Origin of the sequence: Carboxylicivirga sediminis, from assembly GCF_018156225.1 — a bacterium.
Taxonomy (GTDB): Bacteria; Bacteroidota; Bacteroidia; order Bacteroidales; family Marinilabiliaceae; genus Carboxylicivirga; species Carboxylicivirga sediminis.
Genome location: NZ_JAGTAR010000025.1, coordinates 57,672 through 98,315, shown reverse-complemented (window position 1 = coordinate 98,315; position 40,644 = coordinate 57,672). Strand labels below are relative to the sequence as shown.

At 42.5% G+C, this 40,644-nt stretch carries 26 protein-coding genes (1 of these 26 cut by a window edge); 10 read left to right on the top strand and 16 right to left on the bottom strand.

Features of this window, described 5'->3' with window-relative positions; genetic code table 11:
- Window positions 1–286 precede the first annotated feature (286 nt).
- Complete coding sequence (locus tag KDU71_RS15655; RefSeq protein WP_212192036.1) at window positions 287–844, top strand: hypothetical protein; 558 nt, start codon at window positions 287–289, stop codon at window positions 842–844.
- A 735-nt stretch (window positions 845–1,579) separates the two neighbouring features.
- Here the strand turns inward: KDU71_RS15655 and KDU71_RS15650 are convergent.
- From KDU71_RS15650 to KDU71_RS15635, 4 genes are all read right to left on the bottom strand, one after another.
- On the bottom strand, window positions 1,580–1,900 hold the full coding sequence (locus tag KDU71_RS15650) for a hypothetical protein (protein WP_212192035.1): 321 nt from the start codon (window positions 1,898–1,900) through the stop codon (window positions 1,580–1,582).
- 238 nt (window positions 1,901–2,138) lie between these two features.
- The gene (locus tag KDU71_RS15645; RefSeq protein WP_212192034.1) at window positions 2,139–2,600 is read right to left on the bottom strand and encodes a hypothetical protein; all 462 of its coding nucleotides are present in this window, start codon (window positions 2,598–2,600) and stop codon (window positions 2,139–2,141) included.
- 105 nt (window positions 2,601–2,705) lie between these two features.
- On the bottom strand, window positions 2,706–4,886 hold the full coding sequence (locus KDU71_RS15640) for a hypothetical protein (protein WP_212192033.1): 2,181 nt from the start codon (window positions 4,884–4,886) through the stop codon (window positions 2,706–2,708).
- Between the two features lie 95 nt (window positions 4,887–4,981).
- A complete protein-coding gene (locus tag KDU71_RS15635) occupies window positions 4,982–6,163 on the bottom strand; it encodes an OmpA family protein (RefSeq protein ID WP_212192032.1) in 1,182 nt (393 codons plus the stop codon).
- 310 nt (window positions 6,164–6,473) lie between these two features.
- Between KDU71_RS15635 and KDU71_RS15630 the strand changes: the two genes are divergently transcribed.
- From KDU71_RS15630 to KDU71_RS15610, 5 genes are all read left to right on the top strand, one after another.
- A complete protein-coding gene (locus tag KDU71_RS15630) occupies window positions 6,474–7,736 on the top strand; it encodes an ATP-dependent 6-phosphofructokinase (protein WP_212192031.1) in 1,263 nt (420 codons plus the stop codon).
- A gap of 25 nt (window positions 7,737–7,761) precedes the next feature.
- On the top strand, window positions 7,762–7,902 hold the full coding sequence (locus tag KDU71_RS15625) for a hypothetical protein (RefSeq protein ID WP_212192030.1): 141 nt from the start codon (window positions 7,762–7,764) through the stop codon (window positions 7,900–7,902).
- A 435-nt stretch (window positions 7,903–8,337) separates the two neighbouring features.
- Entirely contained in the window at window positions 8,338–8,748 is a 411-nt protein-coding gene (locus KDU71_RS15620; RefSeq protein WP_212192029.1) for an RNHCP domain-containing protein, read from the top strand.
- A complete protein-coding gene (gene rsgA, locus KDU71_RS15615; RefSeq protein WP_212192028.1) occupies window positions 8,735–9,760 on the top strand; it encodes a ribosome small subunit-dependent GTPase A in 1,026 nt (341 codons plus the stop codon). Before KDU71_RS15620 ends, rsgA begins: the two co-directional genes overlap by 14 nt.
- Before the next feature lie 11 nt (window positions 9,761–9,771).
- Entirely contained in the window at window positions 9,772–10,305 is a 534-nt protein-coding gene (locus tag KDU71_RS15610; RefSeq protein WP_212192027.1) for a GNAT family N-acetyltransferase, read from the top strand.
- 166 nt (window positions 10,306–10,471) lie between these two features.
- On the opposite strand, the gene KDU71_RS15605 is transcribed toward KDU71_RS15610, so the two are convergent.
- The 8 genes from KDU71_RS15605 to KDU71_RS15570 all read right to left on the bottom strand — a co-directional run bounded on the left by KDU71_RS15605 (window position 10,472) and on the right by KDU71_RS15570 (window position 25,073).
- Window positions 10,472–11,767 (bottom strand): amidohydrolase, encoded by a 1,296-nt coding sequence (locus tag KDU71_RS15605; protein ID WP_212192026.1) that lies wholly within the window; start codon window positions 11,765–11,767, stop codon window positions 10,472–10,474.
- A gap of 613 nt (window positions 11,768–12,380) precedes the next feature.
- Window positions 12,381–13,442 carry an AbiH family protein gene (locus KDU71_RS15600; protein WP_212192025.1) on the bottom strand — a complete coding sequence of 354 codons (1,062 nt, stop codon included), beginning with the start codon at window positions 13,440–13,442 and terminating at the stop codon, window positions 12,381–12,383.
- A 515-nt stretch (window positions 13,443–13,957) separates the two neighbouring features.
- On the bottom strand, window positions 13,958–14,833 hold the full coding sequence (locus KDU71_RS15595; protein WP_262898268.1) for an extracellular catalytic domain type 1 short-chain-length polyhydroxyalkanoate depolymerase: 876 nt from the start codon (window positions 14,831–14,833) through the stop codon (window positions 13,958–13,960).
- A gap of 319 nt (window positions 14,834–15,152) precedes the next feature.
- The gene (locus KDU71_RS15590) at window positions 15,153–16,943 is read right to left on the bottom strand and encodes a GDSL-type esterase/lipase family protein (protein WP_212192023.1); all 1,791 of its coding nucleotides are present in this window, start codon (window positions 16,941–16,943) and stop codon (window positions 15,153–15,155) included.
- 10 nt (window positions 16,944–16,953) lie between these two features.
- A complete protein-coding gene (locus KDU71_RS15585) occupies window positions 16,954–17,928 on the bottom strand; it encodes a T9SS type A sorting domain-containing protein (protein ID WP_212192022.1) in 975 nt (324 codons plus the stop codon).
- Between the two features lie 27 nt (window positions 17,929–17,955).
- Window positions 17,956–19,185: a serine hydrolase domain-containing protein gene (locus tag KDU71_RS15580; RefSeq protein WP_212192021.1), complete on the bottom strand. Its 1,230-nt coding sequence runs from the start codon at window positions 19,183–19,185 to the stop codon at window positions 17,956–17,958.
- 150 nt (window positions 19,186–19,335) lie between these two features.
- Window positions 19,336–20,715, bottom strand: coding sequence for a hypothetical protein (locus KDU71_RS15575; protein ID WP_212192020.1), 1,380 nt, complete (start codon window positions 20,713–20,715; stop codon window positions 19,336–19,338).
- 320 nt (window positions 20,716–21,035) lie between these two features.
- Window positions 21,036–25,073, bottom strand: coding sequence for a hybrid sensor histidine kinase/response regulator transcription factor (locus KDU71_RS15570; RefSeq protein WP_212192019.1), 4,038 nt, complete (start codon window positions 25,071–25,073; stop codon window positions 21,036–21,038).
- A 265-nt stretch (window positions 25,074–25,338) separates the two neighbouring features.
- Here KDU71_RS15570 and KDU71_RS15565 point away from each other — a divergent pair, with 265 nt between their 5' ends.
- From KDU71_RS15565 to KDU71_RS15550, 4 genes are all read left to right on the top strand, one after another.
- Window positions 25,339–28,383 carry a SusC/RagA family TonB-linked outer membrane protein gene (locus KDU71_RS15565; protein ID WP_212192018.1) on the top strand — a complete coding sequence of 1,015 codons (3,045 nt, stop codon included), beginning with the start codon at window positions 25,339–25,341 and terminating at the stop codon, window positions 28,381–28,383.
- A 65-nt stretch (window positions 28,384–28,448) separates the two neighbouring features.
- A complete protein-coding gene (locus KDU71_RS15560) occupies window positions 28,449–29,939 on the top strand; it encodes a RagB/SusD family nutrient uptake outer membrane protein (protein ID WP_212192017.1) in 1,491 nt (496 codons plus the stop codon).
- A gap of 45 nt (window positions 29,940–29,984) precedes the next feature.
- Window positions 29,985–33,062, top strand: coding sequence for a glycoside hydrolase family 2 TIM barrel-domain containing protein (locus tag KDU71_RS15555; protein WP_212192016.1), 3,078 nt, complete (start codon window positions 29,985–29,987; stop codon window positions 33,060–33,062).
- A gap of 11 nt (window positions 33,063–33,073) precedes the next feature.
- Window positions 33,074–34,666, top strand: a complete 1,593-nt coding sequence (locus tag KDU71_RS15550) for a glycoside hydrolase (RefSeq protein WP_212192015.1) — start codon at window positions 33,074–33,076, stop codon at window positions 34,664–34,666.
- Window positions 34,667–34,761: 95 nt separating this feature from the next.
- On the opposite strand, the gene KDU71_RS15545 is transcribed toward KDU71_RS15550, so the two are convergent.
- The 4 genes from KDU71_RS15545 to KDU71_RS15530 all read right to left on the bottom strand — a co-directional run.
- Window positions 34,762–36,228 (bottom strand): glycoside hydrolase family 30 protein, encoded by a 1,467-nt coding sequence (locus KDU71_RS15545; protein WP_212192014.1) that lies wholly within the window; start codon window positions 36,226–36,228, stop codon window positions 34,762–34,764.
- A gap of 115 nt (window positions 36,229–36,343) precedes the next feature.
- Window positions 36,344–37,795, bottom strand: a complete 1,452-nt coding sequence (locus tag KDU71_RS15540; RefSeq protein ID WP_212192013.1) for a glycoside hydrolase family 30 protein — start codon at window positions 37,793–37,795, stop codon at window positions 36,344–36,346.
- 62 nt (window positions 37,796–37,857) lie between these two features.
- Window positions 37,858–39,567, bottom strand: a complete 1,710-nt coding sequence (locus KDU71_RS15535) for a SusE domain-containing protein (RefSeq protein WP_212192012.1) — start codon at window positions 39,565–39,567, stop codon at window positions 37,858–37,860.
- An 11-nt stretch (window positions 39,568–39,578) separates the two neighbouring features.
- Window positions 39,579–40,644 carry the 3' portion of a RagB/SusD family nutrient uptake outer membrane protein gene (locus KDU71_RS15530; RefSeq protein ID WP_212192011.1) on the bottom strand. It continues 431 nt past the right edge of the window, so the window shows 1,066 of its 1,497 coding nt (coding positions 432–1,497); its start codon lies off the right edge, out of view; the stop codon is at window positions 39,579–39,581.

Genomic DNA, 40,644 nt, shown 5'->3' with positions numbered 1-40,644 from the left:
GTCAGGGGGGCAGTTTTTCCGATTAGTGCCTGCTAAATTAGAATTTATTTTGGGATGCACATACTTATGTTGATAAAAGATGGGGTGGAGTTGATAAGTAGTCAGTAGTCAGTAGTCAGTAGTTAGAAGAGAGGCAGAAGGCAGAAGGCAGAAGGCAGAAGATGGGAGACTGGTGACAAAGTTACAGGTTTCGGGTTGGGGGTTGCTGGTTTTGGGTGTTTTATTGGTAGAAGAGAAGAGAAAAGAGTGAAGAGTGAAGTGAAAAGTGAAAAGTTAAAAGTTGGTAGTGAGTAGTGGGGGGTGGGAGGTGAGGCGGATTGACATCAGGCTATTACAATTCATAACTTTGCTGGAAAACAGGCAGATGTTTTTTGAGCAGCGCCCATATCATCGCATCGTTGCATTCTTGTGTATTGCTATCCATCTGATTGGTTGCTCTGGCAATAGGTGGGTAACCAGCTACAATAAAAGTGTAGAATTAGAAGGTGACTATACGGTTTTTATCAACCAAAACTACCGGAACTATTACCACCAGCTATATGGTGCCGTTACTTCGGATAGTGCACTGTTGGGTTACATTATTCCCGATGAAGAAATAAATACGGTGCCTCGTCAGTTGGATTACTATGTGGTGTATTGCGATATGCAATTAGCGGATGCGGCAGCTGACTCATTAAGTGTTGCTATCTCGTTTGATGCCATCATTAAGGTGAGGCAATTTGAGTATAATAAAAATGTTAAGTATGCGCGTACGGCTGTATTGGTTGCCTTACCATTTGTATTAGCCATTATCATTTACCACGAGTACCAGTCAATGAACTTAGATGTTGGGTGGTCGGGTTAAACCCGCAATATGCATTAGAAAATCTATTACGCATTTAAACTGCTTCAAAACAAAACACTTCGTAGCTTTACCTCAACTCACCAGAACGATGCTATGCCTCGTTTCAGTAAAGCCTTGTTTTATTGCATTTTTAACGCTCATGACGAAGTTCTAATACATAATCCGGGTTAAAGGAGGTTGATTTCTCAGGCAGCGTGGGCACGCTACCCAATTACCCTGGGCAAGGCGCCCAAACAGCCTTATAGACCCGGTCATCACATCACTCATCTCTATTGGTCTTGTGTCTCGTATTTTACGTCGTATTTCGGGTTGCTGGTTGAGGGTATTGATCAGAGACATCGGTTTCCTGACCAGGGTTATAATGCTTCCGACTTAGGTCAGGGGCTTTCCGACCAGGGTTGTAAGGCTTCCGACTTAGGTCAGCGACTTTCTGACCTGGGTCAGATTGAAAAATACCTGGGTCAGCAGCTTCCTGACCAGGGTCATAAGGCTTCCGACCTAGGTCAGCGGCTTTCTGACCAAGGTCAGATTTAAAAATACCTGGGTCAGAATCATTCTGACCGAAGACATTTGCTTGCTGACCATGGGGATAATAACTCTGACCTGTTTTTTTGTGGGGTGGTAGCCGTTTGTGCAGAAGGGGTAACCGTGGAAACACCCGGTTAATATGGCGGATCTGCAATTGCAGAGGGGGTAAGCACCACCAGGCAGGTGCTTTAAATTTTGAATACTTACTTAGTTGCGAAACTTGCGCATGCGTTTTACAATTTCGCTATCCTTGCCCAATATGCCCGATATAGCATCACCCAGGTTGGAGGCTGCTTTATAGGCTTTTTCCAGTTCGTTTTGTGACAGGAGCGTGGCTTCCTTGGCTTGGGCAAGCGCCTGTTGTTGCGCTATTTCTGCAGTACTGCAGCTGCTTTTTAAAGCTACCAGCTCCGTTAGTTTATTTTCAGGGTTAAATCCCAGTTCGTTTAAATTGCTTTGTTCATCGTTTATTAGTTCAATCATTTGGTTGATAAAGTCGCGTTTTTTTGCTTCTGTTAATGATCCCATAAAATTTAGTTTTAAAGTTTATAATTAGTGCCTGGTTATCTATTAATTGCAGAAATGCGAAAACGTAACATCTTTTTGACCCCTTATTTTAATTTTCCTTGACCAACGGCCTTATTATGTTGATTAACACTGTTAAAAGAGTGATGAAAAATCGAACTTAAATTATCATAAGATATTGATGTAGTGCATTGGCTTGCTGATGGCTTTTTGATAGTTGCCAATACATGATTGGGGCCACTTAATAAACTTCTTCCTCTTCCTCGTCGTCTCCCATGTTAAGCAGTGCGTCCAGCTCGTTGTATTCAGCCAGTAACCTGGGGCTGCTTGATACCTTTTTGATGAAAGCCGGATCGGCCATCAGCTTCATGAGGTCCTGGTACAGGGGTTTGCTCATTGTTTTTTCGATAAACAGGGCGTCTTCTTCCTCTGTTGGTTCGGGCAGCGCGTCGAGTTTAGGAAATAGTGTTGCTGATTGTTTTATCAGCCTGGCTTTTATCACCGCTACTTCTTTAAGGGCGGCTGCTTCAGGTTTGGTATTCATAATCTGAAAAGCCTTCAAAATTTCGGCGTTAAAGGCGTCACATTCTTTTTCCAGTGCAGGCGGAAGTTGCGCAAAGGCATTCAGGCAAATCAGGGAAAACAGGATGGTGAACAGGCTCACGAGCTGTTTGAAAGTGGAGGTGTTAGTGTTCTTTCTCATGTCGGTAGTATTAAAGTGTATGATAGAAGTTAATTCAGCATGAAATGGCATGCCGCTATGTTCATTTTTAAATCATTCGTTTTTCTTTGGTGTTTTAAAGCATAACTATTCTCCTTTTATATTAATGTACCAGTAGCAATTATGCGCCGGGTGTGTTTCGTACGGTATGTCTTGTGGTGCGGTACTATCTTGGTTTTGTTCCTCACGGATTCTTATCCATGTTTCACCCCTGCGGCAATAGCGCGTTTTCAGCAGGCTTATTTTATCATTGTGTTGTATCTCGGTGTCTGATTCATAGCGTATGGCACAATCTTTAACGCCCAACACCCAGTAATCAGCATCGGGTTCATGGCTTCCGGTATTGTTGTAATGGTGTTTTATGCCCAATCCGTGTCCCACTTCATGAATTACGGTAGAGGTCAGCAGTTCAGAAAAAAGCCGTTGTTTCCTTGACTGGTCAGTGATGCCGCTCAAGGCATTCAGAATACCCTGCTGGGTTATTTTCACCATGTAGATGCATTTTAATGGGGCAGCACCCGGATAATCAGGGCCACAGCTGCTTTTCATCGGACTTTCGCCGGCACTTACGGGGGTGTTGCCTCCAACCGGCCAGTAACGCACCCACATGGCATATTGTTTCTGATTCGAGTAGGAGTCACTGGTTCGGTAATTCACCCATCTGTTCAGGTCATCTTCCACATTGCCGGTGTACTTCATCAAGGTATTATCGATGTAATGCCAGTTTAAATTGGCCGGGTTATAGGGCGCATAATGCTCTCTGAACAGGCCGTCCTGGTCATACACGAAAACATCTTTGTACATCGGGTCTGTTCGTACATGCTTTCCCTTCACCTGCTCGTGCCTGCCATCTTTAAATAAATGGCCCTGCTCAAAAAAGCCGCGATACTCTTCATAATTGCTATAGCCGTCACCATTGTTTTTTTGATGCTCGGGGTAGGGATCAAAATCCCAGCTGGCAGATAAGTTTCTGTCAAATATCCCCACGTCCTTCTCCCATTTATCGGCTATGTGGTTTTCATTCTCATCATAGGGCAGGTGCAATGTCCGGCCATTCTGTTCCTTCACCCTGGCATCATACCATTCGTCGCCTGCTTTTATTCGGGCTTTAATAGTGGCATAAGCGCCAAAATCAAGCGAACTGATAACGATTATTGCTTCTTTTTGATCAGAGGATTCTGTTTGACTGACAGCGATAATCTGCCTGTCACGTTTCTCAATAGTATAGTTGACTGCTTGCCTATCGTCCACTATGTCCATGTCAGGGTCGGTGTTGTCATCTGCACTATTGAGGCAGGTGCCTGGTTCGGCCGATATATCGGAGAGGGTAAATTCTATTTCAGATGGCTGGATATTGTCCCATGATAATTTTACTTCCACCGTATTATCATCTTCCGGCAGCCAGTCTTTATCCATTATCTCCACATATATTTCCGGCATTTTCATGCCCGATGGATAAAGCTTCCATCTTTTTGTCAGGTTTGGCCCGCTGTATGACCCACTCAGGGTTGTGCCGTTTTGGGGGAGCGGGTAGTCTTTGGGTTCATCAAAGTCGGGCATCAGGTTTGACGCAAACACCGTGACGGGCATTACACTTTCGGCCTCTTCCAGTGGTCCGCTGTAGGTAGCCCATTCTTCTGCTTTTTCGCCAAGTGGCACAAATATCTCGCGCAGTCCGGCAGGCAGCTGCGACAAGGCAGAGTAATCTGTTGGTAAGCCTTCTACGGTGCGTGTAAGGGTTGATTGGCTGTTGGCAGGATGGCCATTAAAACCTACACCATAGGAGTTGGTGCTGATATCAATGGATAAATAGCCTCCCCAGAATTCGCCATACTCATTAAGTGCCGGATTGCCAATTTGCCCGCTGCCCCGGGTTTCCGTTTTCTCCGTAATAACGATTCGTCCATCGGAGCTTTCACTAATCATTTTTACGACCTTAACTTCGTGCATGGAACCGCTGCCATAGCCATACCATTCGCCAAAAGAATAGCCATCTGTATCCACCGATTCATTTAATACATAATGCCCGCTTATGGTGGTGTTTACCTCCAGGGTATAGGTCACTTCGGGAGTTGATGCCCATTGCTTACTGGAGCGGTAGCTTTCTTCATATTCAGCACTCCAGCTTTTAACGCTTAACCAGTTTGTTGGGCTGTTTGGTGTATGCTGGGCATCACCATCGTTTGTGTAACCGATTTTATAGGCGGTGGCAGTGCATAATACCAGGGCGCTTAAACTAATCTGTTTAATACAATGAAGGACGTTCATATTAAAGGGGTTTGTCAACAGGCCATAATGCGCATAAAACGGATGCCTATCGCCAGGGCCACCACCCTGGCGATGGACTCATTGGTGTTCTGGCTTCATATTTTTATAAATTCCACTCTGCGGTTGTTGGCTTTTCCTTCAGGGGTGTTGTTGGTATCAATGGGTTGGCTTTCGCCTAATCCGCTTGTGCTAAGCCGGTCGGCAGCAATGCCTTTCTCAACAAGTACATCTTTAACCGCAGCCGCTCGTTCTTCCGACAGTTTCTGGTTGCTCGCCTCATTGCCATCACTGTCCGTATGGCCTTCAACGCTAAAACTCAGGTTGGCGTGCTCGCTCATCAGCTTATAGATCTGATTAATGACACCCATTGATTCGGGGCGGAGCGTGGCTTTGCCCACATCGAAACGGATGCCGTTGGTGATGAATTTGCCATCGGTCATCACCCGGTCGTACAGGTTCATGCTGCCTTTGGCAATGCGTATGTTCTTAATAAGGGCAGCGTTTCCTTCATGGCATTGAGACGCCAAAATTGAAAAACCTGATGGATTGCCTCCCAGGTTGGGAATGTTGGCGATGCGTTCTTCACCAAAATAAATTTTTAGTGAGCGTATATTAAATGAGATGGCTATGTGCTGCCAGTAGGGGTAGTTTTTGTTTTCATCAAAGGTGGTTTTCCCTTTATTGTAAATGAAAATATCTTTGGGGCTGATGATGATGCGTGGCAGGTCCGGATTCTTTTGTTGGTTAACCACATCGTATAGCTTAATTTCAAATTTTGTACAGAACTCGGTGAAGTAGGCATCAAACTCAATGGTGAATTTCTCAGGCAGGTAATCGCCTTTTTCCTTCATCAGCGGCACTATTTCGGAGTTTTTAGTAGACGGAAAATTGATGACGCTCTCACCGTTCAGTTCGGCTATTTCCACATTGCCGGTTTTTAAATCCCATTTAGAAGGGAACTCCCCGTTTTGTTCGTTTGCTAACAGGTCTTCGAATATCACCGTGTCACCGGGTACAAAATCGTATTTGGTCCATAGCTCCTGGCTGACTCCTGTGTTGGATGTTGCCTTGGCTGCTGTTTCATTTCCCGTGTTGTCATTCGTTTGCGACTGCTCATCTGATTTGTTAAAAGCATCATCTATTGTTTTATTGACTTGTTTTTCGGCCTCTTTGCTTGATGTCTCTTTTAGTTTGTTGCCCATTTTTTTCAGAGATTGTGATTCAGCTGGGATGACCATCAGAAGTATGATGCCCAAAATAAAAATAATACGTTTCATATTAGTTTATTTTAAAAGTTGATGATTAGCGATTGAAGTGGGAATAGCCCAATATACAACAGAAGAGCTGCTTTGTAAAGGGGAAGCAGTACTGAGCTGAAAGGTGATATGGCAGCTGGCTGGAAGCGTCAACGGATTATACCCTACTAACACCTAAAGTCCTGTGCACTGTCTGGTTATTACATCACCGTTTAAGCTGATTGGTACAATAATTTCAGCAGTGTTGTTGGCTGAGAACTAAATCGGTCACCAGTCTGTTATTTTTTTCATGGTATTATAGTTAAATTTCGACATTATTAAATCGATACATATGCAAGTGACCACCTTGGGGGAAGCCCTTTATCCATCACCGCTCAGGTATTTTGTTAGCGATAGTCTGCGTTTGGCCGAGCGCATTATTCAGCGGCCCGATGAAAAGATGACGGATAATATAGCGTTTGAACTGGCCGGACCGCGCGAGAAATTGTTCTTTGATGCCAAAACCACCCGGGCTGGTATTGTTACCTGTGGTGGACTAAGCCCCGGCTTGAATGACGTTATACGATCGCTATTTCTCGAATTGCATCATGCCTATGGTGTGTCGCAGGTGTATGGCTTTCAGGGTGGTTACCGGGGCCTGGATCCGCATTTGGGTAAGGAGCCCCTGCTGCTGACCCCCGAATTGGTGGACGATGTGCATAAAAAAGGCGGTACCTTTCTGGGTACTTCACGTGGCCCGGTTGATACAGCGGTGGCCGTTCAAAACCTGATTGATAAACAAATAAATATCCTGTTTGTGGTGGGAGGCGATGGTACCCAGCGTGGCGGCTATGAACTGTACAAAGAAGCCAAACGACAAAACTACCCGCTGGCGGTGGTGGGTGTGCCCAAAACCATTGATAACGATATCCCTTTTGTGTCGCAAACATTCGGTTACCTAACGGCCATTGAGGAAGCTGCCAAAGCCCTGGATCGGGCGCATGTGGAAGCACGCTGTGTCAATAACGGCATATCGCTGGTGAAGTTAATGGGCCGGAATGCCGGTTTTATAGCAGCCGGTGCCACACTGGCCAGTCAGGAAGTGAACTTTATATTGGTGCCTGAGGTGCCCTTTAAGCTGGAAGGACCCAATGGGTTTTTAGCCGCCCTGAAAAAACGTATCCTGGACAGGGGACATGCACTGGTAGTTGTGGCGGAGGGAGCCGGCCAGGAGCTGCTGCAGAATAACACGCAACTCAAAGATGCCTCTGGTAACATCCTGCTCAATGATATTGGGCAATACCTGAGCACACGTATAAAGACATTTTTTGAAGATGAAGATATACCGGTTCATTTGAGGTATATGGACCCCAGTTACCTGATACGCAGTACACGGGCCAATGCAGTGGATTCGGTGCTGTGCGACCTGTTTGCGCGCAATGCTGTGCATGCTGCCATGGCCGGTAAAACAGGCCTGATAATTGGTAAGTTGCACGATAAATATATTCATGTGCCAAGCGAACTGCTGGCCAGCCGCAAGCGAGTGATGGAAACAGACGGTATGCTTTGGCAGGGGGTATTGGCGTCCACCGGGCAGCCAGCCAGCTTTTATTAGGCTGCGTGCAATAGCCAATAAGCTAATGGATATCGTATGCTGGCGCGAGTTTGTAACTCGTGCCATTTACTATTCTGCCGTGGAACGTAAATTAAACAGCACCAATTACAAATTGGCGCTGGCGGTGAATTTTTTTTTAAAAGAAGGTGCATCATTTGATGGATAGCTTCTTTGTTAAGATGGTAATACACGGTATGGATGCATAATAGATTTTTTGATTTCGGCAATTGAGAAGGATATAAATATAATAAGGTGGTACTAAATATTTAGACCACCAAAGAAGGGTATGGTGTTTAGCTGAAGAAGGTACTGAGAAAAAGACAAATGTAACTACCTCCAACTTAAATGAGAAGAAATCAAATATAATGAAGAAAGATTTTGATTTTTAATTATGAAAGTTTAGTTTTGCATCCCTAAAACTATTTGATGTTTAAGAATATTCTGGTGCGTGTTAAGTAAATAATCATTGTCCTGTGTGACTTTGATTATGCCATTTGTACTCAAGCAATTTCTTGCTTGTGTTATTTCTATATAAGTATTTCAAGTATTTATGTTGGTAAATTGCTGTACTCAAATAGCAATTAGACTTAACGCTATTGCAATGTCACGTAATAAAATAATTCATGATAATCCTATGGAGTCATTTATCTGTGCCTCTTGTGGAAAAGCTGTTCCTCCTGTAGAGTTTGGAGGAAAACAACGAAACCATTGTCCGCACTGCCTTTGCAGTATTCATGTGGACATAACACCCGGCGACCGGCGAGCGAGTTGCAGAGGGATAATGAAACCAATTAGCATATACGTTCAACAAAATAAAGAATGGTCGATCATTCATCGATGCACTAAGTGTCATACCATCAAGTTAAACCGGATTGCAGCTGATGATAATGAGTTGCTATTGTTGACTATGGCTGCAGAACCATTGATGTCATTACCATTCCCATCAAAAACAATGATTTCAACCTTACATAAATTGAGTTTGGAGAAAGGAGGAGAAGATGTATTTAAGTAATTTGATTGGACGCATTGTTGAAAAACAATACAATACCTACAAGGTGCAAACAGAAACAGGTGTCGAAAAAGCGCATCTGAAGGGGAAGATTTTTCAAACGATAAAAAATAAGAGTGAATTTCCGTGTGTAGGTGATTGGGTGGAGCTGAACGAATGTGATGGAACTTTGCAAATTACCAGGGTATTGGAACGAAGGACGCAGATAAGCAGACAAACGGCTGGTAATGTAACCGAAGAACAGGTTATTGCGGCTAATATTGATTACGTTGCGATTGTTTTGGGATTAGACGGAGGACGTAACTACTCCGACAGGTTATTGGAACGATTAACAACTGTTGCCTGGAATAGTGGTGCTACGCCTTTAGTTATTTTAAACAAAGCCGACCTTAATGATGAAGCTGAGTATGTAAAGTTCCAGGCCGAAACCATTGCACCAGGCGTTGATATTATAGTGACCAGTGTGGAAGATGGAACCGGCATTAACGCACTTACAAACTATTTGTCTAAAGGGAAAGTTGCTGTTTTTATTGGTCCCTCGGGTGTAGGAAAATCTACGTTAACCAACGCCTTGCTGAAAAAGGATGTGCAAAAAACCAATGAGATAAGGCGAAAAGATAAACGAGGACGACACACAACTTCTACTTCGTTTATGTTCGAATTGGAAAGCGGCGCTTATATTATTGATTCGCCGGGTTTACGCGAAGTCCAGGCCTGGGCTGAGGAGCAAAACCTTGATGATACCTTTAGTGAAATTGCTGAGTTGTCACAATATTGCCGATTTAGTGATTGCAAGCATGAAGGAGAGCCAGGTTGCGCCATTCAGGCGGAACTGGAAAGAGGCTATATTAGTCCGGAACGCTATGACAGCTACCTGCATTTAAAGAAAGAGCTGGCTTTCTTAAACCGTCGCAAAGCGGAGAAAAACAATAATGTTGAAAGACAATATGATAAACAATTTAGTAAAATGGTTAAACGTGAAATGAGTAAAAAACTAGAATTGAAGAAATATTAAAATAACGAGCGATGACTTTTACAATTGATAAAAAACAAGATATTAAGCAATTACATTTAAATGCTTTTGGAGACAAAGAAGGACCTTTGATTCGCGACTTGGTTGGTGATATGTTGGAAGAACAGGAAACCATTTCGATTAATATAGAGAAAGGCGATAAGTTAGTTGGGAATGTTCTTTTCACACCTTTTAATTTGACTGAACATCCTGATAAGAAGTGTTACCTACTGGCACCAATAGGCATTCTACCGGAATACCATGGACAGGGCTTGGGCAAAGCGCTAATAGAAAAAGGAGTCAGACATTTAATAGCACTTAATGTTGATGCTATTTTTGTATTGGGCTACCCAAAATATTATGGAAGGAGAGGTTTTTATCCAACGTATGTGGCTTTACCTTATCAAACGGAAGTAATGCGTATTGATGCCTGGAAAATGAGAGAGCTAAAACCAGGTTCGATGGCTGAAGTTGGCGGCACATCAGTAGCTTGTGATGCTATTATGAAACCATTGTATTGGGATATTAATTATGAACCTGGAAACTAAAGATTATGAAATAGTTTTACTGATATTTTTAATGGATACATAAAAGGTATCTATTGGAATACAAAAATTGAAACCCAGTTGGTTCAAAGAACCGACTGGGTTTTTTAATGGGTGCCTAAGTTTTACGTTTTCCGTGTGACATAAATGCTACTTTGTGGGTTCTCTTCTACTTTTGGCTACTCAATTCAGCCAAAATACGAGCCGTCTTCCACATCACCTCTTCCCTAATATCGAAGTGAGGCTGGTGGTGAGTGCCTGCATTGTTTGAGGCGCCAATGCCCATAAACACTGCTTGTCCGCCCGATTGTTGAACATGGTTCATCAGGGTGCAGAAATCTTCACTATAGGTGTTGTGCAATTCTGCTTCTATGCAATTGGCAAATAAGCTTGCGGACGTAACGGTTTGTTTCACCTTTTTAGCCAACTCTTTTGAACTGGCTGCACTTTCTGCTTCCCCAACCAGGCTCACCTTGCAGCTGCAAGCATACTTCCTGGTAATTTCTTCGATGGTTCTGATGGCCGCATTGTATAGTTTATCACGGGTGAGTGTATCACCAGCCCTGGTTTCTATCTTTAAAATGGCTTCAGGGCAGATAATATTACGTGCCGTACCTGCCTGCATCTGGCCAATATTCAAACGTATGTGCGAGGGGAATTCGGCTTTTAGCTGTTCCAGGCTTAAAATGATTTCTGCCGCGGGGAGCATGGCGTTAATACCTTTTTCAGGAGCCAATGCTGCGTGAGAGGCCTTGCCGGTTATTTTCACATCGAACTTTTTACTGGCCAGCTGGCCATACGTTCCGCAAATAAATTCCTGTGGGTCTCTGTTGGCCCACACATGACATCCGTAGGCTTCATCCACTTGGCTGAAAAGCGGATGTTTTACCACAGCTGCCATGCCACCCAATCCTTCTTCGGCAGGTTGAAACAGGATAATGATTTTTCCCTGAAGCAGTTCTTTGTGTTCCGAAATGTATTTTGCTAATCCCAGGCCTATGGCAGTATGCGCATCGTGTCCGCAGGCATGCATAAAACCAGCATGAGTAGATGCAAATTGCTTTATAGAAGGTCGATGTTCTGTTGACTGACTTTCAGTGATGGGGAGGGCATCCATATCCACCCGAAATACCTTTACCGGTCCATCACCATGCTCCATCACTCCCGCAACAGCAGTGTACCCACCCTCTGTTTTTGCCAGTAACTCCTTATCCAGGTCGTGTCTTTCCATGGCTTGCTTATAGAAGCTATCCAGACTCTCCTGAGCTGGCAGGTTCATGCGTTCTTCACCAATCAGATCTTTGCCCATGTGTATTTCGAAGCCCCATTTCTTCAGCAATTGAGCAACAAATGTAGCTGTTCCAAACTCGCACCAGGCGGGCTCAGGGTGTTTATGAACCAGGCGGCGCCACTGAATCATCTCTTCTTGTAAATCCTGAAAATACGAGGAAAGGCTACTCATCATCTGCAATTATTTTGTGCAAAGATAAAGAGAAAACACAGGAAGCTCTTTTGCGTGGGGGATTATTTGTGGATTGCTATGTTTGTGGGAATGGGGTCCAGCTCTTGCACTGTAGTTTGTTGCTCGCAATTGTGCAGAAAAATAGCTTCATCATACTTTTAAACCAAAGCACTGACTGTTAAGTGGCGGCGATGGGATGTTGATATAGATGGTTAGGTGAAGAAGGTCAGTATTAATTGGGATTGTGCTCGGGGTGATGTCATACTTACTCAAGCGGCAGCAGCATAAAGTGGAGATGGAGTATTCAGACCGATTAAAAATGTAAAAAACATTGAAACGCCTATATGATATGCAATCCCGCCGGGATTGTTATTGATAGGGTAGGCTTATTATTTCTATAAATATTCAACTTCTCCGAAGTTGTTTTTATTATCTCCAGCGGAGATAAATATTTGTAGATAAGTGTAATGTAAATAACCAATCAACCTCAGCGAGGTTGAATATATATTTAATCGGTTATTAATGATTATTTTAGTAGTTGGTTGTGGTCCAGTTAATTCCTGATTATGACCCATAGGAAATAAAAGGCTAGCAGGATTCTGTTAGCCTTTTTTATTTAATTGGGGTTTGTTGCTTTTTCTAGTTCGGAAATAGGTTGTGGCATAGGAACACAGTTTTTGAAATTAACTACCTTTTTCCGAAATACTTTGGGATTAGTGAAGTGTCTAGCGATATTAAAAATTTTGGTAGTGAAGTCATTTTCAATTACTCCTTTGACTTCCCATTCATGATAGAATATCTTTATCCTTCTGCAATGGTCATGCTTGAAAATTGTATTTAAAAGAGTTCTGTCAGAAAGCCCACATGAATGCCCATAAATGTGAACTTCAAAGCTTCTACTCTCAATAAAGCCCATTAAGTGGTCGTAGTTTTGGTTTTGAAGATAGGCAAAAGACTTAATGAATCTGAGTGGTTCATTTTCCTCTTTTTTTTCGAGTTCTTGATAATCTGTGTTTAGTTCATCTCCATAACCAAAAATTGGTTGTCCATGCTTACCACAGAGAGAGCCATGTATGTAATTTAGAGAAATGGGATTGTTTCCCTCGCATTGATTTAAATACCAATCTAAGGTTGGAGTATAGTTAAAATTAAGAAAGTATAAAGCATCACTCATGTGAGGCTGGTTATTATTAATATTTAGACTTTTTGTAAAGGATTCGACTAATGTTAGTGAATGCGTATTTGTTTTGGAGTTCTCAGACAGGTATTTAATCAGGTGTTTTCTGAGGCACTCAAATTGGAGGTTAAGTTCTTTTGTATGAGAGATGTGCTTGAATCTAAAAAGTTGCTTAAAGTATAAAACTTCTAAATCAACCCATTTCTGGTTTTCGATATCTTGTAGGATGTTAATTAAAAAATTTGATTGTACTATATCTACATATTCATTACGGCTAATAAATTTCAATAGTTCAAGAACGTTTTCATTATCCGCGTCTTGGAGTCTTGGATATACACTCATGCTGTTAAGTCTTATAGAAATTAAATCATCTTCATAAGAATGCGAGCCATTAAAAGTGTTTATTGCATAAGATAAATAAGAAAGAATAAAATCTTTGAAGCTTGATTTAATGCCATGGGCTAAATCAAATCCATTGCCAATAATGATAAGTCTATTCATGTGTGCAGGTTTTTGTTTATTGTTTAAAGATACAATTTTGCCATGTTCATTTGATGGTTTGGAGTTAAACCAAGTGATTTAAGGTATATCATGGTAATGCTTAAGTCGGAGTGTCGGAGCTGGCGCATAATAACATAGGGGGCTTTGATAACCTGAAAGTAATCACAAACGCCGGTGTGTTCCCGTGAGTAAAGTGTTTTCTCTGGAGGAAATTAGAGCTCTACTAAATGTTTTTTTGTGAGCATCTGTGAAGTAATCCGATTTGGCTAATTTGTTCTCACTTGGCTTAAAGTTATGGCTGAATATATAATGAGATCCAGGCTGCCAATAAAAAAAGCTCCCGGCCGAATAATCAACCGGGAGCTTTTGTGCCCAGAACAGGACACGGAATATCTTTTTAATACGCTTAAAAACAGTATCTTGTAATTGTCAAAAAACAATGGGTCTCGTTAGGGTCTCACTAATATTATTTGACTATAATCAAAGGTAAAGAAAAGAATTCATTTAGCATTTCTTTAAAGCATTTTACTGAAGAAATAATTCCATATCTCAACACTTATATTCACATCCTTATTACCCCAAGCTCCAGGCCAGTCATGTCCACCATTGATGACCTTGTAATAAAGCACATCGTTTGAATGAGCCGGCTGATAATAATGCCTGCGAACAATACAACTGCCGTCATCAGCAGAGAGGTTGGGAAGCGTGTCTGTCTCAACCACTGAGCACTTATTGGTTGTTTGCCAATAGTTAATAGTGGCGTCAATACTTCTGTACGTACCCCATCCGTCAACATTACTTGTATCGCCCACAAAGCGGGTAACGTCATCTGCTGTGCCAAAGGTAGCAAATAGCGGTACTGGATGGTTTTGTGCCTGTTCAAAGAAAGTATCCAGCATCATGCCGGCAACAGGTGCCACAGCTTTAAACATGGTGGGTTTTTCACAAGCCATTTTGTAGCACATTTCGCCCCCGTTAGACATGCCAGTCAGAAAGGTGTTCTCTGGAGAGAGTTTATAACGCTTTTGGATAAGCTTAGTGAGTTGAACAATGAAATCGACATCATCGGTGTTAATATCTGCGTGAAACGTATATCCAACATTCCAGAAAGTATTGGAATCATTATCTGTTGTGCCTTGTGGATACAGCACAGCAAAACCGCTCTGGTCAGCAAGTTGATTGAAATGTGTGTAATGCATAATCTTTTCAGCGCTACTTGTAAATCCATGCAGCACCACCAGTAAAGGGCTGTCTTCTTGCAAATCAGTGGGTTGGTAGTAGATGAAACTTCTTAGTTGGCCCTGATGCGAAAAGGTGCCATAAACTGGTTTTGTGGATTGTTTACACCCAGAAAAAAATAATGGAAGAAGCAGTAATTGCAGGAGTTTCATAGGCATTAATAGCTAATATGAATCAATCGTTAAAATTTACTTAATATAAACCTTCAACCCATAACAGGGTTGTTTACTCACCCTATTTATAACCCCGCGCTTCGAACGGGGCTATTATTGTTAATGTCCTATGGATATTTTTTTATCCTGAAGGGATTTAATTTTAATAACCATGGGTGCAAGCCATGGTATATTAATGTATTACAAACAGAACCCCGGAGTGGGTTCAACTATTGATTCGCATAGCTAATTGATGAAAGAGCCATGCAGGTTAAAACCGACACCCAATAGGGTGCCGGTTAACCAAAATTCAAGCGAACTATTGTTTGACGAATTTTATTGGATGGCTTGCACCTTTAATTGTTATGAAGTATAAGCCTTTCGCCAGCTTTTCGATATTCACCTTATTGCCAAATCCACTTTGACATATTAACCCATTGGTATTATAAATGCTGTACTGTGGTGCCATAGTTCCTGGTGTTTTAATGGTTAGCACCGATGTGGCAGGATTGGGGTATATGCTGTATGTTTCTTCTTTTGATAGGCTATTACTAACAGAAGTACTCACCTTCAGCATGGTTGTATTTGCCACTTTTTGCATCTCGGCCTTATCAAAATAAATGGTGCCATCTACCCCTTCCAGAATCACATTTATTTGCCAGGTGTCTGCGGGTGCCGGATGGGTGGTTATACTTATTTGTTCCCAGCTACCAGCTGCTGTTACATCAACCTGGTCGAGGGAGATGATGTTTTGCCCCTGGCCTCTGAATTCATATTTTAAACGGCCAACACTACCTGCTGTTGCTTTCATCCACACTTTTATCTCAAAAACATCACCTGGCTGGGCATCGTTGGCATGCATCACACCGGATGGATTGGTGCAACTCAGGTACCTCTCCCCATCATATGCCCCGGCAGCATCTGTAATCAGTTCGGGGTATGACCAGGAGGCGAATGGACGCCAGCCATCGGCATAGCCCGTAACCACACTGCTCTCGAAGCTGCCATTGCCAACATCACTATTCTGGCCAAATGAGGATAGGGTACTTAATGTTGGAGGGGGTAAATCTAAGACATCGGCAATGTGTGTAGCCAGAATATTGGCAAAGCCGGCATGCTCATTAATAACGGCATGGTAATCGCTCCATAGCCATGGGAATTTGACAAATGAGATGTTGGTGTCGCCTCCCGCCATACGCGACTGAACAAACTCATCAACGTAGTCGGCCGGTTCATTGAAAGCCCAGCCATAGGAGTTAGCCATCACAATATGCGCATCAGGGTAATGGGTTCTGAGTGCAGACACAAACTGATTCCAGGAACTCATCATGAGCTCTTTGGACGCACCGGCATAATAATCGTTGGCTCCCAGGTTAATGACCACCACATCGGGCGTGAATTGCCAGTAATTATTCTGGAAATCCCATATATTGGAGGCTTTAGCACCTCCGGCAATGTGGATGCGGTTATATAAATCTTTCATATCAAGCTTTCGGGTTAAATCGGTAACTCCGTGCCCACCGGCCGAGAAGTTGGAGTACTCAGCATTAAGCATACGTGCCGTAAGGCCCGGATAGGTGAAGTAACTGCCTGAAAGGTTAGCATGTCCTTCATCACGCACATCCCAGGCCGACCAGCCTGAAGGATTGGAATCACCATAGAATTCAATTTTTAAGGGTGCCCTGGCGGGAGGTTCAAGCAAATTACCATCTGCTATTTCCAAGCCCAAAAAGGTAATCTGGGTGTCGTACTCATTGAGTTTAACCAGCTGCACCGTATGCTCCCCTGCTGAAAGGTTCTCAGCAATTGAATAGTTGACATTACGCCCACTTAATTCAATAATTTGGCGATTAAACGGATCCGCCTGCCCATCAACTATCACATACAAATAGCTGGTGCCTGATGAGGTAAAACGGGCTGAAAGGGCAGTGCCATTAAATTTAACAAGAATGGAACTGCTGGGAATACTAAAGGTGGGAGCACCTGGTTTGGAGAAGTCCATTCGCCCTGCATACTGAATAAGCGGGTTATCAGGTGAAATATTTGTTGTTTGCGCCAATAAGGGCATGAAGCCTAAGAGCAAACAAATCAGTATCTGGATTTTTTTCATAATAGTGTCTTTATCGGATGAGGATTTTAAGGTGCTTTTGGATACCGTCGCCACACACTGTCAAAAGGTAAACGCCCCCTTTGATGGCACCTAAATTAACCGTGGAGCTTTTATTGCCCTGGCCATTGAAAGAGGCAATGCTTTCACCGGTTAGCGACGTCACTTTAATGGCTTTTATCGGAAATGATGACTGAATGTCCAGCATTTCGTCAACAGGATTTGGATAAATGGTAACTTCTTCATCCCTGACCGATGAGATAGAGGTGGCAGCATCGCATGCACCAAACATGACAGCACTGAGTGTCACATCCTCTTCAGCCACTGCTACCTGGCGTTCGGGGGCCTCAGCAGTACCCATATTACAGTCGCCTGTAATGGATTCTTCACCATCCCAATAGTCCTGTGCACCGTTAACAAAGGTGTAGGGGTAGGTGGTGTTGCCATCCAGCTCGACAGAAGCCGACCAGATACCATTGCCATCATCACTCATAGCTGTCCAAATCCATGGGTTTTTGATCACCACTTGAACACCATCGCCTGAGACGGTTTCGTTACTCATATCCACCTTAAAAATGACTGTTACCTTTGGAATGGCCGTTGCACTGCAGCTACCATAGGCTACTGCATCCAGTACTGTGTTGCTTGCAGGTACCGTTAAGGTGCGCCAACCATTGGCATCGGCACATTCAGCAGGTACTGATTCAACCACATAATCATTCCATTCGTCGGGACCGGTTTGGTATGAATAGCTAAAGGTAATTGCGGTACCTTCGGCATAGGAAACGGTGTAGGAGTAGATACCATCCTGATTATCATCCGTCATGGTATAGTACTCATTCCAGTCAGCATCCATATACAACCAAACAGCACCTCCATTATAGAAATCTGTTCGGGAGCTAATGTCAACCTGAAACGTTACATCAACTTGAGCCTGCATGGCTGCAGCCCAAAAAATAGCTGAAATTAAAAGTAGAAAATGTTTCATGATAAAGGGTTTTAAGTGAAAAATTGTTTATTGATTAATTAGCTCATAGGTGAGCTTTTGAAATTTCTCATGTATCTGGTGGTTATTGTTAGGGTACATTTGCAGAAGCAATACCGCTGAAATATTGGCTTTTGGATCGGTCCAGCAATAAGTATCGAAAAAGCCACCAAACCCATAGGTACCTTCATTACTTAGACCATTTTGGGCTCCCAGGGCATTGGTTACCCAGGCGGCATATCCCTGGTATGAATCACCTTCACCCAGTGAGGTTTGCTTGCTGAGCATAGCTGCCACTGACTCAGGAGCAAGCACCTGGTGGCCTTGGAAGGTACCATTTGCTGACAGCATCTGTAAAAACGAGTGGTAATCTTTGGCGGTGGAGCATAAATCAGCGCCTCCTGAGAAAAACTGTCTGTTACTCAGGCAAGGGTAGTTTGTATCGGCATATGATGTTATTTGTAACTCATCATTATCCGCGGGCTCATATACATCTGGTAGCCGGTGGCGATGTTGTTCAGGAATAATAAAGTAACTGTCATGCATCCCGCATGGCTGCAATATGTGCTCTGTAATATATTCATCGTAACGCTGGCCTGAGATTTCTTCGATGAGCACCCCTAGCACATCAAAACTAAGTCCGTATGTATAGGCAGAACCCGGTTCATGTAAAAGGGGGAGAGCGGCGATCTTTTGTATGTTCTCCCGTGATGTTCTGGTATCATGGCCAAAGCCTTCACTAATGTTGTTTTTTAATATCAGGGCATTGTATTGGTCATCTTGGAAACCATAAGCTATGCCCGACGTGTGTGTCAATAGCTGGTGAATGGTAATGTCTGATTGAGCGGGAATAGCTGTAAAGCTTGAATCGGGTAGTACTTTTGTTAATAAGCGGGGGCTTTTAAATTCGGGCAGGTATTGGTAAACGTAATCACTGGTGTTGAGCAGGCCTTTTTCCTGCAATTGCAGGATGGCGACCGCCGTTAAGGCTTTGGTCATGGAAGCCATGCGAAATATATCATTGTTCAGAAGTCTGGTCTGTGCATCAATATTCCGGCAGCCAAAAGCTTTGTGATAGATGATGGTATCCTGGTATGATACTAACGCCACTGCGCCGGGTATTTTGTGGTGTTCGATTGCATGGATAAATAGCGAATCGAGCTGGGCATCATTGTATATTTGATGGTTTTTGCTGGTGTTACAAGCCCAAAGTGTAAGCATAGCAATCCCCATGCAAATTAATGGTAGATTAATTTTCATAAATCAAATTGTCTGTCAGGTGAGCGGAACAGTTTGTGAAATAAAATCAGGCTGCTACATGAGTAGAAGATATTATTTACGAATGTTCCGAAGTAAAAAAATATAGCAAGTCCACCTGAGTGTATGGTGGACTTGCTGTGATATACTGGACTATTCTTGCCAGATAAGTGCTCGTTTCAGGTAATAATCATAGAGAACAGTATACGTACCGGCCTGATTTTTAAATTTAAGGTCTTTGGTTCCGCTTCCCTCTTTTATTTTCACCCAGTTAACAGGAGCACTCACTTCCTGCTCAGCAACATCAAAGCCTGCATCATAATCCCATCCGGTTGTCTGGCCAATAAATTTAAGACTCACATCATCACTAAATTCCAGCCCTTCAATCAGGAAGATGTGCTCGCCATAGCCATATGGGTTTTGAGTCATTGGAATGGCAGCTTCTGGATTCCAATCCAAATCAGGATAAGCCGGATAACCATTACCAACAATATACATCTCTGTTCTAGGCGTCACCACATCGGTTATATCCTCCACACTGTATTGCATGGTATAAGGATTAAAACGGACCTTTTTATAGGCCGGGTTGGCACCGTTAGCACCCAGTAAAATAGTGGCGCTGCTTTCGTCATTCAACATGCCTTTTGATGGATCTGCCTGATCAACCAGCCCCCAGTTGTCAGGAGCCCAGTCCAGCTGACCTAAGAATTTAAGTTCTTCAAATTCTCCATCCCAGCAATGAACTGGCACTTCAAACCACTTATCATCATTCGGGTCAACATCCATTGGGTAGGCCAGGTGAGGACTCCAGGTCCACCATTGGAAGCCACCGGCTATATAAATATTTTCATACACAATATCGTCACCAGATAAGTTGACTTTCATTGGTAGAGTAGTGGTGCGATTAGCTTTATTGGCAACATCGATAGTTCCATTGTGCACCTTCATCTCCGACACCACAGGAATGGTATAGGTATAACTGAGTTCATAGCTGGTAGGATTATCGGCCAGCTCAATCACATGTTCCAAACCAATGCCGGCATTCACAATCTTAATTTCGGTGAGTCCCTGAGCATCAGTGATTGTACCTTCAAAAGTTATTTCCTCACCCGGTAATGCAACAAAGTCTGTTGTTACATCAACCGAAGGAGGCGTAGCAACATCCACCTTTGTGGTATAGTTTTCAGTTTCTCCCGCCAGCGTCTCTGCCGTTATAGTAATGTCATATATTTTTAATGCGGCTGTTGCTGGAACTGTAAATTTATAATCGAGGTAATACTGTGTGACATGATTGGCAAATACAATTTGCTTATCAAGCATTATCTCATCATTAATCAGTGATATTTTTGAAAAGCCATCTTCAGCATTGAAAGTGCCTTCAAATGTAATATTGTCACCAGGCTCAGCTAAAATCACATCGGTTACATTATCAGCGGTTGGCGGAGTGCCCGCTTTGTCGTCATCTTCGCAACCCAATAACAGGATGGCTGCTAACATCAAAAAGGTAAACGGTATTTTTAGTAATGATTTCATACGATTTGTTTTTCAATGGTCGTAAGAAACTCACTAATGATGTTATCAAGGATATGAACCAAGCAATTACCAAGCTCATTAGTTCGTTTCATAAAACTGTGTTTTTAATGATTTTAGTTAATTGACTTTTTAGCTGATAACAAATGTATAGCATTAGCTGCTTAGCCTTGGGTTACTGAATGTCCAATTGTCAGGGATAAACTGTTCAACTGCTTTATGTGTGTGTATTATACAGATAATCAATGCTATATGTGTTTTAATTGTATGTCATTTACTAATGGTAAGTCCATCTGAGATGACACATGGAACAGATTACCCCCTTATTTGAACTCGGAAGGATTCTTTCCCAGTTGTTTCTTAAAGCTTTCCCTGAAATACTTTAAATCGTTAAAACCAATGTAGAAAGCAGCCTCTGATACATTCATGCCCTGCGCAATTAATTCGGCGCTTTTTTTGATTTTAACACTTCTGACAAATGCGTTGATTGACAATCCTGTGAGGCTTTTTATTTTGCGATATAAAGTGGTGCGGCTAAAACCCAATTCAGAGGCCAGTTCGAAAACGGATACTTCGCTGGTCAGGTATTTATCCAGCACGTACTGTTCAACCCGGTTCAGAAATTCCATTTCCTTATCGGGCTCACTAGGCTCATCCTGTGGTTTTTGCTTGCCCCCGTTATTCGTTGAAAAATAGTTGAATAGTTTAATGCGGTTATCCAGTATTGTTTTAATACGTGCCTGAAGTACGGCAATTTTAAAGGGCTTGGAGATATAGTCATCAGCACCGGCATTAAGTCCTTCAATTTCATCATTTGAAGTGCCTTTAGCCGTTAGCAAAATAATGGGGATATGACTGGTTTGTTCATCGGCCTTAAGGGTGTTGCAAAGTTCAGTGCCCGATATCCCAGGCATCATAATATCCGAAATTATCAGGTTGGGACTGTATTCTCTGGCAAAATCAATGCCTTCTTGCCCATCAGTAGCGGTTAGTATTTTGTAATCGCTTTTAAGTTTATCACTCAATAATTCCAATATTTCCAGGTTGTCATCTACCAGCAGGATGACCTGTTCGTTATCTTTTATTTCTATTTTCGATGTTTTAAGCTGAGGTTTGGTCTCATTGTTTTCTGCTGTTGCGCTATCAGAGAATTGATTGGCTGTAAAATGCTTGTTTCCTTTCAGAAACTTAACTGAGAACACCGAACCTTTGCCTACCATGCTTTCTACAGTAATGGTGGCGTGGTGGAGGTTAATCAATGATTTGGTTAACGCCAGGCCAATGCCGGTGTTGGTTGATTTATTATCCAGTTTATAGTAGCGTTTAAATATTTTGTTCTGAATGTTACGTGGGATGCCTCTGCCTGAATCTTCTACTTTAAGCTCAATGTATTGCTCATCCTCGTCCACACTTAGTATGATACTACCTTCCGAAGGAGTGTGTTTAAATGCATTGGATAAGAGGTTATTAAGAATCATTGAAAACTTATCAATATCTACCCATAATGTCACGTCAGTAATAGGTAGTTGCAACTTGAGGTTTACCGAATTGTGCCTGGCCATCTCACGGAAGCCTTGTAGAAACTCACTTAGGTAACCATTCAGGTGGACCTCACTCACAGCTAGTTTGGAAACACCGGTTTCAACTTGCCTGAATTCCAGTATCTTATTAACCAGTTCAATCAGCCGGTTGGAATTTGTTAAGGCAACATCAATCGATTTCCTGATTTTTGGGTAGGTGTTTTTCAGTACTGCCAATTCCTCCAGAGCTACGTTGATAATGGTTAGCGGTGTGCGCAGTTCATGTGAGATATTAGTAAAGAATTCCAATCGCTCGTCGTGTAATTTACCTTCTTTTAGGCGGAGTTTTTGTTCATATTTTAGCCGGTTTTTAATCTTATATTGTTGAACACGGTATCTGAATATGCCGAAAACAATAAGGATTAGTAACAGCAAATACACACCAAAGGCAATCTTTGTTTTCCAATAGGGTGGTGTCATGAATATTTGGAGTGTGGCTTCATCGCTTATATAGCCGGCTTTATCGGTGCTTCTTACCCTGAAGGTGTACTCTCCGGGAGGCAGGTTACGATAGGTGGCTGATTGTTCTAAGCCACAGATGTTCCAAGTTTTATCATAGCCTTCCAATATATACTGATAGACCACATCTGCCGATGAGGGGTATCTTACCAGCTGAAAATCAATAGTAAATATGGTGTGACGATAATTTAGATGGATATCAGGGTTAAACTCAATGCTTTGTTGGATTATGTCCTGAGATTCAACGGATACATCCTGATTAAGCACCTTCAGACTTGTGAATCGCACATTAGAAGGTTTTTGAACAGGTTTAAAGTCTTTAGGATTAAACAGGTTGACCCCCTTAATACCACCAAAAATGAATATGCCGGAATTTGTTATGATGCCAGATCCATTATGAAATTCTTCGGATTGAACACCTTGATTCCAATCGTAGTTAATGAATTTCTCAGATGTAATATCAAATTGTGATATGCCACTGTTGGTACTCATCCATAGGGTGTTGGGTTGGTTGCTTAGTATCTTGTGAATTTTATTGTTGCTTAGGCCATCTGAAGTTTTGTAGCTGTGAAATGTTTCCGATTGGATATCAAAGCGGCATAAGCCAGAGTTGGCTGTTCCCATCCAAATGCACTCAGCATTGTTTGAATACAATGAGAAGATGATTGGAGGGCTTTTGTGGTCTGCTACATCGGTGGGAACATCAAATCGCTTGATTTTTTGATTAATCAGGTTTAGACCAATAAGCCCATTACCGTATGTTCCAATCCATAGGGTATTATTTACCTTGATAAGGGCTCTTACATCCTCATTTGTAATTGCAGGGTGCTGAATAAAGCGATCGGTTTTTCGGTTGTAGTAGCATATACCTCCCTGGTTCAGGCCCACCCATAGGGTACGCTCATTATCTTCATAGAGGCACCTGATGTCATTAACCGGAATATCATGAGGTGCTTTATAGGCTTTAAATGAATTTGTTGCAGGTATGTAGCGGTTGATGCCACCTTCATATGTTCCTAACCAGATAGTGCCCTGATGGTCAGTACAGGCACTAATAATCGCATCATCTGATAATGAGGAATGATTGTTTTCAATGTGTTTGAAATGTTGAGTAAGGCCTTTGGGGCTTGACCACACATTCACTCCATCGCCGTCGGTTCCCAACCAAATATCCCCATTTTTTGCTTCCGTTATGCCCCACACCTTGTCATACGAAAGTGAGTTGCTAATGCCTGGCTGATGCTGCAGGTGTGAGAACCTGTTTTCACGATTTTCAACATAATTAAGCCCACCTCCATGAGTGCCGACCCACACATCCTGATTCTTATCCTGATAGATGCTCAGTACCGTTCTGTAGGATAGGCTGCCTTTATTATAACTGGAGGTGTAGCCTGAAAAGCTCGCCGCAGGCCCATGCTGTATAATATCAGAACACTTTGCGATGGATAATCCGCCATCCCGTGTTCCCATCCAAATGTTTTCATTGTGATCAATGTAAAGGGCAATCACATCATTGTCTGGTAAAAAGTTAGGCTTCTTTTTGTTGTAGAAATAGTTACTGACCTGCCTGGTTTCGAGGTTCAGGTATGACAGCCCCTGCTTGCTGCCTATCCATAAACCACTGTTATTATCCAGCACCATGGTATTAATATTTCTCGGAATGGTTTGTTCATTGGTGTAAGCTGAAAAGCTCTGATTTTTCCAATCAGACAGGTTAAAAATATCAATACCATTGTCCCAGTAGCCAATAATCAATAGTGAGTCTTCATACAATTCCAGGCAGCTGATACGGTCTGATGAAAGGGACGTTTCGATATCAGGATCTTCATACAGGTAGCTGAAAGCTTTATCGTGCTTTTTTTTATAACTGATACCAGCATAGTAGGAACTGATATAGATATCACCGGCATTCGTCTCCACAACATCAGTAGGTGAGGCATCGGCCAAATCACCTTCATCATGGGCCGAAATCCGTGTGATTTTCTGCAGCTTCAGGTCAAAGTAATCCAGCCCATGGGCGGTCATAATATATAAGTTGCCTTTATGATCCAGGAACAGGTTTTGAATGGTATTGTCAGATAAAGAAGCAGAGTCATTGGGTATGGACTTAAATACTTTGAAATTCTCACCATCATAGCGGCAAAGGCCATCATTGGTACCAATCCATATGAAGTCCAGCGAATCCTGAATGATCGTGGAAATAGAGCTGCCGGGTAAGCCATCTTTCATTCTCAGGTTTCTAAAGTAGAGACTATCGGTAGATTCTTTGGCAGAAAGGACATGGGTAATGAGTAATATGGAGAGCAGGAATATCTGTTTCACAAGTATTTTTATTTCAAATGTATAAAAACTGAAGGTATTATAGGCTCATCAAAGATTCAGGGGGATAGGGGGTGATTGGTCTTTTGTATGGGTATTCTGTTCATCCTTTTAAAATTTAGATATGATTGGACAAAAGAGCTTTCTAAATGGACAATTTGCCTATTTTGTGTTGCATAGTGTTTGAATAGGTTTGTAGTTGTTGATTGACTAATAGCTAAACAAGATTCAAAAGACTATTTAATAATTAAAAAAATTCAAGCAGACTATGAAAAAAATATCCAGGCACTATCAGGTGCTATTATTAGTTCTACTGCTTAATGTGTTGACTTTGCCCTATGCTTTGGGGCAGGAATTAACCATAACCGGTAGTGTTAAATCTGGAGATGAGCTTCTGCCGGGTGTCTCTATTAGTATAAAGGGCACCACTGTTGGCACCATCACTAACATGGATGGTGATTTTTCGATTCAGGCCAAAGCAGATGATATTCTGGTTTTTAGTTTTATTGGGTTCAAAACGGTTGAAGAGGCAGTGGCCGGCCGAAAAGAAATAAACATCAACCTTGAAGAAGAAGCGACAGAATTAAGTGAGGTGATTGCTATTGGTTATGGCTCAGTTCAGAAGAAAGATCTGACCAGTGCTATTTCAACCGTCAAAGGAGATGAACTGGCTAAGCGTAACGTAGCTAATGTATCCCAAGCTTTGCAAGGACAACTGGCAGGTGTTCAGGTCTCTTCCAATGGTGGTTCGCCAGGTAGTGAAGCCTCTATTTTAATTAGGGGAATATCTACTATCAACAATAACAATCCTTTGTATGTGGTTGATGATGTACCCATGGATGATATTAGTTGGCTAAATCCTAAAGATATTGAGAATGTACAGGTGTTGAAGGATGCTTCAGCCAGTGCTATTTTTGGTTCGAGGGCATCCAATGGGGTCATTGTTATTGAAACCAAGAAAGCCAAAGATGGACGTACGAATATCTCCATTGATGCGACATACAGTATACAGGATGCGGCTAAAAAACCGGATATGGCTGATGCTGCTGAATATGCTAAAATTGTCAATAAAGCAGCAACTAATTCTGGTTTAGATGCACCTTTTGCCGATCCTGAGGCTTTTGGAAAGGGAACCAACTGGTGGGATGAAGTAACCCAACTGGCGCCGATTCAAAACTATTCACTTAGTATAAATAAGGGAACCGAAGATATGAAGATAGCCTCCGGCTTTTCGTATTTTAACCAGGATGGATTGGTAAAAGGCGGTGGCTATGAGCGCATCACCATGAAGCTGAATACCGAATATAAACTAGCCAAGTGGTTAACCGTTGGGCAGAATTTAAGCCTGAGTAAGGATAAGACCGATAACGGTCCTAACCTGGTATGGGATGTGCAACGTGTTGAGCCAAATATACCGGTTTATCTGCCCGATTATGAGCAGGAAGGTAAAAACGAATATAGTATCTATCATCCGACATTGTATACGGATGTGCCCAATCCAATGGGAACGCTGGCTCGCTCTTTCAGTGGAACAGATTATTTACGAACCATTGGTAATGTATTCGCCAATTTTGATATTGGGCACGGTATAACTGCTGAAAGCAAATTCGCTTTTTACCTGAGTGAATGGGAAAATAATGATTTTGGTCCAACTTATTTTATCGAGTCTACAGACTATACAAATGAAAATTGGGTGACACGGAGTCATAATAACCGAACTCAATATACCTGGAACAACCTGGTGCACTATAAAACGCAACTGAACGCACATCGCTTAAAATTAACGGCCGGTATGACCATGGAAAGCGATGAAAACCGTTACTTATATGGTGAGGGGTATAATGCACCTAATAATCATCCCGACCTGCGCTACATTGATTCAACCGAGGATACCAAACGTTTTGCTTCAGGCAGTAATAATAAAAGTACCCGGCAATCGTTTCTGGCACGTGCCAATTATTCATTTGGTGACAAATACTTGCTAACGGCTTCTTTCAGAGCAGATGCTTCATCCAGATTTAATAAAGAGAACCGGTGGGGCTATTTCCCATCCGTATCGGGCGCATGGAACCTGTCAGAAGAAGGATTTATGAGCAATGTTGCCTGGTTGAGTCAGGCCAAATTAAGAGCTGGCTGGGGGCAAGTGGGAAATGACAACATTAATAACGATGCCTTATTAACCACTTTAGGAAGAACTGTATATGTATTTGGTACAGAGCGTGAGATTAGCCTTGGGCAGGCACCAGCTTCGGTAGGTAATGCCGATTTGCAATGGGAAACAGTAGAGGATATGAACATTGGAGCCGATCTTGGATTCTGGAATCAGCGACTGACAGCTTCTGTCGATTACTTCGAACGACGTTCAAAAGATATGCTTTTGGCAACCTCTATTCCATATTATCTGGGCTCTGCCTGGAGTACACCATATGCAAATATTGGAACTTTAACTACAAAGGGATTTGAGGTTATTCTTACCTATCGAAAAGAATATGCGTCCGGCTTTAGCATGACTCATTCTTTAAATGTATCCAAAGCCAGTAGTAAAATTACCAAGCTAGTTGAGGGAGAAGCCATTTGGAGTGGAAATCATCAGCGTCTCGAAAATTTAACCCGCACAGTAGAGAATGGCGTTGCCGGTGAATTTTATGGGATGGTGACCGACGGTATTTTCCAGAATGAAAGCGAGGTGATTAATTATACCGATGAGTTTGGTAATGTATTGCAACCCCATGCTCAACCAGGTGACATGCGTTTCAGGGATGTGAATGGCGATGGAAAAATAAATGCCGATGACCGGGCTGTAATTGGTAATCCGGAAGCTGACTTCACTTTTGGTATCAATATGAATTTCGGATATAAAAACTTTGATCTGAGTATGTTATTTACAGGTTCGTATGGCAATGATGTGTTGAATGCGGTGAAACCATATGCAGGAACAGGAAGTGAGCGTTACAACTCATTTGCCGGGTTGTTAGACAAGGCCTGGGATGGCGAAGGTTCAAGTAATTCGCAACCTCGGTTGGCTGCGATTGATGATAATAACAACTTTATTTATTCAGATTATTACATCGAGGATGGTTCACATCTGCGCTTAAAATCTCTGCAATTGGGGTATAACCTGCCGAAAGATTGGCTGGAGCGTGTACAAATCAGCAATGCACGTTTATTTATTGGTGGTGAAAACCTGTTCACATTAACCAGCTTTGATGGCCTGGATGTGGACCTTGGTGGCAGTGCTCTCGAGAGAGGTATTGATTGGGGACAGTATCCATTGCCTCGCATCTTTATGGTGGGTGCCAACATTTCATTTTAACCTTTTGAATAATAAGAATGATGAGACGAAATATTCGAATTTTTATAGTCCTAAGTATAGTAGCGATGTTTGGGGTATCATGCAACGATTTTCTGGATCAGCCCATACAGGGTAAGCAAGTGCTGGAAAACTATTTTGCCAATGAAGATGAGTGTCTGAAAGCCCTCTCAGGATGCTATGCTTCATTAAGTCCCGAAGACTGGTGGGAAAATGATCTCTTCTACCTTGTGGGCGACATCTGTTCCGATGATGCTTTTAAAGGCAATTCCCTTGAAGGTGATCAGCGTGATTTTGGCGAACTGGCACGTTTTAATATTACTCCTCAAAATGAATGGATTCAATATAAATGGCAGTATGCTTACGAGCAAGTGTACCGCTGTAATCTGGTTATCAAAAACGTTCCTGACGCACCTGTTAGTGATGCATTTAAAGCTCAGGTATTAGCCGAAGCAAAATTTCTGAGGGCATTTGCCTATTTTGAATTAGTGAAGAACTTCGGCGATGTGCCACTTCTACTGGAACCATTAACTGTTAATGACCCTAAACAGGAACGTGTGACTGCAGCCTTAATCTGGGCACAAATTGAAAAGGACCTGAAGGATGCAGCAGACGTATTGCCGGAGCGCTCAGAACAAACTGCGTCAGCTATAGGCCGCGCAACTAAAGGGGCTGCTTTGGCATACCTGGCGAAGGCCTATGTTTATCAGGAGAAGTGGAGTGATGCGGAGCCATTGGCCAAACAAATCATTGATACAGGTGAGTATAACCTGAATGAGCCATTTACCAATGTTTGGAGTATTCATAATCCCAATGGCAATGGTTCTATTTTTGAAATCCAGACGGTATTTGATAATGTGTTGGATGCAGGTACAGTATTGCCAGTCTTCACACGCAGCCGTGCCGATGGCGGATGGGGTTTTGCCACACCATCCAGTCACTTGGATAATTTTATGGCAGGCGATCCGCGCCGTAATGCAACCATTATTAAGCATGGTGATTATGTAGATGAGGATTATCCAAGCTATGATACTCAATTGTCGGAAAATGAAACAGGACGCATCAACCGAAAATACTGGATAGCCTGGAATGATCGTCCGGCTCAATCGGAACATAAGCGTACCCCACTTAACCACATTTTGTTTAGGTACGCTGATTTACTATTGCTGCATGCCGAAGCTGCCTGGCACAATGACCATGAGGGTGAAGCCATTGCTTCGGTGAATAAAGTAAGGCAACGCGTAGGGTTGAGTGGTATCAGTTCAACGGGTGAGCAGCTCTTACTTGATATTTATCACGAAAGACGGATGGAGCTGGCATTGGAAGGACATCGTTACTACGACCTGAAACGCCAAAAGGGCATTAAATACCCTAACTCGCCGCGTCTCAAAGAGGTGATGGAGGAATTTGTGGATTATAATTTGGGTGCTAATTCAGATTATGACGCCGGTAACGCCAAAGGTCAATTGTTTGATGAAGATGTGCATGTATTGTTTCCTATTCCTCAGGCAGAGATTGACTTGTCGGAAGGAACATTGAAACAGAATAGCGGATATTAATAACGACAAAAGGGACAGCGTTGTCTGTCCCCCTTTTATCTGATTATGGTAGATATAAAATATAGGATTTTTCTGATAATTCTTTTATCAGGTGTGACAGCTTTTGCTCAAAACAAATGGGAACAACCAATGGTATTTCGCGAAGGTAAACGTCAGGCTTATGCATGGTCGTTTCCCTATCGTTCAATGGATAAGGCGATAGTGGGTGATAAGACGCAATCTGCTTTTTACAGTTCCCTTAATGGAGAATGGTTTTTCAATTGGGCGGTTAATCCAGCCCAACGCCCCAAGGACTTTTATAAGGTGGACTACCAGGTTAATGATTGGCCAACGATTCCTGTGCCTGCCAACTGGCAGATGGAAGGCTATGGTACGCCCATTTATACCAATGTGAAGTATCCTTTTAAAATGGATCCGCCCAATATTCCAACCGAATATAATCCGGTTGGGTCATATGCACGCACCTTTGCAGTGCCAGACAGTTGGGATAGAAACCAAGTAATACTGCATTTTGGGGCTGTGAATTCGGCTATGTACGTTTGGGTCAATGGGCAACAAGTGGGCTATTCACAAGACTCCAAAACACCGGCCGAATTTGATATCACCCAATATATCCAAAAAGGTGAGAACAAGCTGGCAGTTGAGGTGTATCGCTGGTGTGATGGCAGTTACCTCGAAGACCAGGATATGTGGCGATTGAGTGGTATTGAACGGGATGTGTACTTGTATGCTTTACCTCATACTCATATTCAGGATTTCTTTGTTAAAGGAGGGTTAGATGCCCAATATAAGAATGGTTTGTTTCAGCTTGATGTAGCATTGGAAGGAATAGATAATGCTTCAGTACTTGAAGTTCAACTTCTGGATGCTGCAGGAAAGTTAGTTTATCAAGAAGTTAAGCCGATAACAGTCAACGATATTAGCTTTGAAGCAATCGTGCCTGAGGTGGACAAATGGAGTGCTGAGTTACCCAATCTGTATGATTTATACCTTGTGCTTAAGAACAAAGCGGGTGAGGCAATTGATGTCCGCGACTCAAAGGTGGGGTTTCGCACTGTAGAAATTAAGCATAAGCAATTGTTGGTGAATGGTCAGCCTGTTTTGTTAAAGGGCGTCAATCGGCATGAACACCATGAGTACAATGGCCATGTGGTGTCAGAGGCATCCATGCTGCGTGATATTACATTAATGAAACAGTTTAATATCAATGCGGTACGTTGTAGTCATTATCCGGTTGATCCTTACTGGTACAGCTTATGCGACCAGTATGGCCTGTATGTAATTGATGAAGCTAATATCGAAAGTCATGGCATGGGCTCTTTGTGGAATGATGGTTACACTTTGGATAAAACCCTGGGAAATAATGCGGATTGGAAAGCCGCTCATTTGGATCGTACCATGAATATGGTTGAACGAGATAAGAATTTTCCGTCTGTAATTATTTGGTCTCTGGGAAATGAGGCTGGTTCAGGTCAAAATTTTGAAGCGACTGCCCGCTGGATTAAAGAACGTGATAACAGCCGTTTGGTGCAGTATGAGCAAGCCTGGCTGGAGTCATATACCGACATTGTGTGCCCCATGTATTATAAGATTGAGCAGATGGAGGAGTTTCTCTCCTTGAATGATCATCGTCTAATGATACAATGCGAATACAGTCATGCCATGGGTAATAGCAATGGTAACTTAATGGATTACTGGCAATTGATTCGTAAAGAACCGCAACTGCAGGGCGGTTTTATTTGGGATTGGATGGATCAGGGAATGGCACAACAATTACCCAATGGCACTAAATACTGGGCTTATGGAGGGGATTTTGGCCCGCAGGATGTTCCATCGGATGGCGACTTTTGTTTAAACGGACTCATTTTTGCCGATCAAACGCCAAAACCGGCTTTGTTTGAGGTGAAAAAGGTATATCAGGATTTCTGGATAACTGCAACGGATTTACAAAAAGGTAAATTTAAGCTCTACAATGAAAACTTTTTCAGAAACACCGATGCGCTTGAGCTATACTTCGAAATAAAAGCTGAAGGTAAAGTAGTTCAAAACGGGATTGTTGATTTTAAGAAAGCTGTGAAACCTCAGGAAAAGAGATCTTTTAGTGTCAAGTATGATTATCAAACAGATGAAGGCGTAGAATATTTTATCAATTTCTTTGTTCGCACTTCTGATGAGCTTGGTCTGCTGGAAAAAGGATATACCATAGCTACAGAGCAATTTGAACTAAACGGGTTTACACCAGCTATAAAACAAAGTACTGAGCAAGGTACTTTAACATTATCTGAAGATGAGGTGAAGCACTATGTATTCGGACAGGATTTTACCCTTGTTTTTGACAAGCAATCAGGTAACATAAGCGATTGGAAATTCAAAGGTAGAGATTTGCTGCGCAGAGGATTGCAACCCAACTTTTGGCGGGTGCCGACCAACAACGATCGTGGTAATGGTATGCATAACAGATGCCGCGTATGGTACGATGTGCAATCGAAGCGTACTGTTAACGCACTGAATGTAGAAAAGGCGGATGGACTGGTTAAGGTATCAACTAAATCCATCATCAACGTGGGGCAATCTGTTTTCAATGTCGATTATATAATTTATCCCGATGGAGCAGTGGAGGTAGATGTCTACTTTGAAAAGAGTAAAGGTAAAGTGCCAGAGTTACCTCGTTTGGGGATGAATCTCGTAATGCCTGCCGGATATGATTTAGTAGAATGGTATGGCAATGGTCCGCATGAGTCTTATAGCGACAGGCAGAATGGTGTTATGGTGGATATCTATCAGGGTAAAGTGTCGGAGCAGCATACGCCTTACGTGTGGCCACAGGAGAGTGGTAACAAAACACAAGTGCGCTGGATGAAAGTAATGAACCAGGCAGGTGAGGGCTTTTTAATTAAAGGAAAGCAGCCATTGGAGATGAGCACACATCACTTTACTATCGAAGAGCTGAACAACCAGCTGACACATTATTATCAAATACCTCAACGAAATATTACGGAGGTGAATATTGATCTGAAACAGCGTGGTGTGGGAGGTGATAATAGTTGGGGGTATGATACGCACGATGCCTACAAATTGCTGGATAATAAGTATCATTATACTTTTACTATTTGTCCACTTTAGTCAGGAGAAGTATGAATAACAAGAAGCAACAAAAAATGATTTTAAAGATATATTTAGCATTGTTTATTGCCCTGTCCTCCTGTCAAAAGGAGGCGGGAAGCAAACCTGATGATGGCTCTGTACTAAAGCTGACTATTGAGGCTGCTGCTACGCGTCAGACGGTGCATGGCTTTGGGGCATCCGACGCCTGGAGTTGTCAGTTTGTTGGAAAAAACTGGTCCGAGGACAAAAAGGAACAAATGGCCGATTGGTTATTTAGTACAGAGCTGGATGCAGAAGGGCATCCGAAGGGTATCGGGCTGAATACATGGCGGTTTAATATAGGTGCTGGTAGCTCTGAGCAAGGAACTGCCAGCGAGATAGAGGATGAGTGGCGACGGGCTGAATCATTTATGACCGGCAAAGGTGTTTATGATTGGAGTAAACACCAGGGCCAGCGTTGGTTTCTGCAAGCAGCTAAGGAAAGAGGTGTGAATCAGTTCATTGGTTTTGTTAACAGCCCTCCTGTTAGTCTCACTAAAAATGGGAAGGCGTTTTCTTCGGATAAAAATAGTTATAATCTGGTGGAAGAAAATTATTCTCTCTTTGCCAATTACCTGGCTGATATTGCTATAAAACTTAACGAGCTGGATGGAGTTAAATTGAAATACATCAGTCCGTTTAATGAGCCGCAGTGGGATTGGACCAACAAAAGCCAGGAGGGGACACCTGCCCAGAACACGAAGATTGCCACTGCAACAAGAGTGATTAATATTGCCTTTGAGCAAAAAGGTGTTGAAGCCTTGCTTGAGATACCAGAGTCGGCTCAATTAAATTTTATGTATGAGAATGCCGGAAAAGCAGGGAGAGGCTTTCAGGTGTATAGTTTCTTCGACCCTGCTTCATCAGAGTACCTGGGCAATCTTTCTAAAGTGGCACCCAAAATAGCAGCTCATAGCTATTATACTACCTGGCCGTTAACTGATATGAGCACAACACGGCGTAAAGTGCAGGACGCTATAAAAAGTAATCCGGAGCCAGTCGAATTCTGGATGAGTGAATACTGTGTGTTGGAAAACAATTCGGAAATAGAAGGTAATGGGCGCGATTTAGGCATGAAGACAGCCTTGTACACCTCGCGTGTCATTTTTACCGATCTGGCTATAGCTAATGCTTCATCGTGGCAATGGTGGCTGGCCATCAGTCCCTATGATTACAAAGATGGATTGATTTACATTGATTATAATAAAAACGATGGGGCACTGTATGACTCTAAAACACTTTGGGCCTTGGGTAACTATTCGCGTTTTATTAGGGATGGCATGCAGCGGGTGATGCTCACCAGAAGTGATGCAAAAACCGATGAACAATCACTTGCCGGAATTATGTCATGTGCATTTGTTTCAACAGATAAAAGTAAGGCAACTATTGTTCTCACCAATTACCTTAATACGGAGGTGCCTGTGCAGTTAACCTTCAATGATGCCTCATTGAATGGCCCAATGAAAGTATACCTGACAGATGGTAAGAACGAAAATAACCTGGCTTTTCAGCAAGAAATTAATGAGGGAGATCAGTTGATAATACCATCACGAAGTGTAGTAACCATTAGTAATGTTCAGTAAGGTTTTTTAGTAGCATTATTACAAATAATAAAACGGGCGTTCTGGTAAAATGAACGCCCGTTTTTGTGTTTGTGTATATTAATGAAAACCTAGTATTAGTAGACTAATGTTTGAATACCGTGAGCAGGTATCTCCATTACTGTTTCATGTTGGTCAACAATCAACTTATAGATGATGGCTTTTTCCGTATCATTCATCACTACAGTAACCATTGTACCGTCAGTATTGATGAATGAGGTGCTGTTAATGTGGCTGCGACTAGTTGTCGTGCTCACACGCTTTGCTCCGGGGCGTATAAACTTCGAGAAATGACCAATGTAATAGTACGATGGCGTAAAAATCAATTCATCTGTTCGCGTATCGGCGTGTATTGGTGCAAAGCAAAAGTTGCCAACGTGGTTTGGTCCACCTGTGTGATCCAGAAGGATATTCCAGTCGGTCCATCCGGCTGTTCCGCAGTTAAAATCGTTGATCATTGATTTACCATATCGTTCTGCATTGGACCAGCGTTGGTATTGTGTTTCATCAAATGCCTCAATGCACCCTTCCGTAAACAGTAACTGTTTATTCGGGTATGACTCTTTTACATTACTTAGGTTACGCCACATAGATTCGCCGCCAGCCCAGCGCTCATACCAGTGAAAACCAATTCCCCAGGCATATTTAGCCGCATCAGGATCACCAAAAATGGTGTTGGCACGGTGCGAAATCAAGTCACGGTTATGATCCCATACCACAATGTTTTTATCTGCTAAACCTTCTTTCTCCAAAGTAGGACCAAGGTAGTTTTTCAGGAAGTCCCTTTCTTCTTCAGCTGTGTAGACACATGATTCCCATGTTTGCACCGCCATCGGCTCATTTTGAATGGTTAAGCCCCAAACCGGCATACCTTCGGCTTCATAAGCTTTGATAAACCTGGCATAGTAGCTGGCCCATGACTGGTAGAACTCAGGTAATAGTTTACCACCTTGTAGCATGTGCTCGCGACCTTTCATAAAGGCAGGTGGGCTCCAGGGGCTGACATAAAATAGCAATGGCTCTGAGGCTTGTGCCATGGCACGCTTTATCATTGGAATGCGTTCCTTTTTATCACGTTCAATGGAGAAAGTCTTCAGTTCTTTGTCACCTTCTTCAATATAGGTGTAGCTTTCGCTGGAAAAATCACAGCTATGAATAGTGGTGCGCAGCAGCGTATAGTCATTACCGCCAGGGCCATAGTAGGCATCCACCAGTTTCTTTTGATTGGCGGCAGACAGCTTATGGAAGACCTCGGCCGAGGCATCGGTGATGGCTCCGCCGATACCAATAAAGGTTTGGAACTGTTTGTTGGGATTAACAAAAACAGCTACCTCTGATTCTAAAGGTTGATTGGCTTCACCAAACTCATTAATTCCTTTGGCAGCCATTCGTTCTCCACCGGTTTTTGATGTCTCGAATACTCGAACTGTCTTATTTTCGAGACTGTAAGGCAAATTGTTATTTACCACTTCCATGTCAGTTGACTGCTTGGGTGAGCAAGCTATTGCCAAAGCAGCCATTAATACTGGTATGTATAACTTCATAATGGTTGTTTTTTAGTAATTGTTATAAACTTAGCTTTTACAGGCTAATCAAGTCACGGTTTGTTATGTATGATGAGGTAAAAATGAGGTTTGGTGTGGTTAAAATGAGTTTTTGTTACTGTTTCCAAACGTAAGTAGCCACAGCTTTAGCAGCCAGCTTTGTACTGGTGAGTTGTTCACCCAGCTCAATGTTAAATTGCTGTTCGCTATCACTTTCGTTCAATACAATAACAACAATCTTATTGTCGGGTGTCAGGAAGGCCACATTGGGTAAGTTGTTTGGAATATTACTTTCAATACGGACCGAACCAGGACTTACGTATTTTGAGGCATGAGCAATAATATAATAAGCCGGATTGCGCACCACCTTATCTCCATCGATGGTCAAGGCTCCAAGACACTTGGTGCAGCCGCCATCAGTATGAGGCTCCAAAGCGGAGTTGGCTGCCAGGTTCCACTCCAATACATTGCGGCACCAATTGCGAGGTGCTCCGATTATTAGGTTACGCGTATGCCAAACCATATCATCACCAAAGCTACCCGGTGCGCCAATCCACTGTTCTGTGAAATATAGATTCTTATCCGGGTGCGCATTGTGTACCTGGCTCAGGTTATCAATGTCGCCACCGTATAAATGGAAGGCAGAACCATCGATGAATTGCTTAGCTTCGACATCGTTCAAGATGGAAATCGGATATTCAGGTTTATCAGCATTATGGTCGTATATAATTATTTTAGTACTGATATTAGCAGCTTCAAAATTAGGCCCTAAAGCCGTTTTGATAAACTCAGCCTGAGCTGTTGCCGACATATACAAGCTTGGGTTATTACCGGGGTGCAATGGTTCGTTTTGAACTGTAATGGCATCAATGATAATACCTTCTTTTTGCATTTCCTGAACATACTTAACAAAGTACTTTGCATAAGCCTGGTAATACTCTTTTAGTAGCTCACCGCCTTTGGTAGCACCGTTGTCTTTCATCCAGGTGGGAGGAGACCATGGAGAGCCTAAAATTTTGATGTCAGGATTAATCGCTAAAATTTCTTTCAGAACAGGAATCAGGTATTGCTTATCCGGAACTAGTGAAAATTGCGTCATCTCCTCATCAGTTTGACCTGCGGGCAAGTCGTTATATGAAAATGGAGCAGCATCTAAATCAGAAGCACCAATGCTGATGCGCAAATAGCTCACACCTATATTATCATCTTCATTATTAAATAATTCATACAGCAGCTGACTGCGCTTACTGTCGCTCATTTTTTTCAAATGCATGGCACTGCCGCCTGTTAAAGTGTATCCGAAACCATCCATCACCTGGTATTTTGATTCAGCTGTAATGCTTATGGTTGGATTATTATTGGGTTCAATAGCATAAAACTTGATATCCTGCTGACTAAACTTACTTACGCCATCGTAGGTTGATAAGCGCATGGATATATCTAATGCATCGGGCATAACCGGAGGAGGAGGTGTAATACGCTCTTCCTTTTGACATCGGGCACCCATTAGGCCCAGTATAATGATTAGTAGAATAGGAGTGATTAGTCGAATAATTCTTTGGTTCATCTTCCTGCTTATTATTAGTAAGAGTGGAGTCCAATAACATTAATTGGACTCCACTCTCTTATTTATTTAGATACAAATTCGAAGGTTCCTGTTGAATAATCAGCTGTAATGGTTAGTGTAAAATCATAAGAGCCAGAGGTAGATATGTTATCTATATTGGCTGCACCGCCATCATTGAGCATGTTTCCACTTAATGCATTTACATCTTCACTTGTTGCTGCTCCAAACAAGATTTCCCATGGCGAGAATACCTTCGAGTGATAACCGGCCTGTAAGTCAGCAGTTGCTGTAAATGTGAAAGGATGCGAATAGCTTAATAAGGTTTCTGTTCGGGTATCCCAACCACCACCAACTTCATCCCAGTGGAAGAGTTTCAGGTTGTAGTAGTGCCACTTTAGTTCGCCTGTTTTAACATCTATCACAAAACCATAAGCCTGATCCACAACAGGGGAGAAAGGAGTTGTACTTTCAGACATGCTTGCGGTCGCCTCCACTTTGTTATCATCACCTTGTCCCATAGCATCGCTGATACTGTAGCTGATTCCGCTTCCATCTGCCTTGGTGTTAACAAGTACATTGTCTGTTGTTTGCAGTGCAATGTAGCTGGTGGTTGCAAAAATGCCATCGCCAACCATGGTTAGCTCATAAGCATCAGTGCCGTTGGCAATAACATACATACGTTGCTCAGGAGCTTTCTCCAGATTCATTGTGTAATTATTGCCATCAAGTGTTAATGTAACAGTATATAAACCAGCTTCATTTTGCTGAAAATCTTCAAAAGCAATACCCTGTTCGTTACCAAAATCTTCGCGGACAACATCGTTCACGCTACCGCTTTTGTGTTTGATAATGCCTTCCCAGTTGTTATTGGCACGTATGATGTAGCCACCTGTTCCCGGGAAACTTATATCGCTTTGCCAAACACCCATACCTATATATTCCAGAGCCTCATCGGCTCCCCAACCTCCGGCAAGTGGCGAACCAATCAGTCCCAGGCGATCGACTTTATGGAATGAGATACTCATGGTCTCGAAATCAATATTGATGCGATACACACCATCTGCATCAACGGTGATAGGTTGACCATCACGAACTAATTTGCCTTCGTTGTCCACGCCATAGGCAATGGCATTTTCACTACGACCATTAAAAACCATAAAGCCTTCATTGGCTTTAAGCTCAGTGTATGACTCGTATAACTTCAGCTTTTCACCTGCACCATTGCTTAGTCGCATCATCTTGATAGCATTAGTTACATTATCACCCACTTCGGTTGCGCTACCTGATAAAAATAGTTTATCATCATCGTAACGGGTAACAGTAACATCGGCTTCATCACTTGTCATCTTTGATAAGCACACGGCTTGAACAGCCCATTGTAATTCCAGCTCCTGCCCGGGGAGGAAGCCTGCCATGTATAAAGCATCGTTCAGCTCCAGATTGGTAATTGAAGCGCTGTTGCTCTTACCGCCTTCCAGTGACTTGAATTGAATGATTGGTTGATTCACATCGCTTGCATTCAACGAATCGATTACAACAGTATAATACACCCCATATTTAGCTGATGAAACCGCTGCTTCCCAATTAAAAGTAATTTTACCATGTGGATTCGCTTCATCAAGCACTAATTTATTATCACCATTTAAAGGCATTAACGCTGGAGCACTCAAATCCCAGTTGCCTTCTGGCTGCAGATTGCTTTTCTCCTCGCAGCTCCACAGCGTGAGCATTAGCAAAGCTGCCCACAATATATGTTTCTTAAATGTTTTCATTGTCATCGTATTTAGTTTGATGGATTAGGCGTTAGATTTGGGTTTCGATCCAGTTCCTGCTGCGGGATAGGCAAAAGAGTTTTATCGCTTGTCATATTGTAATCAATAGCCTGAGCATTGCGTAAGTCAATTTCAACCAGATTGTTCATGGTTTCTACCACTACGCCATAGCGTACCAAATCGTCCCAGCGCTGCGCTTCCTGTGCCAGCTCCAGTCGACGTTCATTGAGAATGGTTTGTCGCATTACCTCTTTGGAGCTCTTTTGCTCGTCAGTCAAATCATCCAATGAAACACGATTGCGGATGCGATTTACCTCTGCAACAGCTAATGCTAATTCATTCGTTTCATTTAAAGCTTCAGCTTTTAGTAATACGATGTCGCCATAGCGCAACAGGTATTGTCGATTGCCACTTGACCATCCATCGGCATGTTTCCATTTGTAACCAAATGCCACACTGTTTGGCATAGCATTACCATCACTTGGTTCATCAATACCATAGTATTCATCAATCCAGGCAACATTTTCAAAGAGGATGGTTGCATTTTTACGTATCTCATCACCTTCAGCGTCAAAAGCCTCTACCAGGTCTTTTGAAGGAGTTACAAACTTGCGCCACGAATCACCACTTATTGAAGGTGGCAACAATAGCTGTGGCCCCCAATTGCCATCAGAACCAGCTATCCATTGCACTTCTAAAATTGATTCATCATTGTTATAATGTGCCCCGTCAAACAGATGGGTGTAATCAATCAGTTTATAATTAGCAGCACTCTTCTCAACTTCATCAATACACTCCAGTACTTTATTATATTCAGGTGATGGTTTTTGAGCATAGGCTTTAGCCATTAATGCCCAGGCAGCACCGGCAGTAGCGCGCGCTTTGTTCACAGCAGCATTATTACCATAGTTATCTGGTAAAATCTTGCTGGCTTCATCTAAATCCAAAATGATTTGCGCAAATACCTCCTCAGCGCTTGAGCGAGGAATGTTAACGCTACCCGCATCGGTTGATTTTGTTGCTTCCAAAATAAGTGGCACTCCTCCATATAAATTAACCAGGTTGTAGTAGTGATAA

Coding starts and splice junctions, on each gene's coding strand:
- KDU71_RS15630 (WP_212192031.1), top strand. CDS start 6,474: ATGCAAGTGACCACCTTGGGGGAAGCCCTTTATCCATCACCGCTCAGG.
- KDU71_RS15600 (WP_212192025.1), bottom strand. CDS start 13,442: ATGAATAGACTTATCATTATTGGCAATGGATTTGATTTAGCCCATGGC.
- KDU71_RS15610 (WP_212192027.1), top strand. CDS start 9,772: ATGACTTTTACAATTGATAAAAAACAAGATATTAAGCAATTACATTTA.
- KDU71_RS15620 (WP_212192029.1), top strand. CDS start 8,338: ATGTCACGTAATAAAATAATTCATGATAATCCTATGGAGTCATTTATC.
- KDU71_RS15625 (WP_212192030.1), top strand. CDS start 7,762: ATGGATATCGTATGCTGGCGCGAGTTTGTAACTCGTGCCATTTACTAT.
- KDU71_RS15545 (WP_212192014.1), bottom strand. CDS start 36,228: ATGAAGTTATACATACCAGTATTAATGGCTGCTTTGGCAATAGCTTGC.
- KDU71_RS15535 (WP_212192012.1), bottom strand. CDS start 39,567: ATGAAAACATTTAAGAAACATATATTGTGGGCAGCTTTGCTAATGCTC.
- KDU71_RS15640 (WP_212192033.1), bottom strand. CDS start 4,886: ATGAACGTCCTTCATTGTATTAAACAGATTAGTTTAAGCGCCCTGGTA.
- KDU71_RS15540 (WP_212192013.1), bottom strand. CDS start 37,795: ATGAACCAAAGAATTATTCGACTAATCACTCCTATTCTACTAATCATT.
- KDU71_RS15580 (WP_212192021.1), bottom strand. CDS start 19,185: ATGAAAATTAATCTACCATTAATTTGCATGGGGATTGCTATGCTTACA.
- KDU71_RS15650 (WP_212192035.1), bottom strand. CDS start 1,900: ATGGGATCATTAACAGAAGCAAAAAAACGCGACTTTATCAACCAAATG.
- rsgA (WP_212192028.1), top strand. CDS start 8,735: ATGTATTTAAGTAATTTGATTGGACGCATTGTTGAAAAACAATACAAT.
- KDU71_RS15575 (WP_212192020.1), bottom strand. CDS start 20,715: ATGAAATCATTACTAAAAATACCGTTTACCTTTTTGATGTTAGCAGCC.
- KDU71_RS15555 (WP_212192016.1), top strand. CDS start 29,985: ATGGTAGATATAAAATATAGGATTTTTCTGATAATTCTTTTATCAGGT.
- KDU71_RS15560 (WP_212192017.1), top strand. CDS start 28,449: ATGTTTGGGGTATCATGCAACGATTTTCTGGATCAGCCCATACAGGGT.
- KDU71_RS15550 (WP_212192015.1), top strand. CDS start 33,074: ATGAATAACAAGAAGCAACAAAAAATGATTTTAAAGATATATTTAGCA.
- KDU71_RS15590 (WP_212192023.1), bottom strand. CDS start 16,943: ATGAAAAAAATCCAGATACTGATTTGTTTGCTCTTAGGCTTCATGCCC.
- KDU71_RS15595 (WP_262898268.1), bottom strand. CDS start 14,833: ATGAAACTCCTGCAATTACTGCTTCTTCCATTATTTTTTTCTGGGTGT.
- KDU71_RS15565 (WP_212192018.1), top strand. CDS start 25,339: ATGAAAAAAATATCCAGGCACTATCAGGTGCTATTATTAGTTCTACTG.
- KDU71_RS15605 (WP_212192026.1), bottom strand. CDS start 11,767: ATGATGAGTAGCCTTTCCTCGTATTTTCAGGATTTACAAGAAGAGATG.
- KDU71_RS15645 (WP_212192034.1), bottom strand. CDS start 2,600: ATGAGAAAGAACACTAACACCTCCACTTTCAAACAGCTCGTGAGCCTG.
- KDU71_RS15585 (WP_212192022.1), bottom strand. CDS start 17,928: ATGAAACATTTTCTACTTTTAATTTCAGCTATTTTTTGGGCTGCAGCC.
- KDU71_RS15635 (WP_212192032.1), bottom strand. CDS start 6,163: ATGAAACGTATTATTTTTATTTTGGGCATCATACTTCTGATGGTCATC.